We start from the raw sequence: 57,671 nt of genomic DNA on the forward strand, positions 1-57,671 counted from the left end.
AAGTGAGTGCATGTATTCAAATGGTATATGACACATATGGCACATTTGGTTTTGAAAACATTGTTGTTAAGCTATCAACGCGTCCAGAAAAACGTATTGGTGATGATGATATGTGGGACCGTGCTGAAGAGGCATTAAAGCAAGCGCTTAAAGCTAATAATATCAAATATGAGATATTACCAGGCGAAGGTGCTTTCTACGGTCCTAAGATTGAATTCACATTACATGATTGTTTAGATCGCGCTTGGCAGTGTGGTACTGTACAATTAGATTATGCATTACCAACTCGTTTGGGCGCAACGTATGTTGCAGAAGACAATAGTCGCCAAACACCAGTAATGATACATCGTGCCATTCTTGGCTCATTAGAACGTTTCATCGGTATCTTGATTGAAGAGTATGCTGGTAAATTCCCAACATGGCTTGCACCTATGCAAGTTGTAGTAATGAATATTACCGACAAACAGTCTGAATATGCTGAAGAAATTGTAAAAAACTTCAAAAAACAGGGCATTCGTGCATCTTTTGACTTGAGGAATGAGAAGATAGGCTTTAAAATACGCGAACACACCTTAAGACGTGTGCCTTATTTGTTGGTCGTAGGTGATCAAGAAATGGAGAATAAGGAAGTTGCGGTGCGTACCCGTGATGGTATCGATTTAGGTAAGCTTAAAATCGAAGATTTTGCTACCATGATACATCAACAGATTTCGCTCCGTAGTCTAAAATTGTTGGAGGAATAGGTCATAAAGATCAAAAGAACAGCAGGGCGACAACCAGCGCCTAATAGAATCAATGATGAAATCACCGGTGTTCCTGAAGTCCGTTTATCGGATCTAGAAGGTGAGCCCATTGGTATCGTTAGCATTAAAGAAGCTCAAAGCGTCGCGGATGAAGCAGGGGTAGACCTTGTTGAAATCAGTCCAAACGCTGAGCCTCCAGTTTGTCGCATAATGGACTACGGTAAGTTCCTTTTTGATAAAGCGAAAGCGCAAAAGGAACAAAAGAAGAAGCAGAAGCAGGTCCAGGTTAAGGAAATAAAATTCCGTCCTGGAACTGATATAAACGACTATCAGGTAAAACTACGCAACCTGATTCGTTTTCTAGAAGATGGGGACAAAGCGAAAATTACGCTGCGTTTCCGTGGTCGCGAAATGGCACACCAAAACCTAGGTATGGATCTTTTGAACCGTATCAAGGCTGATTTGGAAGAATATGCGGTTGTTGAATCTTTCCCGAAAATGGAAGGTAGACAAGCAATTATGGTGCTAGCACCTAAAAAGAAATAGTAGGGCAACCTAAAAGTAGCAAAAGTCTCTTGAGGCTTTTGCTCGCCTTACGTTTATTAAATATCCCAATGCGGAGTTTTAGAAATGCCTAAAATGAAAACAGACAAGGGTGTACAAAAGCGCTTCAGAAAAACCGCTAATGGTTTCAAGCGCAAACAAGCACACTTACGTCATATTTTGACCAAGAAGAGCACTAAGCGTAAACGTCACTTACGTGCAAAATGTTTAGTAGCCAAGTCTGATGTGCCAGCAATTGCACGTCAACTACCATACGCTTAATTAAAGGAGCAATGAACAATGCCTAGAGTTAAGCGTGGTGTAACCGCTCGTGCTCGTCACAAAAAAGTACTTAAACTAGCTAAAGGTTATTATGGCGCTCGTAGCCGTACTTTCCGTGTTGCTGTTCAAGCAGTAACTAAAGCTGGTCAATATGCTTACCGTGACCGTCGTCAAAAGAAACGTCAATTCCGTCAATTATGGATTGCGCGTATCAATGCGGCTTCTCGTCAAAATGGCCTGTCTTACAGCCGTTTCATTAACGGTTTGAAAAAGGCGTCTATCGAAATCGATCGTAAGATTTTGGCTGACATCGCTGTATTCGATAAAGTTGTATTTACAATTTTAGTTGAAAAAGCAAAAGAAGCTTTAACTAAGTAATTAGTTAATCGGCTTTGAAAAAGGAACCTTAGGGTTCCTTTTTTTATGCCATTTTGCGAGCTAATCTCAGTTTGGGATAATAGACGCTTACCAAATAGCTTTTGAGGTTGCTAACAGCGTTACATTCACGTGCCGTAGGCCAACTATTGACGTGTTAAATTTAGCGTAAAACGTCATTAGCGGCTTTCCTTAACCATCATAAGACATCAGCTAAAGTAAACTCAGAATGGTGTATATGTTCAACCTAAATTAATTCGGTTTGATTAATCATCTTTTATCAGCATAATAGCTCGTCGATTGCTAAACATAATTGAGTAGCAATAGGCACTCAGTCATTTAAATGATAGTTTTACTCCCGATAAAGTCTATTTTTGGCTTAGTTATCTAGTTTTATTCATTAAAGTTGATGCATTAAACTTAAATCACCTATGAGTAGCTTAATAAACCCGTGAAATCTAATACTTGTCAAACTCCCTCCAAGCTAGCGAGTTTAACCACCATGGTGGCCGCAGAATTTAGTGAAGGTGGCGCATTGTCACGTCACGTACATCAATATCGTAGTCGTCAAACTCAAACCGATATGGCCCTAGCGGTAAGTGAAGCTATCGTAAAAAAAATAAATTTAATTTTAGAGGCAGGGACTGGTGTCGGTAAAACTTTTGCCTATCTTATTCCGGCATTATTAAGCGGCAAACAAGTGGTGGTGAGCACGGGCAGTAAAAATCTACAAGAACAATTATTTTTAAAAGATTTACCTGCATTATTAACCATGTTGGATATTCAACCAAGAATTGCATTACTTAAGGGACGTAGTAACTATTTGTGCCAATTGCGTTTAGATAAACAAATGCAGTATGCAAGTCAATATAGTGAGCAGGCTTTAGATGATTTACTCAAAATTAACCAGTGGGCAGTACTGAGTAAAGATGGTGATATAGGTAATTTAACGTCAGTCTCTGAAAATTCTCCCATTATCCCCAGCGTTGTCAGTACAAAAGAAAGTTGTACCGGAAAAAAATGTGATTTTTATGACGTGTGTTTTACCCGTAAAGCACGAGTGAAAGCCATGGACGCTAAACTGGTGGTGGTGAATCATCATTTATTTTTTGCTGATAGATTGCTCAAAGACACCGGCTTTGCAGAGCTTCTGCCTGATCCTGATGTTGTTATTTTTGATGAGGCTCATTTAATTCCCGATATTTGTATTAGTTATTTTGGTAGTCACGTCAGTAGTCGCGAAATTGATAAACTGTTAAACAGTTTGGTGATGATTCATAAGCTTAAAATTCGCGACAGCATTCAGATTGAACACTTTGCTAATCGCTCAATAATGCAACTAGCTCAGTGGCATAATGAGATGTTTGATAGCGGTAAAACCGATTGGCGCCAGGTATTATCGACTAAAGCACTCATTGTTAGTGCTTGGGCATTACATCAATCATTAACCGAGTTAAGTGAATTACTTATGCATCACTTAGGTCGTGACGATGATTTAGATAATGCTTTTGAGCAGCTCCATGATTTAAATGATAGGTTAAAAATATTTTTTGAATGCCAAGACCCCCAAGCGGCTTACAGTGTTGAATATGGACCACGATTTATCACACTTCGCGCTTCACCTATTAATGTGGCTAAGCAATGTGAGCTGTTGTTTGACCCTAAAATAAGTTGGATTTTTACCTCGGCAACACTGCAAGTTAACCGCCAGTTAAATCATTTTGCAAAAGAATTAGGTTTACATAAAGCAACTCAAATTATTTTAGACAGTCCATTTGATTATCCAAATCAGGCGATGTTCTGTGTGCCTAGGCATTTAGGGAAAGTAGGGCAAACGCAAAATAGTGCTAAACAATTGGTTGAGGTTTGTGTAAAAGCAATTAATGCAGCGCAGGGGCGCACGTTTATCTTATTCACTAGTCATAGCATGCTAGAGCAAGTTGCTGGATTATTGCGCAGCCAAGTTAGTTACCCTTTACTGGTACAAGGGCACGCCAGTAAGCAAAGTTTACTGAATAAATTTCGTCAATTAGGCAATGCTGTGTTACTCGGTACGGGCAGTTTTTGGGAAGGAGTCGATGTCAGGGGGAAATTACTCAGCTGTGTGATTATTGATAAGCTACCATTCGTTTCTCCAGATGATACTTTATACCGCGCAAGGGCTGCCAGTGTAGAAAGACAAGGGCTTGACCCTTTTGTAACGATTTCGTTGCCGCAAGCTGTGATTGCATTAAAACAGGGTGTTGGCCGATTGATCCGTGATGAGAAAGACCGTGGGGTGTTGATTTTATGCGATAACCGCATTGTAAACCGACCTTATGGGCAAGCTTTTATTAATTCTTTGCCACCAATGCACCGTACACGTGATTTAGATAGTGCGTTACACTTTTTAAAACAAATTCCATAAGTTATCATAGCAACCTAATTTTGTTCCAGATTGGTTGTAAACATGACATTTCACACTCCACTGCGTGTTCTTGCGCTTGATACCTGCACCGAGTCATGCTCTGCTGCGCTGACTATTGATGGTAAGGTTTATTCCCGCACAGTTGATGCACCGCGTGAACACAGTCAACGTATACTGCCAATGGTAGATGAATTACTTAAAGAAGCTCAAGTAAAGCTAGTTGATGTTGATGTTATTGCTTATGGTCGTGGCCGGGTAGTTTTACTGGTATTCGCATTTGTACCAGCATGACCCAAGGTTTAGCCTTGGGAACCGATTTACCTGTTATTGGTATTTCAACATTAGCCGCTATGGCCCAAATGGCGATAACGCTTCATGAGGCGGAGCAAGTATTTTGTACCATTGATGCACGTATGAATGAAGTGTATGTTGGTCAATTTATTGCCAAAGAGGGTATTGCTATTTTGGTTGGCATTGAGCAAGTTTGCGCGCCGCAAGAGGTTGAGCTGCTCTTAGATGGTAATAAAGCTATTATTGCTTGTGGTACAGGGTTTGATGCGTATCCAGCGTTACTTGAGTTGGCTGATAATATTCAATTATATGAAGATCTTAAATACCCTGATGCTAAAGCAATGATCACTTTGGCTGAATATGGCGTGAGTCAAAAGTTGCATACCAGTGTAGATGAGCTTGCCCCAGTGTACATTCGTGATAAAGTGACTTGGAAGAAGCTACCGGGTAGAGAGTAACTCTTTAAAAAATTCTCCTAAGTTATTTAAATGGCAGCAAACGAATAAGACAGTAGCGAAAGTCATAAAGATGATTAACTTAATTAGTGTCATGTTAAAGCCATATTTTCTTCATGTATTTAAACTGAGCAGATCACGACAATAGCATAAAGTGATAACTTTGCTAAACTGATTAGGATCCAATCGATTTGCTGTAATGCGTAATGAGCGTCTGGCTAAGTTATATTTAAGTTATTAACGTTGGTGCTTTGTAAGCTTAATTGATTTAAGCTTACAAAGTTAAATAATACTGTAGTGATTTGTACAGCAGATAAAAATATTCTCGAGATTAGCAAGAATGCAGATAAATCAGTCATCGGTTCATCAAACAGCCACTCAACAAGGCATTAAAACGTCTTTGAGTCAGGCGGTTGCGGGTAATCGTCCGCTAGAATCAATAACTGATATTAACTCAATCAATTCAAATCAAACCGTTAAAAATAATATTCTTCCAGGTCAACCTTCAACCAATGATATCAAAGTTGATGTAGAAGCGTCTTCATTAAGTCAGCAAGAAAGAGAACAAACGGTTGAGAAGTCGGGCTTATTTGAGTTTAAAGGCAACACGCAGCTTTTTGACAGCGCAACCATTATTGTGTCCGACAGCCAACAAAATCAAGTCGAATACGATCGTGATAAACAGCCTAATCGTGGTGCAATTGATGTGTATCTGATGACTCAGCATGCTGCGAAGCGAGATGAAATTCAACAGATGGTCGGGGTTGATCTTTACGCTTAATTCATCAACCAGTGTTAAGCAGTTTGATTCTTTTTCTATTTCTTTAAGTGCTTTATAACAACGACTTGGTATCTTAATGCTTAATAAGCATTCCCTCTGTAAGACAATTCTGATTTACTAACCTCAATTATTCTATAAATAATCATAAATATTAATGGCCCCTCTAAATCGTAATAGCATATTAGCTTCATCATCTGGCATTCCTAGTCGTGGCCGGTTTGTACTGGAACTGATAGTGGCTTTTTTATTAACACGGCTGCCTTTTATTAGCGTGCCTTTTAAATGGTTTGAAAGTTATTTTCATGAATTGTCCCATGGCTTAGCAACCATAATGTCAGGGGGCGTCGTCAGCTCTATTGCGCTGTTCCCTAATGGGGCTGGGCTTTGTTATAGCCAAGGAGGCAATGCGATATTCATAGCATTTGCAGGTTATTTAGGCGCTGCTTTGTGGGGCTATCTGATCTTTCTGTTAGCCACTTGGCGTGATGGTATTCGATTTACCTTGTCATTATTGGCTATTACTCTTTTAGGGTCGATTGTGTTGTGGGCAAGAGACTTACTCACTATTGCCATTTTATTGTGTTTAACTGGACTTATTTTGTTACCACTTAAATTAAAAAATAGTCGCCCTTTAAATAGTTTGCTGCGTATATTAGGCTTGATGATAATCCTAAATGCTATGGCGAGTCCCATGGTGTTATTTGGTTTGGCAGGCCAGGGAGATGCTGTAGCACTGGCGCAAATGACTTGGATCCCAGCTTGGATTTGGGTTGTTATTTGGTTAGTGGTGAGTTGTGGTATGTTATGGCTTAGTTGGCAAAAAAGTTGATTCAATAAAAAGGAATGTTAAATGAAACATAAAATAGCACTCGCGCTAGCGGTTAGCTTCGCAACAGTGGGAATGTATTCAACCGCAATGGTTACTTCTGTACAAGCTGAAGAAATTAAAGTTAATGACGCATTAGCGGCAGCCGTAACAAGTGATTTTAGAACCGAGTCGAATAAATTAAGAGACAGCGCGCGTCATCCTGCAGAAACGTTAGCTTTTTTTGACATTAAAGCAGATCAAACTGTGATTGAGCTTTGGCCTGGTGGCGGTTGGTATGCAGAGATCCTCGCCCCCTATTTGGCTAAAAATGGTCAATATGTTGCGGCAAACTTTGAAACTAAGCCTGCCGAGGACAACCGTCAAACAGAGTATTATAAATCAGCAGGTGTAAAGTTTGAAAAATGGGTGGCAGACAATAAAGCATCTGTTGGTAATGTACAGTTTGTGACGTTAAGCCCACCTGAAAAATTTAACTTGGGTAAAGACAATTCAGCCGATCATGTATTGACCTTCAGAAACCTACATAACTGGGCAATGAAAGGGCAATTAGAAGGCGTATTTAATGCGGCTTATGCAGTACTAAAAGATGGTGGTACTTTTGGTGTAGTTGAGCATAGAGCGAATGTCGGTATGGCTGCAGAAAGTGGCTATATGGAGCAAAATCAAATGGTCGAATTAGCTAGGAAATCAGGTTTTGAATTGCTAGCAAGTTCGGAAGTGAATGCTAATACCAAAGATACCAAAGATTATCCTAAAGGCGTGTGGACATTACCACCACGCCTTGCAATGGGTGATGAAGATAAACAAAAATATCTTGATATCGGTGAAAGTGACCGGATGACATTAAAGTTTATTAAAAAAGCGAAGTAAGCTATGCAATTAGATGAGTCAAAGCACTATTCCACAGCAGTGGAACAAGGTCAGCCGATGACAATAGCTTTGGCTCATTTAACGTTATCGGCTATCCGTTATGGTGATGCCGATAAGCCTATTATTTTGGCCTGTCATGGATGGTTAGATAACTTAAACAGTTTTATCCCCTTGGCCGAGGCTTTTTTACAATCAGATCTAGCTAACCACCATCAACTCATCACTTTTGATTGGCCAGGACACGGTTTTTCAGACCACAGACCAGGACAATATCCACTGCACTGGGTGGATTATTTGTATGATTTGCATGCGCTTATTAATTTTATTCAACCGGATCTAGCTCAACCAATCATTCTATTAGGCCACTCCCTTGGCGGCATTGTTGCAAGTGCTTATAACGCTAGTTTTCCCCAACGAGTATCTCAATTAATTCTTATCGAAGCGCTTTCTCCCTTATTCGAAGCTGCAAATAATAATGCATCAAGAATAAGTCGCAGTTTTACCCAACATACTCATTTACTCACTAAGCCGTTAAAAACCGACACTAAAGGGTATGCGTCAATTGACATCGTGGTAAAAGCGAGACAACAACTGACAGGGATGGATCAAATATGGTGTCGACTTATTGCTAAAAGAAATCTTGAGTATATTGATAATCTTTACTATTGGCGCAGCGATCCTCGGTTAAAGTTAGACTCAGTTTATAGAATGAGTTTCGAACAAGTCGATGCATTAATGAGCCAAAGCACTACTGATACCTTGTTAGTGTTAGGACAAACGGGTTTTAAGCAGTTAAAATCAGCTCAACCACAGGCTAGAAAATGGTTTAAACATCTTGAAATAGCCGAAATAGACGGCGATCATCATCTGCATATGGGGAATGCTGTTGGATTACTCAGATTGATTCGAGCTTTTATTCTAAAATAAATGTTAATCCCGCTTAAAGCACTATTATTTTCGTGTCGATTATGTGATTATGTTCAAAATTAAAACGCTTGTATGATTTTAAATATAGGCGATAACAATAACAATGCGTTGACTGATTATTGCCATATCATAACAATAGCCAATAACAGAAAAACGCTTTTAGCCACTGACGGGGAATGCACGTCTTAGCATAGTGGCCATTACAGGAGACACACGTGGACCAGCCTTGGATTAAGCACCTGCCAGCCGATGTACCGGCTGAAATAGACCCAGATCAATTTCCTTCATTGGTTGCCATGTTTGAAAGCGCTGTAGCGAAATACGCAGATCAGCCCGCTTTTATTAACATGGGTGCAACTATGACCTATCGTAAGCTTGAAGAAAGAAGCCGTGCTTTTGCCGCTTATTTACAAAATGAATTGAAGCTTGAAAAAGGCGATAGAGTGGCATTAATGATGCCAAACCTACTTCAATACCCTATAGCGCTTTTTGGTGTATTACGTGCGGGTATGGTCGTTGTCAATGTGAACCCCCTTTATACTCCAAGAGAGCTTAAGCACCAATTAACAGACTCTGGTGCGAAAGCTATTGTTGTTGTGTCTAACTTTGCCAAAACGCTAGAAGAAGTGGTTGATCAAACCTCTGTGGAGTCTGTCATTATTACAGGCTTAGGCGATCAACTCAGTGCACCAAAGCGAACTTTAGTCAATTTTGTGGTTAAGTATATTAAAAGAATGGTTCCAAAATACCATTTACCTCACGCACTATCATTTCGAGACAGTTTATCTAAAGGACGCCGATTACAATATGTTAAGCCAGTTGTCACAGGTAACGATTTAGCTTTTTTACAATATACTGGCGGCACAACAGGAGTCTCTAAAGGTGCTATGTTGAGCCACAGAAACGTTGTTGCCAACGTTTTACAAGCCAATGGCGCATACTCACCGGCATTAGATGATGGTACCGAGTTTGTTGTTACTGCATTACCGCTTTATCATATTTTTGCATTAACGGTAAATTGCTTATTATTTTTACATAAAGGTAGCAAAAACTTATTAATCACTAATCCAAGAGATATTCCCGCATTTGTTGCTGAGCTTAAAAAGTATCCTTTTACGGCATTAACAGGTGTAAACACCTTATTTAATGCTTTAGTTAATAATGATGATTTTAAAAGCTTAGATTTCAGCGGGCTGAAACTGTCAATTGGTGGTGGCATGGCGGTGCAAAGAGCGGTTGCAGATAAATGGCAAGCTATTACCAAAACGCGCTTACTTGAAGGGTATGGATTAACGGAAGCTTCACCATTAGTTACTTGCTGTCCGTATAATTTAGACGGTTATAACGGCTCTATCGGTTTTCCAGCACCATCGACATTAATTCAAGTGCGTGACGATGACGGAAAAATTTTAGCTCAAGGGCAAACAGGTGAGCTTTTTGCCAAAGGGCCGCAAGTGATGCAAGGTTACTGGCAGCGTCCTGAAGAAACAACCAAAGTGATTGATAAAGAGGGTTGGTTAGCGACTGGTGATATTGGTTACATGGATGAAAAAGGTTTTTTCTTCATAGTTGATCGTAAAAAAGATATGATTTTAGTCTCTGGTTTTAACGTATTTCCTAATGAAATTGAAGAGGTTGTAGCACAGCATCCCAAAGTACTTGAAGTTGCTGCTGTAGGTGTTGCTAACGATGCTAGCGGTGAATTAGTCAAAATATATGTGGTAGCAAAAGATAAGTCATTGTCTGAAAAAGAGCTGATTGAACATTGTCGCCATCATTTAACGGGATATAAAGTACCAAAACTGGTAGAATTCCGAGATGAATTGCCAAAGACCAATGTGGGTAAGATTTTACGCAGACAGCTTAGAGATGAAGCTAATAAAGCGTAAATTTAAAACCGGCATCTAAGCCGGTTTTTTGTTGCTAAGCCCTGAACATAAATGGAGTAAGCTGTGTTAGCGTTCGAGTATATAAGTAATGATGATGCGTTAGCCTCGTTAGTAAAGCAGTATGAACAAGCTACCTTGTTAGTGTTAGACACAGAATTTGTTCGCACCCGTACTTACTATGCACACTTAGGCTTAATACAAGCTTATGATGGTAAAACGCTAGCATTGATTGACCCTGTCGCTATCAAAGATTTATCGTCATTTTGGGCATTATTAACCAATGATAATATTATTAAACTACTTCATTCATGTAGTGAAGATCTTGAAGTCTTCGCCCATTATGGCAACTGTCAACCAAAGCCATTATTCGATAGTCAAATTGCAGCTAGTCTAGCGGGTATGGGACATGGCTTGGGTTATGCAAAGTTAGTTGAACAATGTTTAGGGATTGAATTAGACAAGGGGGAATCACGAACCGACTGGATGAAACGTCCGTTAAGTGAGGCTCAGCTTCAATATGCTGCTAATGATGTATCTTATTTATATCAACTATACCCACAAATATTACAAAAACTTACCGAACAAAATCGTCTAGATTGGTTATATGAAGAAGGCGAGCGGATCACCGAAGGGCGCTTAACTGGTGTTGACCTGGAAGAAGCCTATTTAAAAGTTAAGAATGCTTTTCAATTGACCCGCCCACAGCTGGCTATCTTAAAAGTTATGGCGGCATGGCGTCTTGAAAAAGCCGTCACTCGAAATCTTGCGCTTGGATTTGTAGTAAAAGATCATGCACTCATTGCACTTGCTAAAAAAGCGCCTACAAGCTTGTCAGAGTTAAATCAACTAAATGACTTAACCGACCATGAAAAACGTTTTCATGGAAAAGACTTATTAAAAGTCATGGCAAGTGCAGACATCAATAACCCGCCAGAAGAAGTAGATGTTATTGCGCTAAAGTCAGGTTATAAGTCAGCTTTTAAATTGATCAAAACGCGTTTAACGGATATCAGCGAACAACAATTTGTGCCGCTTGAGTTTATTGGCTCTAAACGGTTAATTCATCAATTCTTAGTTTGGTTATTTGAAGGCAAGCAGGGCGATAAACCGTTAATTTTACAAGGTTGGCGTGGCACTTTAGTCGGCCATAAATTAGATGATATTAGCTTCGATGGCGAATAATTTCAGCGCTTGCTCTTAGTCATAACAGCCAAGCTAATATTAAAAATTAAAAATTAAAAAGGATATCAATGAGTCATATCCTTTTTTACTTTTTAATATTAGGTTGATAAGCCATTAAAATAAATGACTTACCACGCTCTACGCTACCTGGTTTCTGGTAAAGTCACGTTCAGCTCTAGAACAGATAAATTATCATCATTTTGTTCTAATTGAACCGTGACCTGATCATCAGAGATTTGCACGTATTTACGGATCACTTCGATAATTTCTTGCTTCATTCTTGGCAAGTAATCCGGCGCACCACGCTCACCACGTTGATGGGCGACAATGATCTGCAAACGCTCTTTGGCTAAAGAGGCCGTGTTAGTTTTTTTAGTACTTCTGAAATAATCAAGTATGGACATAATTAGCTACCGAATATCCTTTTTAGGAAACCTTTCTTTTCTTCTGTTATAAAACGAATCGCCACATCTTCACCTAAAAGGCGTGCAACCGTATCGCTGTATGCTAGGCCTGCATCACTTTCTTGATCTATGATAACAGGGACCCCAGAGTTAGATGCTTTCAATACAGCTTGAGACTCAGGAATTACCCCTAAAAGTTCAATTGCTAGGATTTCTTTCACATCTTCAACACTGAGCATTTCACCGGTTTTCACTCGTGCAGGTGAATAGCGTGTGAGTAATAAGTATTCTTTAATTGGTTCTAAATTTTGCTCCGCACGGCGAGAACGACTTTGTAACATACCTAAAATACGATCAGAGTCACGTACTGAACTGACTTCTGGGTTGGTCGTTACAATTGCTATATCAGCAAAATACAATGCCATCATGGCACCTTGCTCAATGCCCGCAGGTGAATCACAAACAATATAATCAAAATCTTTGGATAAATCTTCTAACACTTTACCAACACCTTCTTTGGTTAAAGCATCTTTGTCTCGCGTTTGCGAAGCGGGTAAAATAAATAATTTATCACAACGCTTATCTTTAATCATGGCCTGGTTTAAGTTGGCTTCACCATTGATTACGTTTACAAAATCATAAACGACACGGCGTTCACAGCCCATAATTAAGTCTAAGTTACGTAAACCGATATCAAAATCGATAACGACGGTTTTTTTACCTTTTAATGCGAGGCCAGTTGCAATAGCTGCACTTGAGGTTGTTTTACCTACACCGCCTTTTCCTGAAGTGACAACAATAATTTGTGCCATGTGTATTTTTTCCTTAAATTTGCCTATTGTGGCAATATTTCAACAGTGAGAGACTCGCCTTCTAAGCGAACACAACCTCTTTGAGCATGACAATGCTGTTGCAGGTTTTCTGCAATCCAATATTGCCCAGCAACGGAAACAAGCTCGGCTTCAAGCGAGCTTGCTATGATTACACTTTGTGTATCACCGCCTGCCCCCGCCATAGCCTTACCGCGTAAAGCGCCATATACATGGATGCTACCATCTGCTATGACCTCAGCGCCATTGCCAACAGCACCAAAAATGACTAGATCAGCATCTTTTGCATATATTTGTTGGCCAGAGCGAATATTTTGTTTAACAATTTTAGTTCCACGAGGTGGAATAGCCGCAGTGGCTGCTTGTTTCCCCGATCTAACGACAGCGAGTCCTAAATCCTTAGCTTGAACAGAAAAGGGGATAGAAGCTTCAGTAATTCCAACAATAACCAAATGACGTTGATTCAACATTGCTTTTAATGCAGCTAAATCAATAGGGGTATCATCTAAGGCGCTAAGATTTAAAATTAAAGGTGCACCTAGAAAAAATTGAGGCGCCTCAGCTAATTTTTTATCAAGCTCTAAAGCAACAACATCTAAATTACTATTATTAATATAAAGTACCGATAGAGTAAAAGATGTGGCTTTTAACTCGAGATTTTGTTTAGCCATCTCGTCGCTAGTCTCCAAATTTCTATGCTTGTAAATCTATTTACAATTATTTTATTAGACACCATGTTATAGTGTGCGTTGTGGACTATCAAGTTTGAAATAGCGGAAAATTACACTAAAATGATTTGTGCAGTATATAAAAGCAGTCTAAAGGCCGAAACATACCTTTTTGTCGAGAAACGTGATGTTTTTGATGCAGTTCCTGATACATTAATGAAAATGTTTGGTGCCCCTAAATTAGTAATGTTAGTGCCTTTGTCTAAAAGGGAAACATTAGCATTAGCGGATATCGCAAAAGTGAAAAGTGAATTACTAGCCAAAGGCTATTATTTACAAATCCCACCTCCCCAAGAAAATTTACTTGAGCAACATAAAGCCAGTCTGAATTTCGATAGTAAATAGTTTTACCCGTTCAGCTGAGATTAAATTTGGTAAAATATCACTTATTGTGATTGAGTAAGAGATTAGTGGAACATGAATTTTTGGCAAACCACAGCATTAGAAGATATGACAAACGTACAATGGGAATCCCTTTGTGATGGTTGTGGTAAATGCTGTTTAAATAAAATCATTGACGATGAAACCGAAGCACTTTATTACACCAATGCAGCCTGTCATTTATTAGAGGATAGTACCTGTCAGTGTAAACGCTATAGTGACCGTTTTAAATATGTACCTGAGTGCACAGTGATAAGTTTAGCGAACTTACCTGAGCTTACTTGGTTGCCTGAAAGTTGTGCCTATAAACGTTTATACTTAGGTCGTGACTTACCCAGCTGGCATCCTTTGATTACCGGATCTAAAGATGAAATGCATAGGTTAGGGGTATCGGTTAAAGGTAAAACCGTAAACGAAATGAAAGTAAGGTATCTTGAAGACAATATTGTTTTATGGCCCTTACAAGATTTTGACTAAGTACGATTCAATCATAAAAAAACAGACCCACAAGGTCTGTTTTTTTATGACTGTTGAACACAGATAGTTAATGGAGCTACTTGCTACTTGCTACTGCGCTTGGGTGTTAATGCAGGTAACAGTATGATAAACCATATAACGCCATAAACAATAAACCCTATAATCATCCATTGCACCATACTAACCGACATGAATGACCAGACTGATTCGCCGCACATGCCAGTGGGGGAAAATACTTGTGGCAACCATTTATCCAATGGCATAAATGCAGGAAACTCAGGAAAAAAAGAGCATGTGGCAAAAGGTGATGGGTTTACTTGCATGTCATTAAGTTCAAACGCTAGTTTTGCCCCCCACACAGCAGATACTATCCAGCCTGCCATCCCAATCAGCCTTAGCATCCAAAATTTAGGGTTAAGTAAACCAACCAGTGCTGATAGCATAATCCCTAACACAGCTACTCGTATGTACACACACATCACGCATGGGTCATATTCCATGACGTATTGAAAATACAGCGCAGCACATTCGAGGCCTAGACCTGAGATAAATAAAATCGCCCAAGATATGCGTTGATGACAAAAATGTTGTAATGCGGCCAAAATATTATCCTGCGTTAATTGAAAGAAAAACACCCTCTATGAGGGTGTTTGTTTTATTGGTAGACCATAAAATATTTATTGACCATTGTCTATTCTAAGATTTATCTATTAATCGATATTAATGACCCGAGACCACGCCACCAATGTCTTTAGCTGAGTGATGAATTAGCCATTGGCTATCATAAAAATAACTGGTCATTTCGACTAAAAAGCCTGATTCAATCATCATTACACCAACGATCGATAACACTATGGTATAGGGTAGCGCCATCCACACCATACGGCCGTAAGACAGACGGATGAGTGGGGCAAGTGCTGATGTTAATAAGAATAAGAACGCGGCTTGACCATTAGGTGTTGCCACAGAAGGTAAGTTAGTACCAGTGTTGATGGCTACGGCTAATAAATCGAATTGATCGCGGGTAATTTGACCTGAAATTAAGGCGGCTTTTACTTCGTTAATATATACAGTACCGACAAATACGTTATCACTGACCATAGACAATAACCCATTAGCGATATAAAAAATCACTAATTGTGTATTGCCTTCATAGCTTAATGCCCATTGAATCACTGGGGCGAATAAGTGTTGATCGATTATTACGGCAACAATAGCAAAAAACACCGCAAGCAGAGCAGTAAAAGGCAATGCTTCTTCGAATGCTTTACCTATTTGATGTTCATCAGTAATACCATTAAATGCAGTCGTTATGATAATCACTGATAAACCAATTAAGCCAACCGATGCTAAATGTAATGCTAAACCGGCAATCAACCAAACACCGACTAAAACTTGAATAATCAGTTTTGCTTTATCTTGTTGAGTGCGATGTTCATCTTCATAGTTAGAATAGTCGGTTAAAATTTGATGAACAGCATCAGGTAATTGTGCGCCATAACCAAACCATTTTAATTTTTCAACCAAGTAACAGGTAAAAAGTCCTGCGAATAAAACCGGCATAGTCACGGGTGACATACGGATAAAGAACTCACCGAAGTTCCAGTGGGCTTGAGCGGCAATAATAAGGTTTTGAGGCTCGCCGACCATAGTACAAACGCCACCCAACGCGGTACCAATACCTGAATGCATCAGTAGATTACGTAAAAAAGCGCGAAAATCTTCTAATTCCTCATGATTAAGTTGTGGGCTAGCGTCTTCATTGGTGTGATCATGGCTTGAGTTAAAGTTTTTACCTGAAGCCACTTTATGGTAAATCGAGTAAAAACCTACTGCGACAGCGATAATCACAGCAATAACGGTTAATGCGTCTAAGAAGGCAGACAAAAATGCGGATGCAGCACAAAACATCAGCGATACAACAATTTTTGAGCGAACCTTAGTGATCATTTTAGTGAAAGCAAAAAGTAATAATTGCTTCATAAAATAAATGCCAGCCACCATAAAGATGAGCAGTAACAACACTTCTAGATTAGCTTCTATTTCATGTAGGACTTGGCTGGGTGATGTCATGCCTATCATCACCGCTTGGATTGCTAGCAGACCTCCAGGTTGAAGTGGATAACACTTAAGCGCCATAGCGAGGGTAAAAATGAATTCAATAACCAGCACCCAGCCAGCAATGAATGGGCTAACGAAAAAGAATAATAAGGGGTTAATTACAAGAAATGCCACAATTGCAAGTTTATACCATTTAGGTGAATTGCCTAAAAAGTTACTAAACATCGCCTCAGCTTGGGTTGCAGGCATAATAGCCACTCCGATAATGTTACGTTACCAATTAAATAGCCAAACCAAGTGCCAATATCATGTAAGTCAGTCGCAATGTCTAAATGGGCTGTTTGTTTTTGAACATACCAGTATGTTTAAAACATAAGTTAACAGAGATTAATTTGACTAATATCTGCTCAACTTGTAAAAGACTATGTTTACTTACTAATCATTTGAATTTAAGAATATTATTATTGAAATAATCTTATTCTCACTCGTTTTGACATTGTATTTTTCGATAGTTTAGCTTAATTGATTCTTAAATGTAATTATTAAGCTTGCGCTACATCATAAAAATGAATGATTTTATGGGATAAAACAAATTCGTAGTGGTGATAAAATGACCACTGAAGTTATTGTGATTAAACAATGGTTTTTATTTACAGCTTCTCTGGTATGATCAGTATTAATTGAAGTAGCAATAATTGCTACTACCGCTAAGTATAGGAAATCTAGGCTGATGATTATCAATGCCAAAGGTCCTGCAAGTTTTGCAGAGAAATACATTGTTCGTTCAATTTGGGACAACAAATTTCCACCAGGGTCTATCTTGCCTGCTGAACGTGAGCTTTCGGAACTTATCGGTGTAACACGCACAACATTAAGAGAAGTGCTGCAACGATTAGCAAGAGATGGCTGGTTGAAAATTCAGCATGGTAAGCCGACTCAAGTGAACAACTATTGGGAAACCTCTGGTCTTAATATCCTTGAAACAATAGCCGATTTAAACCCTGATGGATTTCCGCTATTGGTTGATCAACTTATGTCAGCCCGCGCTAGCGTGAGTACGATTTACTTTAGAGCCTCTTTTAGACAAAATCCAGATAAAGCTGTGGATGTGTTAGCTAAAATTCATCAATTAGATGATGATGCCGACACCTACGCTGAATTTGACTATCGCCTTCACCACACTTTAGCGTTTGCTTCTGGTAATCCGCTATATGTGCTGATTTTAAATGGTTTCAAAGGACTTTATAGTCGGGTAGGTCGCTACTACTTTTCAAGTAAAGAAGCGCGAAAGCTGGCATTTAATTTTTATATTGAGCTTGAAAAATTAGCTAAAGATAAGAGTTATCAAGCAATTCCTGGTTTGATGCGAACAAATGCGATAGAAAGTGGCAAGATTTGGCAGAAACTGCGTGATGATATGCCTGCTGATATAGCCCATGATAATAGTTAATCGATATTAATAATTGAACATAAAAAACGCCAATCATTTGATTGGCGTTTTTTTATGTTCAATTATTCTGCTGTGGGCACTGACTCATCTACTTGTTCAATGGCCGCTTGTTCTTGCTCTAAAGTCATTTTTGCGCGTTCAGCTTTTGATATGTAACGCTCTTTCACTTTAGTACTTGGATTATCTGGCACAACTTTATTTTTGCGTGCTTTAGCACGTTTTGCCAATTTCTTAATCATCACTTGTTTTTTGTTCATAATAAATCTTCAGTATGCAGGTATTCGATTATTGGGTAACAATCTTAAAAATAATTAACGCTATTTTATCCTATATTGAGCAAAATCCCTAGCGACCAAATTGACTGATATCTTCCGCCGTTGCGCCGTCATTACATTCACCGCGAATTTCACCACGTTCATTCTCAATGTAACGACTTAATTCAATATAGCCTTGTTTACAGTAACCAGTCATTTCAATAGTTTTATTCAAACCTACTTGAACTTGCTCAGTCCAGATCGCTAAAAACTCTTCTTTTTCACGCATTTCTTGAGCATAGCTACGTGCGTCTTGCATCCGACGATCGATACGTTGTTGATGAGCAGGACCATCATTGATATTTCTATCAGAGGCAGTAGCAAGTTTAGCTTGATAAACAAATAATTTAATCCCATCGCCTTTGATTTGAGTGTTAAATTTGTCTTTGAATTGGCCTGCAAACTCCATTGGATCTATGGTTGTACTACTACAACCAGCTAGTAGAATAAACAAAATAGTGAATGCTATAGATTTAATCACTTGAAATCCTTTGTAAAAATAAAACGACATAAACCTATTTAAGAGCGAGCAATGGTGTTTACACGCCCATTTAATAAATGAATGATACCTAATAGCATGATATGCCGTTATGCTTTGGCATAATTGTCATTGAGATAGTTCATTATTGCCTTAGACTCATATAACCATTCAGTTTTGCCATCGTTATTAATTTTCAAACAAGGCACTTGTAATTTACCGCCTTCAATTAATAAGGTCTGTTTGTTGTTGTCTTGTTTAGCATCAACTAAGGCGATATTTAAGTTTTGACGACGCATTTCTCGACGAACTTTGACACAAAAAGGACAGGCATTATACTGATAAAGTGACAAGTTTTGTGTTTGTAAATCAATTTCAGCTTGTTCAGACTCAGGACGTTGACGTTTTTTGGGACTAAAAATAAAATTTAACAATAGGATTAACCGACCTAAAATCCAGCGTACTACAAACATAATTACCTCTTTTTTGAAATATTGGCGTTTACTGATTTTCAGTAAACGCCAATATTACTTTATCTTATGCTGCTTATAAACAATTGTCTCAGCTATCTTGCACTATTTAGTTAGCTTGTAATTCAAGTTGTACTTCCGCTAATTTTTGTTTCGAATTCACCCGACTTTCGACCACATAAACTCGATTAGCTTCAATGTTTGCTTGTTCAACTAAGAATGCTTTAACCGTTTTAGCTCTGAGTTGAGCAAGCTTGCCTAATTCACTTGGGGCAACGACATGGGCGCTTTTCAAAGTGTTATATAAAACAATGTGCCAACGGGTATTGAGATCGTTTTCTGTTAAAGGCGTTTCTGGGTATTGTGCAGCATTGTCATCAATAATGGACTGCTTAATTGCCATTGAATTTTGGGCGATGTCTTGATTGAAAATGGTATAGAGCGCCTCGGTGATTGGCCCTGATAGTGGAAATTGGCTGGCTGATAAATCAGCTGGTAATTTATCAACGGGTATCTGCGCTGTTGTTGCAAGCTTTAGGTGTAAGGCTTGTTTAGCTAATGCTTGACTATCATTAATTGCATCCACTTCACCTTTAACATTAACAATCAGTAAAGGCCGGTCTGATAAGGCATCAGCTAATGTCATTAAATGCTTTGTCTGGGCATTGTTTAACTCTGCATTACCATAATCAAAACTGACTTTATTTATCGGTTCGTCTGAGCCGATCAAATTGGCAAGTAAACTAAATGGCGCTGTGACTGCTTTGGAAATGATATTACCTAATGCCCCCCAAATAACACTACCAAAACTAAAGCTCGGTGAGCTTAAGTCACCTTCTACATCAACGCCTAAATCAATTACGCCGTTACGGTCTTGAAGTAAGGCCACTGCTAATGTGATTGGTAGACTTGTAGCCAGATCACTATTACTTGGCTTACCCAATTGCAATTGGTTGATGACAACATGATTAGTGCCAACTAAGGCATTATTTTTTAATTGATAATTTAAATCTAATGAAATTTGGCCCTTATCGATAAAGTAACCCGCATAAGTGCCTGAATAGGGGTTAACTGAGGTTAACTCGACATTTTTGAAAATAAGATTAAGGTCTAAGTAAGGTAATTCGAGTAATGGATTAATTTCACCCTTTAATGTTACAGGGGCATATTTATCTATTTTCCCCGCGAGATCTACGGATGCTATCGTCTGTGGATTGTTGGATAGTTGGTCAATTTGACCGTTTAATGATTCAATCCCCGATGCAAAATTAGGCGTTAATGAATTATCGGCAAAAAATGCTGAGCTGTTTTTTAAGGTTATCCGATTAATCGCAATTTTAGGACTAATGCTGTCTTCTTGGTTAAGCTCGGCTATTTGTTGATTTGGTTTGAGTTCTGTTGCTTTATCATTATTATCGACATTAGCTGTTACAGTTTGCTGCTTTAATAAATTGGAAATATTAGTGCTTCTGTCTTTTGCAATAATGATACGTGAATACAATTCGTCAAACAAAATTTCATCAATATTAATCTGGCTTTGTTGTCTATCAAACTCTAATTGGTTAATTGACATTTTTTGCCAGCTAACCAAGGTTTTTCGATGTAAATTATCTTTAATATCAAGGTTTTCAACCCAAGCTTGACCACTATAGTTTAATTGTTTTTCTGTGTCTAAACGCAAGTTTCCTTTGGTATTGAAAGTACCATCTTCAATGGTAATATTAATAAATTTTTCGACATAAGGTTGCAGCGAAGTCAAAGAGACATTTTGATAACTTAAATCTGCATTTAAAGTTTGGTCGATTAAATTAAAAATGCCGACAGTGCGAAGTTCACTTTGTTGATTAATTTTAGCCGAAAACTGGTAGTCCAATGGAATGGATAAGTCAGATTTAATCGGACCTGTTTTGAAACTTACTTGGCCTATTTGCCACAACACGACTTGGTCACTAGCGATAGACTCGCCTAAATTAATTTCATAATTAGCAATATCGACCGCATTGAGGTTGATTAACCAAGAAGGGCTAACCGGTTCAGTTGATAAATCAACCGAGCCTTTACCGTTATCGATATCTGCATCAGTTAGGTTTTTTGGCATCAATAGTTTGATTAAATCAGCCCCAGTTGGAGAGATATTCAATGCCACTTTGCCTGAGCTTGTTTGAAAGCTCTCTATGTAAACCTGTTGAGTAGTGCTATCGACTTGAATACCATTTAAGTTTAACGCATCAATAACGATTTTTTCTTCGTTAGCATGTGAGGCAATAATGCTATTTATATTAATGTCAGTATCGGCTAAGGTAAAACTAACTGGAGTATCTTGTTGAGAGTCAATGTTGAGTATTATTTTACTGTTGATATTCAATTTACCTTGGGTTAATTGTATATCAAAGTGTTCATCAACAAACTGCCAATATTTAGCAATGTTAAATTCAGATAATGTGACATTAACTTCTAGTACGAAAGGGAATAGTTGTAAATGGCCAAAAAGTTGCAACTGACTTTTGTATTCATCCGTGAGACTTAAATCATACTGATTTTGAATACTGCTTATTGGTTGTTCCATATTAGCTGCTGTATCGAAATGATCGAATGCTAAATTGATTTCTGGATACACCATTTGGCTATTACTAACAGCATCTTTAATTGAAACGGCTCCCTGTTCAATTGCGATTTGGGTAATACGTATTTGAACCGGTTTGTCGATATTTTCCGAGCTTTGAGTATCTGGGTTAGAAGCTGATTGAAATAAGGCAATGATATCAGAGTAATTATAAGTATCTGCAGTAAGGCGCTCTATATTAATTGTTGGCTTTGTAATAGAAACTTGTTCAAAAATAATGGCTAGATTAGCTAACGATGCTAGCGGTGACATATTGATATATAATTTCTCAAACCCGATAAAAGTGTTTGTGGGCTTACTTTCCGAGACAACCAAACGTTCTACCGATAACTCAAAGGTAAATGGGTTAAAGCGAATGTCTTCAATTTGAGTGTCACGGCCCAATGTTTCTGTCACTAAAGGAGCCAACTGTTGTTTAGCAATCAAAGGCATGATAACGCCAAGAATCAAACAAAACAGCCCATAAACAATAAATAGGCTAATAAGGCTTCTTTTAAGGAAAGGGCGTGATAATAATTTTTTAAATGAACTTGCCATACGATACTCTTAGGCATAAAAACGAATAAGCTGATTTTAACTAAAAAGTAGCTTAATTGAGAGGTTTTTATTGGCTATTTTACAAATGGTCAGTAAATAGACTTTTAGATTGTTTATGTGTAAGATTTTGTCATTAATTGTGTTAATTTTTTTACAAGTTATATGGTTATGTTTATTTATAATCGTTAGTTTTATGCTGGTAATTCAAGGATGAAATATGCAAATACGTCTTGCCTCAAATATCGATTTACAGCCCCTCAGTCATATTTTTGATCAATATCGTCAGTCGTGTGAACAGCTCAGTGACATAAATGGTTGTTATTCATTTTTAAGTCAGCGCTTATCAGAAAATGACTCGATTATTTTTGTCGCATTAGAAGACGGTCATCTGCTTGGCTTTATTCAATTGTACCCCTCTTTTTCATCTTTAATGTTACAGCCGGTTTGGTTTTTTGATGATGCGTTTGTATTACCACAATACCGGAACAAAGGTATTGCTAGCCAGATGATTGCAAGAGCGAGAGTGTTAGCAAAAAGTGCGCAAGTTGCATTAGTTGATCGTCACACAGAGCAAGATTTAAAGGTATAGATCTAATACCATATGAGCCTAAGTATTTTGCTGTTAAAATATTGCAGGTTTTTTGTCTTTGGAGAAGTAAGATTGAATAAGAGTCTTTTTACAAACTTAATTGCAACGTTATTTGTGTTAGCTGGCTACTTAATGGAGCAGCCGATCATATTAACAATTGGACTGTTTGCCTTGTCTGGCGCGATAACTAATTGGCTAGCTGTGTATATGTTATTTGAAAAAGTGCCTGGTTTGTATGGTTCTGGTGTTGTGCCAAATCGCTTTGAAGAATTTAAGGCGGGTATTAAACATCTGATGATGGAACAGTTTTTTACTCACGAAAATATAGATCGTTTTCTCACAGTGAGTGACAGTAAAAGCATCGATTTAGCCCCTGTAATAGAAAAAGTTGATTTAACTCCCTCGTTTGATGCGTTAGTGTCAACCGTTGAAAAGTCATCTCTTGGGGCGATGTTAGCCATGTTCGGTGGTGCAGAGGCATTAATACCACTAAAAGAGCCTTTTATAGATAAAATGAAACAGTCACTAATTGAACTGTCTCAAAGTGAGCAATTTAATCAAATTTTAGTTCATGAACTAGAACAACCCAATGTGATTGCTGACATTCAGACTAAGGTCGCTAATATTGTAGATCAGCGATTGGATGAACTAACCCCTGAATTAGTGAAGCAAATTATTCAAGACATGATCAAAAAACATCTTGGTTGGTTAGTCGTCTGGGGCGGGGTATTAGGTGGCATTATTGGTGCTATCGCCGCTTTAATTAACTAAAATTAGCAAACTAAGACAATGGCCAAACGTTTGTCATCGATAAACATTTGGCCAAAATGGTTATTTATGATTGTTTAGTTATACTTAAAATATCCTTCAATCACCAGCAAAAGCAGAGCATGTCACATCATCAGATTAATTACTTAGAAATACCGGTTAACAATATAGCCGCCACTAAGGATTTTTTTAAGCAAGTTTTCAGTTGGCATTTTCAAGACTACGGCCCGCAATATAGCTGTTTTTTAAATGTCGGTATTGATGGTGGTTTTTTTGAATCAGACAGTTATTTCACCACCGCAACTGGTTCGCCTTTAATTGTCTTGTATAGCCAGTCGTTAGAGCAGACGCAACGCAAAGTTATTCAATATGGCGGAGTGGTTAATAAACCCGTATTTACTTTTCCTGGTGGTAGACGATTTCATTTTCTTGATGTTAATGGCAATGAATTTGCCGTATGGTCTGAGTAATTATTATGGACGAAAATCAGAGGGTTGAATCGCCCTGTATCAGGCAGTGTAGTTTAGATGAACAAGATATTTGTTTAGGCTGCCATCGTACTTTAGATGAAATTTTAGAGTGGCACTCTATGGATAACGCACAAAAACTAACTTTAGTTAATGAGTTAAGTTTTCGAGCGATCTCCAGAAACCGCGGCTTTCATTTTTAAACGCTTGTTGTTCGAACGAGAATAAAAAAGCCATCAAAAATATGATGGCTTTTTAGTTACTTGTGTCCAGTCCTTCAATAGGATTAGTGCTCTACTTGATGACTTTTATCGGTTTTAGGCAAAATCATATTCATTAATATCGCGATTATGCCGCACAAGCTTATACCAGTGAGACTGAACGAGCCAATACCAAATGCCATTCCGCCAATGCCAAATACCAAGGTGACTGCGACAATACTTAAGTTACGCGGCTCTGATAAGTCAACTTGATTTTTAATTAAAGTATTTAAGCCAACAGCGGCAATAGACCCAAATAACAAACACATAATGCCACCCATCACTGGGACTGGAATTGTTTGTAATAAGGCACCTAATTTACCGACAAAAGCTAAAGTGATGGCGGTAATCGCTGTCCAGGTCATAATACGAGGATCAAAACTTTTGGTTAAGGTAATCGCGCCTGTAACTTCTGAGTATGTTGTGTTTGGCGGCCCACCAAATGCGGATGCCGCTATAGTTGCTATACCATCTCCGGCTAAGGTGCGATGCAAGCCAGGTTTTTTAATATAGTCTTTACCTGTTACGTTAGATATCGCCAAGATATCACCGATATGCTCAACGGCTGGTGCAATGGCTACGGGGATCATAAAGAGTATGGCTTGCCAATGAAATTCGGGGGCGACAAAGTTAGGCATGGATAACCATGCTGCTTGTTGCACTGGAGTGAAATCAACCACATTAAAAAACAGGCTTAAACTATAGCCAACGATAATGCCTGCCAAAATAGGCATCAATCGAGCAACACCTTTTGCAAAAGTTGCCACTAGAATAGTGGTTGATAATGAGGCCAGTGAAATAATTAACGCGGTGGTGGAGTTAATTAATTGAACTGAACCATCGCCAGTTTTGCCTAAAGCCATATTCACCGCCATTGGTGCTAAGCCTAAGCCGATAATCATTATCACAGGGCCAACCACAACAGGAGGGAGGAGTTGATGAATAAACCCCACACCGCGTATTTTGACGGTTAATCCTAATAGCACATAAATTAATCCGGATACCATCAGGCCGCCCATCGTTGCGGGTATTCCCCATGTTTGCACGCCATAAAGTATAGGGGCGATAAATGCGAAAGATGAAGCCAAGAAAATAGGCACTTGTCGTTTTGTGACTAATTGAAAAAGTAGAGTACCAATACCTGCGGTAAAGAGGGCAACACTGGTATCTAGTCCGGTAAGTAAAGGCATTAACACGAGTGCCCCAAAAGCCACAAATAACATTTGTGCCCCTTGAAGCGGAATTGAAAAGCGTTTCATCAGATTAACTCCATTATTTTTATTATGTCTTTAAATCGGTACAGTTAGCGCATTTTCTAGTTATATTCAAATAGTGCGAGTACATAAAAAAGAGTGCGATTAGACCATACTCGATAGATCTTTATTATGTTACACTTTCAGCACTTATTTTGATTGCGTTTATGACTCCCAATGCTAAAAAAATTACTTAATCTTACAGTGTTTTCACTGGCGATTGTCCATGCACAACTATCCGCTGCCGAAGTGTCTAAGCTAGATGAGGCAGATATCATAGTTGAATCCCGCGCTAACAGTGCTCGTTCGGCTGCACTTAAACAAGCGTTAGCCAGCGTATTTTTAAAAAACTCGGGTAGCCCCAGCGTCGTCATGCATCCCATGGTGAAAGCACAAATTGACAACCCTGAAGCGTTACTCATTCAGTATGGTTATAGTCAGGTTGATAGTGATTTATTACTCACAGCAAGCTTTGACCATCAACGTGTGATAAGTACTTTACGCCAAGCAGATTTACCCGTTTGGGGGGCTCAACGTCCTTTAACTTTATTATGGGTAACGCTTACGGAAGCTAACGATACGGTTATTCTAGCCGACTCAAGCGAAAGCCCTTTACGCTCTGATTTAATTGCTGAGTCAAACAATAAAGGTATTCCAGTATTGTTACCTTTGATGGACCTTGATGATCTTATGGCGGTATCGCCAACGGATGTTAAAGGCATGTTTTTAAGTCCCGTTAATATTGCATCAGCTCGATATCAAGCAGATTATTTTGCGATTGCAGATATTTCAGAGGCAACAAATAAAGTCACATTTACTTTGTCTTTGTTCGATAAAACCCAAACGGGCTCAACGCTTCAACCTTTAATTAAGCAACAGGGTGAGACGCTCAATATCGCCGCGGCATCCAAACGGATCATGGCTTTATTAGCTGATTATTATATTAGCCAATATGCTATTGCATCTTCAGGTAATAACCTTGAAACACAGGTTAGCTTTACAGGTGTGACTAACATGAAACAACTGGTAGAAATTGAAAAGTACTTGCAGCAACTCAGTGCTGTTAAAGATATTTCAGTCAGTCAATTTCAAAATGAAACAGTGACATACCAGTTATCTTTATTCAGTAGCATTGAAGATCTACAACGCTTATTAAGTATTGATAATCGATTAAGCAAAATAGACTCGATGGGAAATGTAAATTCTTATTATGATGCTAAATCGACTGATAAATCTACGTTAACCTATCAATGGCAAGGACAATAACCCCAGTGATATTTTACCTGAAGAGCGCTTGTGCTATAGTAGCGATCGCTGTGTGTTTATTTTTGAGAATGTTTGAGTGACCCTATCTTCTCCACGCCAATTATCTTTACCCGTTTATTTACCGGATGATGAGACGTTTAATAGTTATTATCCTGCATCGGGTAATGATGAACTTATCCAAAAGCTTCAGTCTTGTGCTGAGGGTAATATTACTTCGTCTATCTATTTATATGGTCCGCAAAAATCAGGCCGCACCCATTTAATGCATGCGGCATGTGCCCATGCAAGTGATTTAGACCGACGTACTTTATATATTCCACTTGGCATTCATGCCAGTATTTCTCCCGCATTATTTGAGGGGGTGGAGTCATTAAATTTAATTTGTATTGATGATATCGATGCCATAGCAGGTCATCCTGTTTGGGAAGAAGCCTTATTTCACTTATATAACCGGATTGCTGAACAGCAAGACTGTCGTTTAATTGTCAGTGCAAGTGCATCACCGTCTGAAGCCTGTTTTGCTTTACCTGATTTAATTTCACGGATGCAGTGGGGGTTAATATATCAATTGCAAGCTATGGCAGATGATGAAAAACTTTTGGCTTTACAACGCAGAGCAGCGATGCGCGGACTGCAATTATCTGATGAAGTAGGGCGTTTCTTATTGACGAGAATGGCACGAGATTTACGTACCCTGTTTGATGTGCTAGATAAATTAGATAAAGCATCTATGGTACATCAACGTAAATTAACCATCCCTTTCATCAAGGAAATGCTTAAGTTATAGTTGCTTATAAAATAACCCTAGCCGTAAGGCTAGAGTGATTACTTAAAATCTGCGTTTATCTAAGTCTGCTTGTTTAATCTTATTGTCTATGTTGATCGCCACTTAACTCTAAAGGTCTATCTACTAATGCTTTTATCACAGCTGATTGAGTCCCCTTTAGCTGTGAACTGGCACTTGTTGGGCTAATCGCTAAGTTTTCTGTCCACGATTTGCCTGGAGTTAATTGCAATGGTATTGGTAAACTATTGATAAGGTTTTGACCTCCCACTTCTGGTATTAGTTCATCAATAACGTATTGTGCTCGTATTTTAATATTGCTTGCACCAATACGACCACGCTGCCCCCAATCGACAGTAATACTAGAGCCAGTTGCATTTTGTGGATTGTCTGTAACGGCAACATCTCTCAACATATTATAACGATAACTCATAAAAGCTTCTTCAAAAAGCATGGCCGCATCTTCTCGTGTAGAGGAGTAGCTGTAATAGTCAGATGCATGGTCTTGACTAAAGAAGCTGGTAATATCACTTGGCAGATATAACTTTTGAGTATTATTAGCTGTTTGCCCCTTAAAGCTTACTGTACCCAGTGAATACATTTCGCTGCTTTGCAATGGGAAACGTATGGCGAGTTGATCAGATACCAAAGCATTACTGCTCGAACGCCTGTTGAAATCCTCTAACAAAGTCGGCCCTTGGAGGGTGCTATGGGTACTGCGTGGGAAAAGTCATTAGCATGGGCTAATTCGTGATATAGCAGCGAGGAAAGTCTAGGGGTAAAATCGGCAATTGAGCGGTTGGTTCGCGTTTCATACGAGTAAGAAGCATAAGCATAGTTATTATTCTTCACATATCGCCATGGCATTAAAAACTGTAAATCATTACCAAAATTACTCCGGTAATCTGGTGCTTCATTGATGGTATCGCGCTCAGCGGCGGTTAACCAAAGGTTGTCAGGATCTAAATATATTGCCCTGGTAACTACCCAATAAAAAGAGGGGCGTACATCATAACTAATAATAATCGCGCTGACAGACTGTAATAAGGTGATGAAATCATTGTTGGGGTCTTGCTGCTGTAGAAATCGTTCAAAATTCTGCCCCATCCAATCGTGAGATACCACCACTCTGTCCATTATATTAGCAATAGAGGGAGAGGAGGTTTGTTGTCCAATTAAAGGCAATTGATTAATACGGCAGCTATTTTCGAGTTTATTTGAGTAAACACATTTTGGTAAAACAGCAGCATAAGTCGAATTCGGTTTATAGGCATAGGTTCGTGCCACGGGCTGATCAAAATAGGGGGAGGTGATTGCTGTTTCATTGGTAATTAAGATATGAACATCATCGGTTAATGTTTGTCCGTTCAGTTCGGCTGTAGCCCTAAGAGAGACTATGCTGTCGTTGCTGACATTAGGCGCGATGAATAATGGTCGTTCAGTTTTTGTTAAATCTAAACTGATGGCATTATCTGAGTAAGCACACCATTTTACATTCGTCGGCATTTGACCATTAATGGTCGCTAATCTCACACTGACACCATTACCCTCTACGACTTGATGATCCGCATTTACTGCTAATGATATTTGTTGGGTACTAGTGACATTAATGGTAATCAATTGATCGATATTGATGCCCGATCCGGTTATTGTCACTTTGAATTGATATTCACCATCATTTGAAGGGGTAAAGTTGAGAATAGGAGATCTATTACTGATTAATGATAAAGCCGTACCTGCAACTTGCTGCCATTTATAGACTAACCCCATTGAGTCTTTATTGGCTATTTTAGCAATAATCGCTCCAGGCTGGTTTACCTGATAATTGGGTTCAAGCAAAAATTTAAGGTTGTCGTTACCTGTTATCGTTATCCACTCAAGAGGTAGGCTGCAAGCTGTGACAGGAAAGGAATTATCAGGCACTACAGCCGAGTCACTACCACCTCCACAGGCAGTTAGTATACAGGTTGAAATAACAAGCGTAAAAATACTGCGACTGAAAGCCATTATTTAATCCCTTATACTATTATTAATTGACTATATCATGTGATTTTTGACTGCGAAATAACAAAAAAGCGCCAATAGGCGCTTTTGAATGATTTATTAACAATAAAGGTTATTTAAAGTAGATTGTTAATTTTTTTGTGGTGATTTTTTCTTTAAACCAAGTCCCAGTTCTCTGCCTCTTATTCTGGCATAAAATGGGAAACCAATTAACAAAACGCAAATAAGTACAGATTCAATAATGGCAAACACAAGCGCGTCTTCAGTGACATAGACTAAGGTTAATCCATGAAGCAGATACAGGCATAGAATAAAGCTTGCCCAGGCATAAGTGTATGGTTTACCTTGAATAACACCTTTTAACGGCATCAATAATGGGATTATCCACAGTAGATTAAATATCAATGTATAAGAACCTTGCACGCCTTGTTGTACAAACCATCCAGTAAGCAGTAATACGAGCGCAATATAACCGATGCGACAAAGCTGAAATAAGCTGTTAGTTTTCATTAATAATTTACTCTATGATTGCTAAAACACTTTCTGGAGGACGACCAATAGCCGCTTTGCCATTGACTAATACTATTGGTCGTTCGATTAATTTTGGCGTGTTAACCATAGCTTCAATAAGTTGCGCTTCAGTAAGATTGACATTGTCTAAGCTTAAATCTTTATATTCACTTTCTTTAGTCCGCATCAACTGACGAGCGTTTAAACCAAGTAGTGACAGTATGTGACTAATTTCGTTTGCTGAAGGGGGATTTTTTAAATACTCAATGACATTTATATCATTTTCCCTAGCTTGAAGTAACGCTAGGGTTTCACGACTTTTCGAACAACGTGGATTATGTAAAATAGTAATTTTAGTCATAGTATTAGCTTTCTTTTTAGTTCTGTATTAAGGGTTATTTGAATTGTTCTAGATTGCGTTCTGCATCTCTAAATTGACGTATTCTGGCTTCAATTCTGGCAATTTGCAGCGGCTGTCCGTCAGAGTAACGATACGCGTAGTTTAATTGATCAATAGCGCTTGGATAATCCGCGACTAAGGCCAGTACCTCTGCATTGGTATAATACTCTAGTGCTTTATTGCCTATTTTTTTATAAGCATCATTCATCAGTTGGTATGAGAGTATATTTTGTTTATCAAAAAATATAAGCTCTTCCAATAAGGGAATCGCTAGTTTAGGCGCTCCAGATTCAACATAAATATGGGCTAAGTTGGTATTGATAACCAGTGAGGTTGGTTTTAATTTTCGCTGCGCTTGCAATAATGCAATGGCGTCATCAAAGGCTTTACGCTCGGCTAATAAATCCGTTTTAGTATCGATATAAAATAAATTATTAACATCAGTTTGGCGTAATTCATCAATAATAGCTTCTGCTTCAGCAAATTTTTTCAAGCGAAACAGCGCTAAAGCTTTTCCATACAAAGCGGCTTCTTTGAAAGCGTAAGAGCGTTTTTTTAACTGAACATTGAATAAAGATAACGCTGCGTCATCGTTATAGCTGGAGAATCGCACTTGAATACGGGCTTTAGCAAGTTGGTAGTTTAGATTATCTGCAATATAACGATTTGGATATTGTGCTGCGCGGTTACGAGCATCGGTAATGCGTGACTCTGGTAATGGATGAGTGAGCAGCATTTGTGGTGGCGTTGTCGTGAAACGGTAACGTGTGGCCAGTTCAGCAAAAAAGTTTGCGGCGCTATTGGGATCAAAACCGGCTTCAACCAATATTTGCATACCGATTCGGTCAGCTTCTTTTTCATGTAAACGAGTATAGTTAATTTTAGCTTGAGTAGCTAAAGCTTGGGTTGTTGCTAATGCCGCCATACCCGCCTGTGGAGCTGCAATAGTCAGTAATATCGCCCCTAATAAACCGGCAATAGTTGCCGTAGAGCTTTTGTGTTGCGCTTCTAATGAGCGGGCTAGATGACGTTGAGTGACGTGAGTGATTTCATGCGCCAGTACCGAAGCAAGCTCGCTTTCTGTATCAGCATTTAAAAATAGCCCTGTATGAACACCGACATGTCCACCAAAAAAAGCAAATGCGTTAATTTCATCATTTCGAAGTAAGAAAAAATAAAATGGCGTTTTAACGCCCGTAGCATGGGCAACTAATTTATTACCTAATTCAGATAGATATTGGCTTAACACTGGGTCAGTTAATAGCGGTGCAGATGAACGTATCACTCGCATATAAGCATCGCCATAAACCATTTCTTTTTCAAGACTGAAAGTATTGACAGCCGCAGTTCCAAGATCGGGTAAGTCGTTGTTGGCAAAGCTACTGCTAATATTCGCTGTCAATAGCACAGCTGCAATACTGCCAGCGATGAAAGTTTTGCTCATTTTGCTGAATGATTTGGTGGTAAAAGTAATTTTAGCCAAACGACACCCTTTAATCTGATTAATAAGTAGAGAAAAACGCGTAAGAGTTTACTCTGTTCGCTTGTGGTTTACTATGCAACTAAGGATAATAGCATTAGTTTATTTAACGTAAATTCACTATGAAACTGATAGATTTAACCGCTTATCGATGCCCATATCCATTAGTGCAGATAAAACTGTTATTGAAGCAATTACCGCAAGGTGAAACGTTAAAGGTTTTACTGTCTGACCCCGGTTCCTGCAAAGATGTTCCCGTATGGGCTAAAAAAAGTGGATATCAGATCAGCCTATTGCAACAAGATAAAAGTATTATGGCAATTAATATCACTAAATAGCGTGGTGTTAGGTTAATTTTCTTTCATTCATACAAGGTTTTGCAATGTTAGCGTTTTTAAAAGAATGGTATAAAACTCGTTTTAGTGACCCACAAGCAATTACATTAGTCTTTATTTTGATGGGTATTGCGCTAACATTATATTTTGGCGCTGAATTATTAGCCCCTTTACTGGTCGCATTGGTATTAGCATTTCTACTTGAATGGCCAGTTGCTCAAATGTCAAAGCTGGGCATTAATCGTACCGCTGGTGCATCTATTGTGTTGGTGGCTTTTTTAGGGCTAATGATGCTGATATTATTAGTATTAATGCCGAGCATTTGGCGACAAGGGGTGAGTTTAGTCACTGATTTACCGAACATGCTTGATAAGGGCATGATTGTCGTTAAAGACTTAAGCGATAAATATCCGCAGTTTATCAGTGCTGAGCAAATAGATGCTTCACTCAATGAATTCAAAAAATTGCTTGATACTGAGCATTTACTGGATTTTGCTAAGCAAATATTGGGTATTTCAGCATCTGTTTTAGTATTAATGGTTTACGTTATATTAGTTCCCTTATTAGTGTTCTTCTTTTTAAAAGATAAGCAGCAACTGATCGACAGTAGCAAACGATTTTTCCTGGCAAATCGTGGTTTAGCAAGTAAAGTATGGTATGAAATGGATCAGCAGATATTTAATTATATCCGTGGCAAAGTGATCGAAATTATTATTGTTGGTGTAGCCAGTTATGTGTTTTTTGCCTTAATGGGACTGCGATATTCAGCTTTGTTAGGTGTGTTGACTGGTTTGTCGGTATTAATACCCTATGTTGGCGCAACATTGGTGACATTGCCTATCGCGCTTGTGGCATTTGTTCAGTGGGGGATTGGCCCTGAGTTTGGATACTTAATGTTGGGTTACGGCATTATCCAAGCTTTAGATGGCAATGTATTGGTACCTATTTTGTTCAGTGACGCGGTAGATTTACATCCTGTGATGATTATCGCCGCGGTATTGGTCTTTGGTGGCTTATGGGGGGTGTGGGGAGTCTTCTTCGCTATTCCATTAGCATCTTTGGTTAAGGCCGTTATTAATGCATGGCCAAACCATGATCATACTTCGGTATTCGATCCCGAATAATTATCCACATAATGGTTAAACTCTTCAAAAATGCACAATATTAAATTGTGCATTTTTAGTTAACACTGTCACTGTTTTAATGTCTGTTAATATTAGGGTTAAGTCAGCACCATTAATATCCTTACCATAAATAACTTCTTGCTTAGCGGTCGATTGACCAATGAAGCCAGTAGAGTCAAACTTTGCCGTAATGTGTTTGCCATTGTTGAGTGTAATCAGCACTGTATATTGATATAGGCACATCACCTCAATATAGTCATGCAGATGGCAAGCGAGTATTTTAGCCATTGCTTTCACCTTCTACTTTTTAACAATGCATCAATAACTGAAACGGTACATAGAGTTGAACCGTTTTCCATTAATAATATTGACTTCAATAAGATATAAACGGTCAAAATCTTCACTGTGTTCTTGATGGCTGTGTGCTAATGTTTGATTTAACTTGTCAGCCAATAGCGCAGTAGTATTACTGTGACCAACAATTAAATAATTGCCAGGATGCATCAGTAATTGCTCGCTGAAGACTTCAAGATTATCGGGGTTATAAGAGGTTATGGGCAAATTATGGTTAGCCGCTGTAGGCTTTGCGGTAAGCTGAGTGCGTTGATAATTTGTTGAGTACACTTTATTTAAAGGAATATGCTCAAGCATTTTAGCCAGTCGCTCGGCACGTTGAACACCTTGTGGATTTAATTGAGGATCATCACCTACTTGCTTTTCACCATGGCGAACTAATATAAATGTCCATTTTTGGGGTACCAGTAATGGGTTATTCTCAGTCACTTGAGTATCTGTCTGATGTGTTTCCTGCTGAGTAAACCCGAGTGGACTGAACAGTGTTAAACACAATAAGGTAAGACAAATTAATGTTTGGTGTATAGCACTAAATGTTACTCTCATAGAGTCGACCCCCTAATCGTAAATAACGTTAATACTAGCATTAGTTAACGAAGGCGGGTGCTAATAAAACGATCATGTGAATGTTTTTTGTATGGAATAGGCTTGATGTGCTTTTTAGTGCAATTAGCTTTAAAAAGCCCTGAATAAACAGGGCGTTGATTTAAGGAGGAACGCCCTTAAATATTACTTACATAAAGAGGTAATAGATTAGTTCTGCAAATCTATGCTGTAAACAGCAAAGCCAAATTCATCTACGACATTATTAAGTTTAGTCATCTTACGTTGTTGATATTTAGAAATAAAAGCATCAGCTAGGGCACTATCTTGTGTTTCAAAGCGAACATCAAGTGCAACAGCTGTGCTAATTGTAGCAAAGTCCCAGTTGTTGTCTGCAGATGGATTAACTTCACCTTTGGCTGCAGTTTCTGCCGTAATATACTGGGCTAGTGCCTCGCGATTTGAATCAGGTAATTCCATTACAACATAATCAGAACCCGTGCCTGCAAATTTACCACCAAAAGCACGGTAGTTATTTGATGCAATAATGAATTCTTTTTCAGCAAATTCAGCACCAACAAATACGGTACCTTCGTCGTCAGTATAGGATAACCCGACAATTCGATGTGCATCGGCATCCACCAATATACAGTCACCGTCAAAGCGTGTGGGCTGAGTGACATCGATTTGATAGTTAACACCGTCAATAACATCATAATTGTATGTTGGATGTGTATTCCAATTAATTAAGTATTGTGGCGCGGTTGATGTAGGGTTAATTTGATTAAATTGATTTGCACTGCATTCCAACCAATCTTGTATCTGTGCTCCGGTGACCTTTACCGCAACCATGGTGTTGGGATAAAGATATAAATCGGCTGCATTCTTGTAAGTTAACTCACCCGCAGCAACTTGGACATAGCTTGCTGTATCGGCTGCCGTGCTATGACGACCACCTGCTTTGAAAGGTGCAGATGCAGAAAGGACGGGGATATCTTTTAATGCCGGGATTAAATTTTGCTTCACTTTTGCAATTTGAGCATCTGAAACAATTTGAACAGTAGGATCATCTTGTACTAATGTAAGGAAACTATACATGTCTGAAGATGCCTTACCAATTGGCTGGTCAACATACGTTTTAGTATCATCATGCTCTTTAGCTACAGCATCTCGAATACCAAAATCTGGTTGAACTAATTCAGGTTCATTAGCATTTTTATCGTAAATAGGCATTGATTTAGCTGTGCTATCAACAATGATCCAGGTACCATTTTTCAGTTCAAGTTTGAAGTCGACAATACCTAAGTTATCACCCCAACGACCTGGCATAACCGCAGCGACACCATTAATGGTACCTTTTTCAAGATCAGCATTTTCTAGCCCGATAAAAGTACTTGATGGAAATACAGAATGGCTATGACCAAAGGTAATAGCATCAATACCAGCCACTTTTGACAATGCCCAAGTAGCATTCTCGTCATCGATATCAATAGGGTTAGTTGTAGATCCAACACCTGAATGCGGGATCGCAATAATGATGTCAGCGCCTTCTGCTTGCATCATAGGAACAAACCTTTCTGCTGATTCAACAATTCCCATCACAGTCACTTTACCTGTTAAATTTTGTTTGTCCCATAATAGAATTTGTGGAGGGACAAAACCTATGTAACCAATTTTAATGACTTGCTGATCGCCATTATTATCTAGAACCATTTTTTCTTCAATAAGGTAAGGTTTGAATAAATTATCGCCTTTTTGCTTACCTTCCCAGCAATCGGCTTCGCAAATTACATTGGCATTGATATACGGAAAATTTGCCCCAGAAATAGATTCATAAAGAAAATCTAAACCATAGTTGAATTCATGATTACCTATGTTGCCAACAGAATAGCCTAACGTATTCATGGCTTTATAAGCAGGGTGAGTTCCGCCAATAGTATTGTCTTGTTTGAAGTTATTGGCAATGTAGTCACCCATAGGGCTACCTTGTAATAAATCACCATTATCGACTAAGACAACGTTATCAGCATCAGCACCATGACGTTTAATTAGACTTGCAGTACGGGCAAGACCAATAGTGGCATCAAACTTCGACTGATAATAATCATAATCCATAATATTGGCATGAAGATCGGATGTTTCTAAAATGCGAAGATTAACTTCAATGGGTTTTATCTCAGCTTGTTTATCATTATCTGAGCTACCACATGCGGACAAGCCTAGTGAACTTGCGATTAATACCGCAAGTAATTTGATATTGTACATATTCATATTTCCTTTATGACCCTGGAGCGAGCTTGCCCCCTTTTTCAAACAACAAACCTATAATAAGTATTTGGCTTTTTATGCTGAAAACGGTGGAACTATAATGTAAAAGAATGAAGGAATTGTGACTTATGCTGATTTCTTGATGTATCAATGTGTGGCATTAACAGGGTTTGCCGATTAATGTTCAAAATTCACCGCATTTAGGCGTTTTATATATCAATTATTCTGTGGTGTGTTTAATGGTGACTTATGACATTCTTTTGAGTGCAAAAGGGGAGTAAGACCTGTTTATTTGCTTCAAAATTGCTTATGCAACGTCATTTAAGAGCACGATAACGGGTAGAGAAAATAGCCTCGCTGGAATTTTTTGAGTCTTGTTTATAACAAAAGGCGATGTAACACATATGTGCTACATCGCCTTTTAAAAATCTATACTTAGAAGATTTATTTAATATTTAAAGTTATTAATTATGGTTTTAAAATAACTTTAACCGTGCCATCAATATCAGCTTCATCAATGTAGCCAATTGCACTTGGGTTTGATGCAACAGCAGCTTTCATTGCTGTTGCAGAAGCCACAGTTGCAGGCGGGTTACCTTTACCTGTAAAGACTTGTTTAGACCAAAATGCCTTTAACTGCGCATCTGATTTACCCGTGACGGTACTGTGAAATTCAGAGCGAGTACTATTACCTTCGTCTAATTCATACACCACTAATGAGCTGTCACCTTTACCTAAAAATGCTTTTTTAACATCGGCAGCTGACATATCACCGGCAGCGTTATTACCAATAATAACTACACCTGCAGAAGCGGTAAATGCAACACCCAAACTAAGCGTTAATACGGATAGTAACTTTTTCATATCATCGCTCCTTTAAAATACTGCGTCGAATTTAACTGTGTAAACTAATGTGTCATCAAACATGAATTGTTTAGTCAATGGATTAACAACAGCATTACCACCTAAGCCACCAGAAGTATCGCCAAAGTCAGTTGCATAGGTTAAGTCGAATTTGATGGCTACGTTATCGATAGCATCCCAGCGTAAACCTGCGCTATAAGCTGTACGCTCTTGATTCAAGCCTAAGCCTAATGGTATCGCTAACTGTGGCGGCAAAGCTGCTCTTACATCATCGTCAGTCGTTTTTGTATAAGCCATAGTGACATAAGGCGTAAATGCTTTAATTCTATAACCTAAAGTCACATAAGCTGATTCAGTATCAGCAAGTAAGCCATCAATCTCAACCGTAGTCCACTCTGTTATTGCAATGAAGGAACCGTTATCGTAACTACCACCAACACCTGTAAACTGCGCTTGCTCACCGTCAATAACTAGGGCACCACTATTAGCTGAACCGTCAAGATCGGTTTGACCATATACAGCACGTAATGTCCAGGTTAGATCTGTCCAAGATGCGTTAACACCCATGATGTTAGATAAATCAAGACTTGTTCCATCAGTACTTACATCTGATTCACCACCAAAACCTTGTAAAGTTAAGGTTGAGTCTTCAAATTCAAAATCATAAGCAATGTCGCCACCTGTATATGATGAGAAGGAACTTGGTCATAAACTTCGCTAGGTGGACGAGCGAAGGGCTGTGCATAACCCACATCTAGATAATCAGAATACATGAACAGTGGTACGCGTAATTTACCACCACGTATTTTAGCGCCATTATCGAAACGGTGAGATAGATAAGCCCATTCAGCTTCTACATCCCAATCATTCTCGCCTTTCATCATTAGCTGTAACACAGCTTGAGTTTGGTTACTGATATTAAATGTACCTTGAAAGCCCATTTTACTGTCTTGAGTAAAATCAGCGCTGTTAGTCGCATTGTTATAACCAGCATCATTATCAGAACTAATATACGCCCCGCTAATAAAGCCATTAAAATTGAATTTATCAGTTAGATTTTTGGTTTGTTGAGCTTGTAGCGCCTGAACTTGTTGTTCTAGTTGAGCTACTTTTGCATCGGTTGCTTCGTCAGCAAAAGCTGCGGCAGGAACTAATGCTACAGAAATCGCTAACGGAAGCGCTTTCAAGTAAAATTTCATAGTGTTACTCCTTTCTATCACTCATCATACCCAAAGGGTTTATTTTTATATTGCTGTATTTATATAGCTAAAATTTACGTAACTCACCAATTATTAAGCGAATAATTTATACTTTAAATTGATTTGTTATCATTTGAAGCTGTTTACTGACATTTTGGATATCAAAACTGATCCCACCCATGTCTTCGGTAGTCGTTTTGACTTTTTGAGCGTTTTGCTGAATGTCGGCAACGTATTGTTGGATCAATACAGAGGTATTATGTTGTTCCTCTGTTGCCGCGGCAATTTGTTCATTAACAACACTAATAGCACTAACTTTTTCAGTAATACTTTTCAAGGTTGTACCGGCAAGCATAGTAGATTCTACTCCCTCACCGGCGGTTTCAACGCCATGCTGCATAGCTTGAACTGCCTTTTTAGAGGAGGTTCTTAATTCTTGCAGTACTTGTTGAATCTCTTGCGTTGACGCTTGTGTTCTAGAAGCAAGGGTTCTTACTTCATCTGCCACAACGGCAAAGCCCCGTCCTTGTTCTCCTGCTCTGGCAGCCTCAATAGCGGCGTTTAGCGCAAGAAGATTTGTTTGATCAGCAATACCTCTGATCGTATCTAAAATAGAATTAACATTATTGGTGAAAGCATCTAATTGGTTGACTAAAGTGGCTGTAGTTTTGACTTCTTCTGCCAGTTTCTTAATGGTAGCGACTGCGGCATTAACCACTTGAGTACCTCTATTGGCTTCTTTATTAGCATTATCAGCCTCGCTAGCGGCGTTTGCTGCATATTCTGCAATATGGGTCACACTGATAAACATTTCCCCCATGGCTTGGGAGATTAATTCAATGGCTGCTGTTTGTTCTTTTACCGTAAGCTCACTGACTTTACTGCCATTGAGTAATGTTTGTGATACTGCGCTTAAACTGTCAGTTGTTTGCTTGGTATCCGCTATTGAAGATTGCAGCTTAGAGACAAATTGATTAAACCAATATACTAAATCGGCAATTTCATCTTTACCGTCATATTGAATACGCGAGCGTAAATCTCCTTCACCTTCTGAAATATTTCGCAAAGAAGAAGTCACACTGGAAAGGGTGGTGATAATTGAGCTGTTAACTAACAAGCCAAGAATGATCATTAATATGGTCGCGACTATACCGATTAATAGAACGGAGGTTTGGGCACTATTTGCATCGGTAATGGTAGACTCAATACTGTTGGTGAATTGTGATTCAAAATCAACTTGATTGGTTTCGAAATCTTTAACTAGATTTTGATACCTTGTGGCATTGTCAGCCGCTTGCGTTTTTATGGCGTTAAAATCGATATCATCGGCTAAAAAAGCCATCACAAGCGTCTTCGCATTTTGATGATAAGTGGTGATAGCACTTTTTAGTCGCTGCATGTCATTAGACTTATTTGGCAGCAATTGGCCAATTTGATCTAAGTTTTTGGTGATCGTTTTCACCATGGTTGCAACCGTTTGTAGATTTTCTTCTTCGCCAGTAGTCACCGCAGATTGAATAATTTGCTCCAATTGAATGAGCAGACCTTCGTTGACCGTCGCTAAGCTCAATACCGGATAGAGTTTGTTTTGTAAACTGCTTAGACGATCTGTATTACTTGTGGTTGTTATACTGTTGATAACGATTGAAATAATAAATGAAGCCAAAGCAACAAAAGTGAGTATGGCTATACGGTGTTTGATTTTCAGGCTAGATAGCTTCATGGCAACCCTTTGCAGTAATTGTATCAATTCAGTGGCTTAGTTTAACATATGCTGTACTTAAAGGCAGATACAGATTGAGTATATATTCTATCGGCAGTACTGATGATTAACTTTAGTGATTGTTTCATTTAAATTTTTTTAAAGTTGCGTGATTGGTTTTGAGAGGGAAACGGTAAGTAAAGTTAATCGTGGTTAACCTCAACTCGGATTAATAGATGGGCTCAATCAGCTTAATTCAACCGATTTAGTTTATTTTGGTTTAGTTTATTTTATAGTAAGACAAATGGCTGTTTAGTCAGCATTTATTATTCAGAGCTCAAATGATATTTTTAGTGTTGATCTTGTAGAGCACATTCAGAAGACTTAAGTTGGGTCTTCTGAATGTGAGTGTCGATATTTAGTAACCTACGGCTGCAGAACCTGCTCTTCGAGGATCAGATGCACCATATTTACCTTGTTCAGTCACCATTATTGACTGGGTACTACCAATAGATTGTTGAATTTTAACGTTATGACCTTTTGCTTCTAGCAGTGAAATAGTGTCTTGATTTAAGCTGCGCTCTACCCATAAAAAATCAGGTAACCATTGGTGATGAACACGTGCCGCGGCGGTGGCTTCAGCAATATTCAGTTGATGATCAATCACATTCATGATGATCTGTAAGGTGATATTAATAATTCTAGAACCACCAGGGCTACCAGTCACAATAAAAGGTTTACCTTCTTTCATTACGATAGTTGGGCTCATTGAGCTGAGCGGTCGTTTATTACCCTTTACAGCATTAGCTTCTCCACCAATCAGTCCGTAACCGTTTGGTACGCCAGCTTTAACTGAGAAGTCATCCATTTCATTATTGAGTAGTATCCCGGTACCTTTTGCCACCAGCCCAGAGCCATAACTAAAGTTTAAAGTGTAGGTATTGGATACCGCGTTACCCCATTTATCGACGACTGAATAGTGTGTTGTTTGCGGGCTTTCATAGCCAGCCACTTTACCTGGCAGAATTTCACTGCTTGGAGTGGTTTTATGTAAGGTCACTTTACTGGCAATTTTGTGAGCATAATCTTTGCTGATCAAATGAGCTGTGGGGACTTTGACAAAGTCAGGATCACCTAAAAACTCGCTGCGATCGGCATAGGCGTACTTCATCGTTTCAGCCATAAGATGTATTGTTTGCGCAGTGTTATGACCAAATTTATCGATAGGAAATTGTTCCAGTACGTTTAGCATTTCTATAATATGGATACCGCCAGAAGAAGGTGCTGGCATCGAAATCACTTCATAACCTCGATATGTACCACGAACGGGTTCACGTTCTACTGCTTTATAATGAGCTAAATCAGCTAATGTCATTACTCCGCCAGCTTGCTGCACCGCGCTGACTATTTTTTCAGCGGTTTCACCTTGATAAAAACCTTTACTACCAAACTTAGAAATTAACGAGAGTGAATGGGCTAATTCTGGTTGATATAACACATCATCAACATCAAAGTTACTGCCATCTGCTTGATAAAAAATTGTTTTAGAGCTTGGCCATTGGCTAATACGGCTTCGTGTACCAGCCAAAGAGTTGGCTAAATCTGATGTGATAATAATGCCATCTTTGGCGAGCTTGATTGCCGGTTTTATCACTTGTTTAAGCGTCATAGTACCGTATTGCTTTAACGCTAACTCCATTCCCATCACAGTCCCAGGAACACCTACTGCTAAACCGTGTTCGCGACTTAATTTATCAACCGCGTTACCTTGTTCATCTAGAAAAATATCTCTATGGGCTTTGCTTGGTGCCGTTTCGCGATAATCAATCGCAATGGTTTTATTATCTTTGACAAGATGGACTAACATAAAGCCGCCACCACCAATATTACCCGCTCGCGGTAATGTTACCGCTAGTGCAAAACCAACCGCAACAGCAGCATCGACGGCATTACCGCCTTGTTTAAGAATTTCCACACCTATTTGACTGGCGATGGCTTCTTGGCTCGCTACCATGCCGTGTTTGGCAAAAATAGGCTGTGCAGTAGCCATTTCACTGAAAATAGCTTCATCATTGGCCCATGCATAGGGTGAATGTAACCCCACAGATGACAAGCTAACGCCAACCAAAGCAGATAAGAGTAATGGAGTGATTTTTATCGTGAGGGACACGGGTTATCCTTAGAAAGTGACCTTAATTATCTGACTGTGCCATAGCTGTTATAAAATTGGTATGCTATACAGGATAAATAGACAAATAATAAGGCCGACACATTGTCATCTGCGTATACATTTTCACATGTTTTGAGTATTGAAGAGATAGGCCAAGGCAAGTGGACTCAATATTTTGGTGAGTCCAATCCCTTTATGCGATATGCATTTTTACAGCAATTAGAACATTCAGCTTGTGTAGGAGATGGCACAGGCTGGCAAATTAATCACCTTATTATAACCGACAAATTAACCGCAGAAATTGCTGCGATTATGCCTTTGTATCAAAAAACACATTCATGGGGAGAGTATGTCTTTGATTGGGCCTGGGCTGAGGCTTATGGGCGTAATCAATTAGAATATTATCCTAAGCTGGTGACCAGTGTGCCTTTTATCCCCGCTTCTGGCCAAAGAATAGGGTTTAACCCAGCAATGATGCAAGAAGCTAAGCAGGCTCTTTTACTAAGTTTGTGTGGGTATCTACATGCTAAGCTGGTCCAACAGGATTATTCTTCATGGCACGGCTTGTTTATTAGCGAACAAGAACAAACTTTATGGCCTAAAGATGCCGCGATAACCTGGTAGGGACCCAATTTCATTGGCGCAATAGAAATTACACAGACTTCAGTGATTTTTTAGCTGCAATGACGTCAAGAAAACGCAAGAATATCAGTAAAGAAAGACAGTTAGTTGCTAACTACCAATTAAGTTTTCGTTTCGTTATTGGTGCAGAGGCATCGCTTGAACAATGGCAGCATTTTATTAAATGCTATCAAATGACCTATCAAAAACGTTCAGGACATCAAGGGTATTTAAACGGGGCTTTTTTTCTTGGGTTGCGACAAACTATGGGGGAGGCGATTCGATTACTGATTGTCACCGATGCAAATGATCAAATGATCGCATCAGCATTATTTTTTGTATCTGATACTCACTTGTATGGTCGATACTGGGGCACATTAATTGAGCTTGATGGGTTACATTTTGAAAGCTGCTATTACCAAGGTATTGACTACGCAATAGCTAATAATCTAGTAATTTTTGATGCGGGTGCCCAAGGTGAACATAAAGTGGCTAGAGGGTTTGAACCTAGACTAACGTATTCAAAACACATTATTACTCATCCCGCGTTTAATGACGCTATTAGTCATTATTGCCAGCAAGAGCAAGATCAAATGAACTTGTATATGACACAAATTGCACAACAATTACCGTTTAAAAATTCAGTTAATTTTGATTGAGTAAGCTAATGCAGTTTGTGCAATCTTGTTAATTTAGGACTATGAATGGATGCTAGTCACTTACGGTTATGTACTGCGAAATTAACCGAGTGCCAACCAGAACCCCACGAGTATCATTAAGCTGCCGGCAATACGGTTCAACCAACGAATGTTATCGCCGCGGGATAAAAATAACCGTAAGCTTTTACCACCACTGGCGTATGCCAGCATTGAGGCGGATTCTGTTACCATTATGATCCCCAATAAAACAACTAACTGAGTAACAACCGGTTTATCGACACTGATAAAAGGGGGTAATAGCGATATCATAAATGCCCATCCTTTAGGGTTAGCTATAGCGGTGATAAATCCCTGACTGATCAAACTTAACCGACGAGTATTAACCTGTTGGCCATCAATAACAGCCATTTTGCCTTTCGAACGCCACATGTTAACGCCAATGTAGATAAGGTAAGCTCCGCCTAACCATTTTAATATTTCAAATATCTGTGGATAGTTAAGCATGATGCTAGCAACACCGAGCACCGCGGCTATCGCCACAATCGCCACACCAATGAGTTCACCTATCATCATCCACAATGTGCGTCTTACGCCAATACTCATGCCTAGGGTCATTGCTAAGGTCATGCACATGCCAGGAGTGATGGATACAAAGAAGAAGGTTGGGATAAATACAGCGAGTACAGCGTAATCAGGCATATAAAGTATTCTTAGTGACAAAATTGCATCGATTATAATGCTTAGGTAAACAAAAACCAGCACTTGGCTGGTTTTTGTTTAGTGTGGCTCAGCTCATTAAACGTTACAGTACGCCACGTTTAATTTGGTCGCGCTCTATAGATTCAAATAACGCTTTGAAATTACCTTCACCAAAACCTAGGTTATTTTTACGTTGAATGATTTCGATAAAAATAGGACCGAATAAATTCTTAGTGAAAATTTGTAGTAAATAACCGTCTTCATCACCATCGATCAAAATCTGGTGATGTTTGATTTTTTCTCTGTCTTCGGTTACCTGTGGCAACTTATCAAAAATGGTTTCATAGTATTCAGGAATGATATCTAAAGTTTCGATTGCTGTGCCTTCCATTGCATCTAATGAGGCAACAATATCACGGCTTCTAAAGGCCAAATGCTGTACACCAGGGCCATTGTATTCACCTAAATATTCATCAATTTGGTTTTTATCGTTGCCTTTACCTTCGTTGATTGGAATACAGAAGCTACCATCTGGTGAACGTAGTGCATAAGACACTAATGCAGTTTGCGACCCTTTAATGTCAAAGTAGCGCACTTCGGTGAAGCCAAAGATATCTTTATAAAAGTTTGCCCACTTCTCCATAGTGCCTTTGTAGACATTATTAGTTAAATGGTCAACTTCCATAAAGCCTTTTTCTGGCGTGTTAATTGGCTCATCTAAATCAACAAAATCAGTTGCGTAAATACTATTATCAGCACCAAAGGTGTCGATAAAGTAGATTAAGCTATCGCCAATACCGTAAATGGCTGGGTAAGGCATGTCTTTTTCAGCCTCTGCAGCAGGTTTTGCACCACGCTCTACCGCAAGCTTGAAAGCTAATTCTGCATCTTCTACACGCCAACCCATTGAACAGATTGCTGGTCCGTGTGATTTAGCAAACTCTGCAGAAAATCCTGCACGGCTTTTATTTAATAAGAAATTAATGTCATTTTGCTTGTAGTAAGTAATGTCATGGTTTTTTGCTTTTTTAAGCATTGAAAAACCGAAATCAATAAATACTTGATGCATAAAGTTAGTATCTGGGCTGGCAAATTCAGTAAATTCGATGCCTAAAAGTCCCAGTGGGTTTTGTTCGCTTGCCATGTTGTTATTCCTCGTTATATTCAACTCACCATCACTTCAAAAGTGATGAGGTTAGAAGGTTTTTCTATAGGCTTATGGTTTAGTCTTCTAACCAAGAGCGGTTGTAGTCTTCACTCATGCAATTTTTTACATGGGAAGTAAGATTAAGTGGGGCGAAAGTATCGACCATCACTGCATATTCGTAGGTTTCTTTTTTACCGATCGACGCTTCGGTTCTGCCGGTTGCGGCCCGTGTGGCACACCTTTTTGATGCAAGGTCATATAACCCGCTTCAATACCGGTGCGGCTCATAAAGTCACCATCGACGTAATATAAAACTTCATCGCTATCAATGTTGTTATGGTAGTAAGGTGCAGGAATAGACTTGGGGTGGAAATCATATGGGCGCGGCACAAAATTACACACCACAAAATTGTGTGCAGTAAACACTAAATGCTCTGATGGTGGTAAATGAATTTTACCAACTTTAGGCGCATACTCAGCGATATTAAACGCCCAAGGGTAAACGCAACCATCCCAACCGACTAAATCAAATGGGTGCCATTCGAGTGTCATTTGCTGGTATTTGTCACCAAACTTACATACTAATTGAAACTCACCTTTTTCAACCACAGCATCTGCCAGTTTTGGGGTTCGCAAGTCACGCTCACAATAAGGGGCAGACTCAAGTAATTGACCGTATTCATTGCGAAAATGCTTCGGTACTTCAACCATTGAAAATGATTCAATGACAAACAAACGAACATTGCTGTAATCATTAAAGGTTAATTGATAAGTGGTACCGCGGGGGATAACCAGGTAATCCCACTTTTTAACGTCAATAACACCATATTCGCTTAACAGCTGGCCTTCACCTTCATGAACAAACACAATTTCATCCGCATAAGCATTGCGATAAAACTCATTTGTGCTGTGGCTAACCTTGGCGGTATACATAGCTACATCGCTGTTATAGAAAATTTTATTACGACTGCTAAAAAAGTTGCCGTCACAGTCTGCTTTGCGTGAGTCGAGTTTATAGTTTTGAATTAATGAATCTTGCCATTCTTGGCCATGTTCAACGGCATATGGCACAACATTAATCGCCTTAGTCGGCATATTATGGTGATATTTATTAGAATAAATATTCGAGAAACCATGGGTTGAAAACAATTCTTCACGGTAAAGTTCGCCATTTTCTTTTTCAAATGCGATATGACGCTTTGTGGGGATTTCACCTTGTTTTACATAAAATGGCATATCTGCTTCCTTAACCAGGTACGTACAACACTTAGTTTGCTCACCTAAGGTATTTTGTTAATCAATAGTGTGATCTGTGCTGCATAGATTGATTCAATTTAGTTGCTTAGATGAACAAAAAAAAGAATAATAAACAGCTAGACTCAATCTAATTTTTAGATTGTATTGTTATCGATACATTTTTGGCAGCTATTCGATACAAAAGCACAATTTTACCCCGCAAAGGAGTGATAAATGCGCATAGATGTTGATGCATTTAAGGTTTTACAAGTATTAGTTGAAGAGGGCAGTTTTGCCAAAGCGTCTGAACGTTTACATAAAGCGCAATCGGCGGTGAGCTACCAAGTCAAAAAGCTAGAACAACACTTGGGCGTAAGCTTATTTAACCGTGATCAATACCGTGCAGAATTAACCCCAGAAGGGCGAGTTATTTTGGCTGAAGGGCAGCGTTTACTACAACATTTAGCCAATATTGAGCATCTTGCTAGTCGTTTTAGTGAAGGCTGGGAGCCTAAACTTGAACTAGTGATCGACGGCGCGCTGCCTATGGAACCAATAATGACCGCATTAAAGCGTATGGCTGAGCATAAAATCCCAACTAAAATTCAATTAAATATGGAGTTTTTAGGCGGAGTGCAGCATAGGTTTGAGCGGGATGGTGCCGATTTAATGCTAGTAAAAGACTATTTGACAGGGCCAAACTATCATCCTAAAGCCTTACCCACAATTACCAGTATATTAGTTGCCAGTTGTCATCACCCCTTGGTTGGGCAAAGTCAAATCAGTTTAACTGAGCTACAACAGCATGTGGAATTGACCATTGAAGACTCGTCCCCACAGCGTTTAGTGCGCGATGAAATGCAATTTGGTGGCGACAAGGTATTTTATTTATCAGGGTTTATTATGAAAAAAAATGCTTTACTAAAAGGCCTTGGCTTTGGTTGGATGCCAGCATTTTTGATCCATGAAGAGTTAAACTCGGGCGAACTAAAGTCAGTCGACTTTGTCGGAGGTCATAGTTTCAGTTTTACGCCCCAATTAGTGTCAACCCTAGAAAGGCCGTTAGGACGTGCAGGGCAGTTATTTACCGAGCTGATTTTAGAAGAGTTCACTCGCTTTGAACTGCACACATCCAAAGAGGTTAATACCACAGGGCTAGGTTAATAACGTAGATAAACGATACATTATCTTATAGGAGGTTTATAGGCTCGTTTATGAGTTTTATGTTAAATTCATAGAGAATACTATTATCTAATTGTCCAAGGAGTGACAAATGAGTAAGCGATGCCACGAAGTAGATTATGAAATTATTGGTTCAAGCATGCAATTGGTTGAGGTGGAACTCGATCCACACGAAACGGTGATCGCAGAAGCGGGCGCGATGAATTACATGGAACAAGATATCATTTTCGAGGCTAAAATGGGCGATGGCTCTGAACCTGAGTCTGGATTTTTTGGTAAGTTGCTTGGCGCGGGTAAAAGGGCGTTTTCTGGTGAAAGTATATTCATGACTCACTTTACCAATGATGGCCACAATAAACGAAAAGTGGCTTTTGCAGCGCCTTATCCCGGCAGTGTGTTAGCGGTCGATTTATCTCAGCATGATGGTGAGCTTATTTGCCAAAAAGACAGCTTTTTAGCCGCAGCACTGGGCACTAACGTTACCATGAAATTTAATCGTCGTTTAGGAGCAGGTTTTTTCGGTGGTGAAGGGTTTATACTACAAAGTTTGAAGGGTGACGGCATGGTATTTATCCACGCTGGCGGCACCTTAATTAAGAAAGAGCTAAATGGTGAGTCATTGCGGGTTGATACCGGATGTATAGTTGCGTTTTCTCCAGGCATTGATTACGACATTCAACGTGCAGGTTCGTTAAAATCTATGGTCTTTGGCGGAGAAGGATTATTTTTAGCCACCTTACAAGGTCACGGAACCGTTTGGCTACAGTCATTACCGTTTTCACGTATGGCTGATCGTATTATTGCCCATGCACCGACTAAAGGCGGTACATCAAAAGGTGAAGATTAATCACTGAACTTTAAAAGTTAGCTGTCCGCTTCAATTGTAGACGTTAGAATGCTTATAGGAAGTTATTAAAGTTACGTCGATTTTTCATATAAGTATTCTAGGTTATTGCAAGATAATTAAATGTATACTGCTAATGTTCGCAAAGTGACAGAATATAGTTGAATTCTGATTCTTTTACCGGCTGTACGCTCAATCTAGCGCCTTTGGTTACTAACATCATGTCTGCTAAGTTAACATCAGCTTTAAGTTGTTTAAGGCTAATTTGATTAACAAATTTCGCAATAAAAGTTAATTCAACTTCTACCCAACGAGGTGCGTTTGGATCAGATTTTAAATCAAAGTAAGGCGATGATGGCTCAAAAGCACTGCTATCAGCCTGAGCAGGTTGACTTACTTTAGCAAGCCCTACAATCGCTGGCACTTTACAGCTTGAATGATAAAAGAGTACTAAATCATTGATGCTAACTTGATCTCGAAGAAAATTCCTTGCTTGATAATTTCTAATGCCTTGCCAAGCAGTTTTTTGTTCAGTGCACCTTTGCAGATCATCAATACTGAACTCATCAGGTTCAGACTTCATTAACCAATATTTCATTAAGTTCACCAGGTTGTTATTTTGTACGACTATAAATAGTTAGTTGTTATAATCGTGCAGCATGTCAGGATTTTTTATGGTAACTTTTGCGACAGGTACCAGCAAGACTTTGTTATTTAACTTTATCTCAAAGTATGCGTTTTGGAGATGGGATGATGGTGATGCTAGCTAATAGGATGAAAACAGGTGGTTAAACTTGTTATTTACCTTGATATTATCAAGTGCGGTGATGTCCGATACTCTTGAATTACCCACATTGGAATGGCCACCGTTTAGTGGCGCAGAATTACCCGAGAAAGGCATTGTGGCTCAAATTGTTAAATAAGTAATTACCAAAGATAATCACCAATTATCAGCCACAGCAGTTCCTTGGGATCGCGCAATACGCATGGTTAATATTGGGAGCAAAAGTGGCTTACTATCATTAATCAAGGATTCTTAAAATTTGATCCTTAAGCATTAATGGATGCCTACCTGATTGAAATTAAGTAAGCATCTTCTCGTTTCAATTAATATTGCTCGTTTGGAACAACAGTTTGACCTATAGGTGTTAAACTTAACAATGCAAGCTTAAGATGTTGAATACCAAATGGAATACCAATAATGGTTATAAAACAAGCTAATGCATGAGTTAAATGACCTATTGCCAACCAAATCCCAAAAAAGACCAACCAAATCACGTTACCGACGATTCCCATCGTTCCAGTTCCTAAGTCTTCAACACCTGATAAGTGTTTTCGGTTAACACTTTGTTGACCGAAGGGCCAAAATGCCATTTCACCAATGACAAAACAAGCCCGACCAAAAGGAATCCCAATAATACTAATAAAACAGAGTAACCCAGCAAGCCACCAGGCTAGCCCCATTACAAACCCACCTAAAACAAACCATGCAATATTAAAAATAAGTCTCAAAATAGCCATACCTGTTCCTTTAACGACTGACATATGAAAGTAATATTGTTTAGCAGATAATGTGCCAATATTCAACATTATGATTATATTGGTTTAATTTTTCTGTGAATTGATAATTGACTATAAAAATGCAGATTTAGACTAAAAGTTATCGGTTTTAACCAACTTTAGTTACAATGAATTACTATCTCTTTTAATGGTGCTTTACATGTTACGTCATAGTCCTACAGATACAATCAACTTTGCAGGACGGTCAATTTTTGTCAAACGTGATGATAAATTGCACCCTGATTTTAGTGGTAATAAAGCCCGTAAATTTTATCATTTTCTTATTAATGATTTTAAGAATGTTACTCGTATCGTCAGTTCTGGTTCTGCGCAGGCTAATTCTTTATATTCATTATCAGTGTTGGCAAAAATGAAAGGGTGGCAATTAGATTACTATGTCAGCCATATTAGTAAGTATTTAAAGTCACAATTACAAATAACACCAGCCATTGCATCGAATTATACTCAAGCGCATGCCAATGGTGCCAATATTATTGAAGTTGATTGGTCCTCACCTAAATTAAGTGGTTGTAAACACTTAGATGACGCAGTCAGTATCTTTAAGCCTGAATATTACAAGCAATATACTCAGCAAGAGATACTATTTATTCCAGAGGGAGGCAGGTGCGACTATGCTAATACCGGTATCTACCTACTTGGTGAAGAAATTATTAGTTGGGTAAAAGCACAAAATATAACGGCACTATCTGTATTTCTTCCATCAGGCACCGGAACAACAGCACTTTTTCTTCAACAATACTTTAAAGAATGCCAAACAGAGTTGCTCGATGTTCAGGTACTGACTTGCAGTACTGTTGGCGGAGATCTATATTTACAAAAGCAGTTTAGTGCACTTAATCCTGATGATAGCGTGCATCCAACGATTCTTAATGATGGTGTTAAGTATCATTTTGGCAAATTGTATCTAGCTTTATTTGCACTGTGGAACGAAGTGCTTACCACTAGTGGAATAGAGTTTGATTTATTATATGACCCTATTGGATTAAGCGTGTTAAAAAGCCATATTGAAGCTGGGCAATGTCAGAATAGACAAATCTTATACATCCACCAAGGTGGGTTATTAGGCAATGCAACAATGCAGTCAAGATATCATCGTAAGCTGATGAATAAAAGATAAGCTTTATTAAGCAGATAATTGAGTATCATCCACGTGTTATATCGGGGGATAGTATTTGTGGAACATGAGGTAATTAAAGTGGGGTGTATTTTTAGTGTGTAGAGAAAGAGATTTATCAGTTTGCTCTGTTGTTAATAAACGTTCGGTAAATGAGAGGAGAATACCGTTAGCCAGGTTTATTAAATAACAGAGCAAATGATTTACGCCAGAGCGTAAGGGTAGTTATTACTTATTCGAACTGATCAGCCATTTCATAAAGTTCACAGCTTCAATGCGTTTTGAAAAAGTTGTTTTGTTTTTACCTTGTGAATCAGTAAAAGCAATTGAGTTCTTGTTTGATGAAATAGAATTAACAGGAAAGTTAACTGTAATTTCGTGTCCGTTAAATAGGTATGACATTATCATACTCCTTATAAATTATGTTCACCCTTAGGTGATGTAAGTTTTAACAATATAGTTTCCTTAACATTTTTCGTGTTGCGAAAGATTTAAGTTACTGAGTTAAGTTACCTTATCAATATTACACAAATCAAGTGTTTATATGAGAAAATTGCAAAAATCTTAATTATTAATTAGAGAAGATTGTTCTACAATTAACTCAATTATTTAATGTGCAGATAATACATTAAATACTTGACCGTGATAGTTGACCACAGGTTTATGACAAGCCCATTACAGTGAAAATAAAAATCTGAATGAATACAAGTTGTGTATCACACAGATAAGTTTCAAAGATGCTTGTGGTGGTTTACAAAGGAAGTTGAGCAGACTTACGATAGGTAAACAAATAAACAAAGTAATTAAACTTCAGCGATAATATAGGTAATTAATCTGATTAGCAATAGATAAATCGATTTATTTATTGCTAATCAGCTATTTCGACAATTATTTACCTGAAACCGGCATTAACAGTCAGATCAACACAATTAATTAGTAAAGCAACTCACCAATAGGATTTAACAGCTTACTGAATCCTTTAGTAAAATAAAGTGGTGCGTCTACTATGGTGTAGCACAAGCAACCTGTGGTTGTCTGCGGTGAGTGTTCATGATTTTCATCAAGTAGCATGAAGTCACCAGGTTTATAACTGTTAAATTTATCACTAAATTCACCAGCCAATAACAGTGTTAACTCAGAGCCTTTGTGTGTATGTTGTGGTATTTCACCGTTCGCTGCTATATGTAATAAGCTAGCTCTGGCTTTTTCCTCACCAGTATTCAGGCGTAGGCGACTAATTTTACCAATACCTTGCCATGGTGCGTTTATTTGATGCCTAAATGCGCTTGGTAAAGTATAAGATTGACCTTTTACAGATACTTCAATCGTTCCCATATCTACCGGAGCGGATGGCGTCGAATCAAGTTCATCTAATGTACAATCGATCATTTTTTCTAATAGCAAAGCCATATCGATATCCGCAGTCGATCCTGTGGTGATGTTTTTGTCGCTAAATACCGCAATGGTTTGTTGTTTGGTTAACAAAGATAATGATTTATGGCAAATATCACAAAGTTCGGCATGGGCAGAAATCGCTAGAGACATTGACAGCGGCAACTCTCCCTTTATATGGAGTAATAATAATTGTTGGTTAGGATGATAATTAATCATAATGTTTCTCCATAAAGCCTTTTAACTTCTCTAAACCTAATCGTAATCTGGATTTAACCGTACCTATTGGTATTTCGAGTTTGTCTGCCAATTCTTGTTGTGTCATTTCTTGCATATATATGCCCTGTACAACTTCACGTTGTAAAGGGGGAGTTCGTTAACGTGAAGTAGAAGTGTTCCGGTCAACTTAAAATCATCGTCGTTACTTTCTGCATCATCAGACTCAAATAGCGGCCAAATGTCATCACCAAATGAATCTTCTCGGTTATGCTGTACTTTTCTGAGCATATCGAAACATTGGTTGCGCATAATGGTAAAAATCCAGGTGCTGACAGCGGCTTTATCTGGGTTATATAAATGCGCTTTAGTCCACACTCTGGTCATTGTTTCTTGAACCAAGTCCATTGCTAAACCCTGCTGATGCAATCGTTGATTGCCAAAAGCATTAATTTTAGAACCGAAGTGGCTAAATAATTTGGCGAAGGAAGCTTTACATCGCACGTTAGCCACTTTTAACATTAACTCGGCTAATTGCTCAGCATCATGTTCTTTAGTATTTGGCAAATTTATTACACCATTTCGTTTTACAAGACTTGCCTTATCATAACGATTTTGTGCACTTTGTGATTGAAAATTTTCCATTATCTTCACTCGCGTTTTTTTATGGGCCAGTTATGTACTTTATATACGCTGAGTAAATAAATTAGATCACTTTAAAATCAGGTAAATTAAATAAACAATAATGTTCAAATAACATAGTGTTATAATTTTGTTGTCATATTTTAAATCGCTTTTAACTGATTATGTTTGCAAGAAATGCTTGTGCCATATGATGATCATGACTGTTGATGCAGCGGTACTTTTCTGCAGCGCTTATTGGAATGATTTCCAACCATCGCTGACAGACCCATGATATATCTTGAAAGTTTTCTTGCTGATAGAGGGCTAAGTGATTAGGGTATTCACTGAGTATATCCTTAAGAGTGTCACTTAATGCTTTCTGACATTGTTGGTGCTTGTCCAGTTTGCTTGTTGTATTTAACCCACTAATTTCTAACTTAGGCCAATCCTGGATAAGGTCAACATTAGCCCGCTTTAATCCATCGGGATCTTCGCTAATATCTTTAATGACAAACTTTTTTTCCCCACGGATACTGATCCCTAATAAACCATCGTCGAGTGTTTCAAAATCAATTATTTTGCATAAGGTTCCTATTGGAAGTATTTCCTTTTTATTATCACTCAGCATGCACAGTCCAAATCCAACCCCAGTTTTGAGCGACTCAGTGACTAAACGTTTATAGCGAGCTTCAAAAATGCGCAACTGACTATACCCTTGAGGTAAAATACAGATCGGCAAAGGAAAAATTGGAATTATCATAACCAGCCTTATATGATTAAAGTGAACTGACAACTAATACGAGGTTAATGGGTAATTGATCACATTCGTTTACTGGGTTAACTCAAATTGATCGGGATGACTCCTCTTAACGGACTAGAAAGCTTGATATTCCATCTTTAATAAGCAGGGCATTTGCCGTGAATTTGTTACATCTCAATGTTAAATTATAATTTAAAATATGATCTACAATCATAATATTAGATAAAAGTAGCTCAGATACTGAATCTAACGATGAGAGGGTCATCTTTTGAGTTATTTTTGTTTATAATGATAAATATGATGTGTAGTGCCTAGAAGAATTAGTCACTGATTGTATTTATAGACTGGTGGTAGGTTTCATGAAGAAAGTGCTCGATAGTGTTGACCAACGTACTAATCTAGTGGGCGAAAACCGCTTGGAGTTATTACTGTTTCGAATTAATTCAACTCAGCTATTCGCGATTAACGTATTTAAAGTTAAAGAAGTAGTCAAAGTCCCTGTTTTAAGTGCTATGCCTGGCAGTCATCATAGTATCGCTGGCATAGCCAATATTAGAGGTATGTCGATACCTGTTATCAATTTACGTGGCGCTATTGGCTTCTCTCCCTTACCCATCACTGATGATTGTAATTTAATTATTACTGAGTATAACCGTAGCGTTCAAGGCTTTTTAGTGGGTAAAGTGGAACATATTGTTAATTTGACCTGGGGTGACATTATGCCACCGCCCAAAATGGCAGGAAAGAACAATTATTTAACCGCAATAACACGACTAGAAGACCAAGGTCAATCTCGCTTAGTGTCGATTATCGATGTTGAGAAAGTCCTCGCGGAAATCATTAATTATGATATTCGTTTATCTGAGGGTGTTTTGGATGAGACCTTAGCCCCGCAAATGCCAGGACGTAAAATATTGATTGTTGATGATTCAAGTACTGCCAGAAAGCAAGTGAGAGAAACCCTTGGTCAACTGGGTATTGAAATCATTGAAGCGTCGGACGGTTTGCAAGCGTTGAATTTACTTAAGTCTTGGGCGGATAAAGGCCAAAACGTTGCGACTGAATTATTAATGATGATAACCGATGCAGAAATGCCAGAGATGGATGGATATAAACTCACTTCTGAAGTGCGTGCCGACCCTCGTATGGCTTCGTTATTTATTACCTTAAATACGTCATTGAGTGGTAGTTTTAATAATGCGATGGTTGAAAAGGTCGGTTGTGATGCGTTTATTTCGAAATTCCAACCTGATTTACTCGTGACAGGTGTGCAAAACAGATTAAGAGATATTTTGGGATAAGCTTTTAAATAGCTCGTTACGAGCCTTTAAGTCATAGAGTTTATAGCGACTTTTTCTGTTTTTCTAATCCGATAATTTGAGTTTCTATCTGCGCAGCTTCTGCTGTTATCATGGAGTATGATTTAATATCACCATTACGCTGTGCATGCATGGCTTGTGCTAGCTTAGCTTCATAAAGTTTAGTGAGTTTTTTTATAGGATCTTGTTTAAATAATGAAAACATTTTAATCACTTGTATTGGGGCGATGTGAGTGTATACGCAGGAAAATTGTTTTTGGTTCTGCAGTTATAACATTATTTGCATAACAACATATGTTGTCCTTATAGCTCATTATTAAAACAAATTTTAAAAATCCCTTTTGTGATAATGAGTTCAGCTAATTTGACTGTGTTATTAGCGGTCTAAATCCTCTAGCAGTTCTTGCAGAATTTTCTGCTGCATACTTTTAGTCACCCCAATATTGAGCCTGGCGAGTTTGATTGCATGCCCAAATTGGTCCTTGCCTAAAAAGGTTACCAACTGCTTTAAAAACTCTTCATCTAACGCTAATACCTGACAGTAATGCTTAATGCCTTGATTAAGATTATTAAATTGTAGGCCGTCAAATTCGAAACCTAAGGTATTGGTGCCAGCAAATAACGGATCATCTTCAAAATGATTATCATCAATACTGAGTGCCCAGCCTGGCGCATTTATTCTTTTTTGAGCGATTTGATACATCATCCAAGCACTTTTCTTAAAGCCACCAAAAATTCTACAATCAAACTCAGACTCTGCTAACTCTTGTTCAGTCCAATTAATCCCAATGGCTAAGTCCTTTTGATATCGCTTTATTAACTGATCTTTAACGGCCTCTCGGCAATCCCAGATTGAGGTTAACAAGTGCTTTTGAGCAAGTAACTTACATTCTTGACATGCTGGGACGGTTAATGATGGATGCGGAGTATGCGCCATACGCCAATAAGATAACTCTGCATGGCAGGGTTCATCACAAAACCAACACATGTGACGTTTATTAAAAGGAATGTCGACCATAGTAGGGTTTGTCATATTGGATACTTTAGTAAGGGAGCATGGTGAGTAAGACAGATGCACTGAGATGAATATCTCAGTGCAAGTAACAATAATTAATCTTTTTCGATATCAACTAAACTTTTAGCTAATACAATAGGGTCAATTTCAAAACACTCTTGATCGCTTTCCCAGTTAACTCCCACTAAAACACCATCATCATTTAAGTCACCAACCCAATATTCGAGAAAGTCGGTCAAAGTAATGCTAACTGCTTTGTATTCAGCCCATTCTTCAGTGCAATGACTTTTGGCAGTAGTTTCTGACGACCACAGTGGCATAACATCGGTTTCTTCAAATTCAGATGAATCACACACAACCCATCCTTCGCCTGTTTCGTCCTGAAGACCCCACACGATTTGGTGTTTTTTTACACTTTCGATGAAGCTAGTTAACGTCGGGTTTTGTTCGGTCATGATGATTCTCATTAAGTGGAGTTAAAAACGGTTTCATTATACTGAATACCTACTTTAGCTCAAGTTGGTTATGCTTAATGCTGATGGCAATTTCATCGAACACACTTTTTATATCATAAATCAGTCTTTTTAAGGTTATT

Annotated in this window: 58 protein-coding genes and 4 pseudogenes (1 of these 62 cut by a window edge); 29 read left to right on the plus strand and 33 right to left on the minus strand. The window is 38.6% G+C overall.

The genetic code is table 11. From position 1 onward, the window contains the following. The 12 genes and pseudogenes from thrS to rnd all read left to right on the plus strand — a co-directional run. A protein-coding gene (gene thrS, locus L0B17_RS10340; RefSeq protein WP_235084607.1) for a threonine--tRNA ligase crosses the window boundary here: on the plus strand, window positions 1-743 show its end. The gene continues 1,186 nt to the left of window position 1, outside the view; 743 of the gene's 1,929 nt are visible here — the last part of the coding sequence; its start codon lies off the left edge, out of view; the stop codon is at window positions 741-743. Window positions 744-746: 3 nt separating this feature from the next. Then, complete coding sequence (gene infC, locus L0B17_RS10345) at window positions 747-1,289, plus strand: translation initiation factor IF-3 (RefSeq protein ID WP_268834041.1); 543 nt, start codon at window positions 747-749, stop codon at window positions 1,287-1,289. A gap of 84 nt (window positions 1,290-1,373) precedes the next feature. After that, entirely contained in the window at window positions 1,374-1,568 is a 195-nt protein-coding gene (gene rpmI / locus L0B17_RS10350; RefSeq protein WP_055023949.1) for a 50S ribosomal protein L35, read from the plus strand. Window positions 1,569-1,586: 18 nt separating this feature from the next. Further along, complete coding sequence (gene rplT / locus L0B17_RS10355) at window positions 1,587-1,946, plus strand: 50S ribosomal protein L20 (RefSeq protein WP_226415616.1); 360 nt, start codon at window positions 1,587-1,589, stop codon at window positions 1,944-1,946. A 499-nt stretch (window positions 1,947-2,445) separates the two neighbouring features. Further along, complete coding sequence (locus L0B17_RS10360; protein ID WP_235089744.1) at window positions 2,446-4,350, plus strand: ATP-dependent DNA helicase; 1,905 nt, start codon at window positions 2,446-2,448, stop codon at window positions 4,348-4,350. A 42-nt stretch (window positions 4,351-4,392) separates the two neighbouring features. Further along, window positions 4,393-5,099 (plus strand): annotated as a pseudogene (gene tsaB / locus L0B17_RS10365) (tRNA (adenosine(37)-N6)-threonylcarbamoyltransferase complex dimerization subunit type 1 TsaB). 337 nt (window positions 5,100-5,436) lie between these two features. Then, window positions 5,437-5,877: a hypothetical protein gene (locus L0B17_RS10370; RefSeq protein WP_235084608.1), complete on the plus strand. Its 441-nt coding sequence runs from the start codon at window positions 5,437-5,439 to the stop codon at window positions 5,875-5,877. A 154-nt stretch (window positions 5,878-6,031) separates the two neighbouring features. Continuing rightward, window positions 6,032-6,706, plus strand: coding sequence for a M50 family metallopeptidase (locus L0B17_RS10375; RefSeq protein WP_235084611.1), 675 nt, complete (start codon window positions 6,032-6,034; stop codon window positions 6,704-6,706). An 87-nt stretch (window positions 6,707-6,793) separates the two neighbouring features. Then, complete coding sequence (locus L0B17_RS10380) at window positions 6,794-7,576, plus strand: class I SAM-dependent methyltransferase (protein WP_235089746.1); 783 nt, start codon at window positions 6,794-6,796, stop codon at window positions 7,574-7,576. Window positions 7,577-7,633: 57 nt separating this feature from the next. Beyond that, entirely contained in the window at window positions 7,634-8,503 is an 870-nt protein-coding gene (locus L0B17_RS10385; RefSeq protein ID WP_235089748.1) for an alpha/beta fold hydrolase, read from the plus strand. A 215-nt stretch (window positions 8,504-8,718) separates the two neighbouring features. Further along, window positions 8,719-10,392: a long-chain-fatty-acid--CoA ligase FadD gene (fadD, locus tag L0B17_RS10390; protein ID WP_235084613.1), complete on the plus strand. Its 1,674-nt coding sequence runs from the start codon at window positions 8,719-8,721 to the stop codon at window positions 10,390-10,392. A gap of 63 nt (window positions 10,393-10,455) precedes the next feature. Further along, complete coding sequence (gene rnd / locus L0B17_RS10395) at window positions 10,456-11,574, plus strand: ribonuclease D (RefSeq protein ID WP_235084616.1); 1,119 nt, start codon at window positions 10,456-10,458, stop codon at window positions 11,572-11,574. Window positions 11,575-11,717: 143 nt separating this feature from the next. Here rnd and minE read toward each other — a convergent pair whose 3' ends face one another. From minE to minC, 3 genes are read right to left on the minus strand one after another with little or no spacing between them, the layout of a single operon-like run. Continuing rightward, complete coding sequence (gene minE, locus L0B17_RS10400) at window positions 11,718-11,978, minus strand: cell division topological specificity factor MinE (protein ID WP_235084618.1); 261 nt, start codon at window positions 11,976-11,978, stop codon at window positions 11,718-11,720. Window positions 11,979-11,980: 2 nt separating this feature from the next. Beyond that, complete coding sequence (minD, locus tag L0B17_RS10405; protein WP_235084619.1) at window positions 11,981-12,790, minus strand: septum site-determining protein MinD; 810 nt, start codon at window positions 12,788-12,790, stop codon at window positions 11,981-11,983. 23 nt (window positions 12,791-12,813) lie between these two features. Continuing rightward, window positions 12,814-13,479 (minus strand): septum site-determining protein MinC, encoded by a 666-nt coding sequence (gene minC, locus L0B17_RS10410; protein ID WP_235084623.1) that lies wholly within the window; start codon window positions 13,477-13,479, stop codon window positions 12,814-12,816. Window positions 13,480-13,599: 120 nt separating this feature from the next. Here minC and L0B17_RS10415 point away from each other — a divergent pair, with 120 nt between their 5' ends. Both L0B17_RS10415 and L0B17_RS10420 read left to right on the plus strand, forming a co-directional pair. Next, a complete protein-coding gene (locus tag L0B17_RS10415; RefSeq protein ID WP_235084625.1) occupies window positions 13,600-13,881 on the plus strand; it encodes a YcgL domain-containing protein in 282 nt (93 codons plus the stop codon). Between the two features lie 72 nt (window positions 13,882-13,953). Beyond that, on the plus strand, window positions 13,954-14,394 hold the full coding sequence (locus L0B17_RS10420) for a YcgN family cysteine cluster protein (protein ID WP_235084626.1): 441 nt from the start codon (window positions 13,954-13,956) through the stop codon (window positions 14,392-14,394). A gap of 83 nt (window positions 14,395-14,477) precedes the next feature. Here the strand turns inward: L0B17_RS10420 and dsbB are convergent, their stop codons facing one another. Then, window positions 14,478-14,996 carry a disulfide bond formation protein DsbB gene (gene dsbB / locus L0B17_RS10425; protein WP_235084628.1) on the minus strand — a complete coding sequence of 173 codons (519 nt, stop codon included), beginning with the start codon at window positions 14,994-14,996 and terminating at the stop codon, window positions 14,478-14,480. A gap of 118 nt (window positions 14,997-15,114) precedes the next feature. Next, on the minus strand, window positions 15,115-16,704 hold the full coding sequence (nhaB, locus tag L0B17_RS10430; RefSeq protein WP_235084630.1) for a sodium/proton antiporter NhaB: 1,590 nt from the start codon (window positions 16,702-16,704) through the stop codon (window positions 15,115-15,117). A gap of 481 nt (window positions 16,705-17,185) precedes the next feature. Here nhaB and fadR point away from each other — a divergent pair, with 481 nt between their 5' ends. Continuing rightward, entirely contained in the window at window positions 17,186-17,905 is a 720-nt protein-coding gene (gene fadR / locus L0B17_RS10435) for a fatty acid metabolism transcriptional regulator FadR (protein ID WP_235084632.1), read from the plus strand. A 62-nt stretch (window positions 17,906-17,967) separates the two neighbouring features. Here fadR and L0B17_RS10440 read toward each other — a convergent pair whose 3' ends face one another. From L0B17_RS10440 to L0B17_RS10455, 4 genes are all read right to left on the minus strand, one after another. Then, entirely contained in the window at window positions 17,968-18,162 is a 195-nt protein-coding gene (locus L0B17_RS10440; RefSeq protein ID WP_235084634.1) for a DUF2986 domain-containing protein, read from the minus strand. Between the two features lie 88 nt (window positions 18,163-18,250). Next, complete coding sequence (locus tag L0B17_RS10445; RefSeq protein WP_235084636.1) at window positions 18,251-18,700, minus strand: hypothetical protein; 450 nt, start codon at window positions 18,698-18,700, stop codon at window positions 18,251-18,253. Window positions 18,701-18,807: 107 nt separating this feature from the next. Then, the gene (locus L0B17_RS10450; protein WP_235084638.1) at window positions 18,808-19,170 is read right to left on the minus strand and encodes a glutathione S-transferase N-terminal domain-containing protein; all 363 of its coding nucleotides are present in this window, start codon (window positions 19,168-19,170) and stop codon (window positions 18,808-18,810) included. 106 nt (window positions 19,171-19,276) lie between these two features. Further along, a complete protein-coding gene (locus L0B17_RS10455) occupies window positions 19,277-22,327 on the minus strand; it encodes a DUF748 domain-containing protein (RefSeq protein ID WP_235084640.1) in 3,051 nt (1,016 codons plus the stop codon). 217 nt (window positions 22,328-22,544) lie between these two features. Between L0B17_RS10455 and L0B17_RS10460 the strand changes: the two genes are divergently transcribed. The 4 genes from L0B17_RS10460 (at window position 22,545) to L0B17_RS10475 (ending at window position 24,354) form a co-directional block, all read left to right on the plus strand. Further along, window positions 22,545-22,916 carry a GNAT family N-acetyltransferase gene (locus L0B17_RS10460; protein WP_235084641.1) on the plus strand — a complete coding sequence of 124 codons (372 nt, stop codon included), beginning with the start codon at window positions 22,545-22,547 and terminating at the stop codon, window positions 22,914-22,916. 72 nt (window positions 22,917-22,988) lie between these two features. Continuing rightward, complete coding sequence (locus L0B17_RS10465) at window positions 22,989-23,687, plus strand: DUF445 domain-containing protein (RefSeq protein ID WP_235084643.1); 699 nt, start codon at window positions 22,989-22,991, stop codon at window positions 23,685-23,687. Between the two features lie 119 nt (window positions 23,688-23,806). After that, window positions 23,807-24,154, plus strand: coding sequence for a VOC family protein (locus L0B17_RS10470; RefSeq protein ID WP_235084644.1), 348 nt, complete (start codon window positions 23,807-23,809; stop codon window positions 24,152-24,154). A gap of 5 nt (window positions 24,155-24,159) precedes the next feature. Then, entirely contained in the window at window positions 24,160-24,354 is a 195-nt protein-coding gene (locus tag L0B17_RS10475) for a DUF1289 domain-containing protein (RefSeq protein ID WP_235084646.1), read from the plus strand. 83 nt (window positions 24,355-24,437) lie between these two features. Here the strand turns inward: L0B17_RS10475 and L0B17_RS10480 are convergent, their stop codons facing one another. Beyond that, complete coding sequence (locus tag L0B17_RS10480) at window positions 24,438-25,670, minus strand: uracil-xanthine permease family protein (protein ID WP_235084648.1); 1,233 nt, start codon at window positions 25,668-25,670, stop codon at window positions 24,438-24,440. Between the two features lie 171 nt (window positions 25,671-25,841). On the opposite strand from L0B17_RS10480, the gene L0B17_RS10485 reads away from it, so the two are divergent. Further along, window positions 25,842-26,930 carry a DUF2066 domain-containing protein gene (locus tag L0B17_RS10485; protein ID WP_235084651.1) on the plus strand — a complete coding sequence of 363 codons (1,089 nt, stop codon included), beginning with the start codon at window positions 25,842-25,844 and terminating at the stop codon, window positions 26,928-26,930. Window positions 26,931-27,006: 76 nt separating this feature from the next. Then, window positions 27,007-27,717, plus strand: coding sequence for a DnaA inactivator Hda (gene hda, locus L0B17_RS10490; RefSeq protein WP_235084652.1), 711 nt, complete (start codon window positions 27,007-27,009; stop codon window positions 27,715-27,717). Window positions 27,718-27,796: 79 nt separating this feature from the next. Here hda and L0B17_RS10500 read toward each other — a convergent pair. The 4 genes and pseudogenes from L0B17_RS10500 to L0B17_RS10515 all read right to left on the minus strand — a co-directional run bounded on the left by L0B17_RS10500 (window position 27,797) and on the right by L0B17_RS10515 (window position 32,111). After that, window positions 27,797-29,721, minus strand: a pseudogene (locus L0B17_RS10500) (hypothetical protein). A 126-nt stretch (window positions 29,722-29,847) separates the two neighbouring features. Further along, entirely contained in the window at window positions 29,848-30,228 is a 381-nt protein-coding gene (locus L0B17_RS10505; protein WP_235084656.1) for a DUF2069 domain-containing protein, read from the minus strand. 7 nt (window positions 30,229-30,235) lie between these two features. Then, window positions 30,236-30,589: an arsenate reductase (glutaredoxin) gene (arsC, locus tag L0B17_RS10510; RefSeq protein WP_235084658.1), complete on the minus strand. Its 354-nt coding sequence runs from the start codon at window positions 30,587-30,589 to the stop codon at window positions 30,236-30,238. A 34-nt stretch (window positions 30,590-30,623) separates the two neighbouring features. Further along, complete coding sequence (locus L0B17_RS10515; RefSeq protein ID WP_443019884.1) at window positions 30,624-32,111, minus strand: M48 family metalloprotease; 1,488 nt, start codon at window positions 32,109-32,111, stop codon at window positions 30,624-30,626. Between the two features lie 119 nt (window positions 32,112-32,230). On the opposite strand from L0B17_RS10515, the gene L0B17_RS10520 reads away from it, so the two are divergent. Continuing rightward, window positions 32,231-32,446, plus strand: a complete 216-nt coding sequence (locus L0B17_RS10520) for a sulfurtransferase TusA family protein (protein WP_235084660.1) — start codon at window positions 32,231-32,233, stop codon at window positions 32,444-32,446. Between the two features lie 44 nt (window positions 32,447-32,490). Further along, window positions 32,491-33,567: an AI-2E family transporter gene (locus L0B17_RS10525; protein WP_235084661.1), complete on the plus strand. Its 1,077-nt coding sequence runs from the start codon at window positions 32,491-32,493 to the stop codon at window positions 33,565-33,567. A 24-nt stretch (window positions 33,568-33,591) separates the two neighbouring features. On the opposite strand, the gene L0B17_RS10530 is transcribed toward L0B17_RS10525, so the two are convergent. The 8 genes from L0B17_RS10530 to ggt all read right to left on the minus strand — a co-directional run bounded on the left by L0B17_RS10530 (window position 33,592) and on the right by ggt (window position 42,667). Continuing rightward, entirely contained in the window at window positions 33,592-33,855 is a 264-nt protein-coding gene (locus L0B17_RS10530) for a Rho-binding antiterminator (RefSeq protein ID WP_235084663.1), read from the minus strand. A 30-nt stretch (window positions 33,856-33,885) separates the two neighbouring features. Further along, window positions 33,886-34,467: a phosphoglycerate mutase family protein gene (locus tag L0B17_RS10535; RefSeq protein ID WP_235084665.1), complete on the minus strand. Its 582-nt coding sequence runs from the start codon at window positions 34,465-34,467 to the stop codon at window positions 33,886-33,888. 207 nt (window positions 34,468-34,674) lie between these two features. After that, entirely contained in the window at window positions 34,675-36,729 is a 2,055-nt protein-coding gene (locus L0B17_RS10540; RefSeq protein WP_235084666.1) for a bifunctional 2',3'-cyclic-nucleotide 2'-phosphodiesterase/3'-nucleotidase, read from the minus strand. Between the two features lie 471 nt (window positions 36,730-37,200). Continuing rightward, on the minus strand, window positions 37,201-37,596 hold the full coding sequence (locus L0B17_RS10545; RefSeq protein ID WP_235084668.1) for a phosphate ABC transporter substrate-binding protein: 396 nt from the start codon (window positions 37,594-37,596) through the stop codon (window positions 37,201-37,203). A gap of 12 nt (window positions 37,597-37,608) precedes the next feature. Then, on the minus strand, window positions 37,609-38,163 hold the full coding sequence (locus L0B17_RS10550; RefSeq protein ID WP_235084670.1) for a hypothetical protein: 555 nt from the start codon (window positions 38,161-38,163) through the stop codon (window positions 37,609-37,611). Window positions 38,164-38,231: 68 nt separating this feature from the next. After that, a complete protein-coding gene (locus L0B17_RS10555; RefSeq protein ID WP_235084672.1) occupies window positions 38,232-38,795 on the minus strand; it encodes a hypothetical protein in 564 nt (187 codons plus the stop codon). A 106-nt stretch (window positions 38,796-38,901) separates the two neighbouring features. Next, the gene (locus L0B17_RS10560; RefSeq protein WP_235084674.1) at window positions 38,902-40,518 is read right to left on the minus strand and encodes a methyl-accepting chemotaxis protein; all 1,617 of its coding nucleotides are present in this window, start codon (window positions 40,516-40,518) and stop codon (window positions 38,902-38,904) included. A 397-nt stretch (window positions 40,519-40,915) separates the two neighbouring features. Beyond that, entirely contained in the window at window positions 40,916-42,667 is a 1,752-nt protein-coding gene (gene ggt, locus L0B17_RS10565; RefSeq protein ID WP_443019885.1) for a gamma-glutamyltransferase, read from the minus strand. A gap of 102 nt (window positions 42,668-42,769) precedes the next feature. Between ggt and L0B17_RS18105 the strand changes: the two genes are divergently transcribed. Together L0B17_RS18105 and L0B17_RS18110 are read left to right on the plus strand one after the other, a co-directional pair. Beyond that, entirely contained in the window at window positions 42,770-43,291 is a 522-nt protein-coding gene (locus L0B17_RS18105; RefSeq protein WP_268833995.1) for a peptidogalycan biosysnthesis protein, read from the plus strand. After that, a complete protein-coding gene (locus L0B17_RS18110; RefSeq protein ID WP_268834042.1) occupies window positions 43,285-43,947 on the plus strand; it encodes a GNAT family N-acetyltransferase in 663 nt (220 codons plus the stop codon). The genes L0B17_RS18105 and L0B17_RS18110 overlap by 7 nt, the downstream gene beginning before the upstream one ends. 81 nt (window positions 43,948-44,028) lie before the next feature. Here L0B17_RS18110 and L0B17_RS10575 read toward each other — a convergent pair whose 3' ends face one another. The 3 genes and pseudogenes from L0B17_RS10575 to L0B17_RS10585 all read right to left on the minus strand — a co-directional run bounded on the left by L0B17_RS10575 (window position 44,029) and on the right by L0B17_RS10585 (window position 47,029). Continuing rightward, a complete protein-coding gene (locus L0B17_RS10575) occupies window positions 44,029-44,646 on the minus strand; it encodes a LysE family translocator (RefSeq protein ID WP_235084676.1) in 618 nt (205 codons plus the stop codon). Window positions 44,647-44,749: 103 nt separating this feature from the next. Further along, window positions 44,750-45,790 (minus strand): 4-hydroxyphenylpyruvate dioxygenase, encoded by a 1,041-nt coding sequence (gene hppD / locus L0B17_RS10580; protein ID WP_235084679.1) that lies wholly within the window; start codon window positions 45,788-45,790, stop codon window positions 44,750-44,752. 79 nt (window positions 45,791-45,869) lie between these two features. Further along, window positions 45,870-47,029, minus strand: a pseudogene (locus L0B17_RS10585) (homogentisate 1,2-dioxygenase). A gap of 234 nt (window positions 47,030-47,263) precedes the next feature. On the opposite strand from L0B17_RS10585, the gene L0B17_RS10590 reads away from it, so the two are divergent. Together L0B17_RS10590 and L0B17_RS10595 are read left to right on the plus strand one after the other, a co-directional pair. Beyond that, on the plus strand, window positions 47,264-48,193 hold the full coding sequence (locus L0B17_RS10590) for a LysR family transcriptional regulator (RefSeq protein WP_235084681.1): 930 nt from the start codon (window positions 47,264-47,266) through the stop codon (window positions 48,191-48,193). Between the two features lie 109 nt (window positions 48,194-48,302). Beyond that, entirely contained in the window at window positions 48,303-49,058 is a 756-nt protein-coding gene (locus L0B17_RS10595) for a TIGR00266 family protein (protein WP_235084683.1), read from the plus strand. Window positions 49,059-49,188: 130 nt separating this feature from the next. Here the strand turns inward: L0B17_RS10595 and L0B17_RS10600 are convergent, their stop codons facing one another. Both L0B17_RS10600 and L0B17_RS10605 read right to left on the minus strand, forming a co-directional pair. Further along, window positions 49,189-49,653 carry an EVE domain-containing protein gene (locus L0B17_RS10600; RefSeq protein ID WP_235084685.1) on the minus strand — a complete coding sequence of 155 codons (465 nt, stop codon included), beginning with the start codon at window positions 49,651-49,653 and terminating at the stop codon, window positions 49,189-49,191. Window positions 49,654-50,162: 509 nt separating this feature from the next. Next, on the minus strand, window positions 50,163-50,576 hold the full coding sequence (locus tag L0B17_RS10605; RefSeq protein ID WP_235089752.1) for a YccF domain-containing protein: 414 nt from the start codon (window positions 50,574-50,576) through the stop codon (window positions 50,163-50,165). 199 nt (window positions 50,577-50,775) lie between these two features. On the opposite strand from L0B17_RS10605, the gene L0B17_RS10610 reads away from it, so the two are divergent. Continuing rightward, a complete protein-coding gene (locus L0B17_RS10610) occupies window positions 50,776-51,753 on the plus strand; it encodes a 1-aminocyclopropane-1-carboxylate deaminase/D-cysteine desulfhydrase (RefSeq protein ID WP_235084687.1) in 978 nt (325 codons plus the stop codon). Window positions 51,754-52,683: 930 nt separating this feature from the next. On the opposite strand, the gene L0B17_RS10615 is transcribed toward L0B17_RS10610, so the two are convergent. From L0B17_RS10615 to L0B17_RS10625, 3 genes and pseudogenes are all read right to left on the minus strand, one after another. Next, window positions 52,684-53,361, minus strand: a complete 678-nt coding sequence (locus L0B17_RS10615; RefSeq protein ID WP_235084689.1) for a ChrR family anti-sigma-E factor — start codon at window positions 53,359-53,361, stop codon at window positions 52,684-52,686. After that, window positions 53,354-54,003, minus strand: a pseudogene (locus L0B17_RS10620) (sigma-70 family RNA polymerase sigma factor). The gene L0B17_RS10615 and the pseudogene L0B17_RS10620 overlap by 8 nt, the downstream one beginning before the upstream one ends. 151 nt (window positions 54,004-54,154) lie before the next feature. Beyond that, on the minus strand, window positions 54,155-54,742 hold the full coding sequence (locus L0B17_RS10625; RefSeq protein WP_235084691.1) for an LON peptidase substrate-binding domain-containing protein: 588 nt from the start codon (window positions 54,740-54,742) through the stop codon (window positions 54,155-54,157). Window positions 54,743-55,101: 359 nt separating this feature from the next. Here L0B17_RS10625 and L0B17_RS10630 point away from each other — a divergent pair, with 359 nt between their 5' ends. Further along, the gene (locus tag L0B17_RS10630; RefSeq protein ID WP_235084693.1) at window positions 55,102-56,043 is read left to right on the plus strand and encodes a chemotaxis protein CheV; all 942 of its coding nucleotides are present in this window, start codon (window positions 55,102-55,104) and stop codon (window positions 56,041-56,043) included. A 40-nt stretch (window positions 56,044-56,083) separates the two neighbouring features. Here L0B17_RS10630 and L0B17_RS10635 read toward each other — a convergent pair whose 3' ends face one another. From L0B17_RS10635 to L0B17_RS10645, 3 genes are all read right to left on the minus strand, one after another. After that, entirely contained in the window at window positions 56,084-56,266 is a 183-nt protein-coding gene (locus L0B17_RS10635) for a DUF6435 family protein (RefSeq protein ID WP_235084694.1), read from the minus strand. A gap of 171 nt (window positions 56,267-56,437) precedes the next feature. Then, complete coding sequence (locus L0B17_RS10640; protein ID WP_235084696.1) at window positions 56,438-57,094, minus strand: hypothetical protein; 657 nt, start codon at window positions 57,092-57,094, stop codon at window positions 56,438-56,440. 77 nt (window positions 57,095-57,171) lie between these two features. Then, window positions 57,172-57,531 carry a DUF2750 domain-containing protein gene (locus tag L0B17_RS10645; RefSeq protein WP_235084697.1) on the minus strand — a complete coding sequence of 120 codons (360 nt, stop codon included), beginning with the start codon at window positions 57,529-57,531 and terminating at the stop codon, window positions 57,172-57,174. Window positions 57,532-57,671 lie beyond the last annotated feature (140 nt).

This window comes from Shewanella sp. OMA3-2 (genome assembly GCF_021513195.1).
GTDB lineage: Bacteria > Pseudomonadota > Gammaproteobacteria > Enterobacterales > Shewanellaceae > Shewanella.

What these genes read in the sequence shown, in the direction of transcription:
- minD (WP_235084619.1), bottom strand. Translation starts at nt 12,790, where the DNA reads ATGGCACAAATTATTGTTGTCACTTCAGGAAAAGGCGGTGTAGGTAAA.
- L0B17_RS10610 (WP_235084687.1), top strand. Translation starts at nt 50,776, where the DNA reads ATGTTACGTCATAGTCCTACAGATACAATCAACTTTGCAGGACGGTCA.
- hppD (WP_235084679.1), bottom strand. Translation starts at nt 45,790, where the DNA reads ATGGCAAGCGAACAAAACCCACTGGGACTTTTAGGCATCGAATTTACT.
- L0B17_RS10640 (WP_235084696.1), bottom strand. Translation starts at nt 57,094, where the DNA reads ATGACAAACCCTACTATGGTCGACATTCCTTTTAATAAACGTCACATG.
- L0B17_RS10480 (WP_235084648.1), bottom strand. Translation starts at nt 25,670, where the DNA reads ATGAAACGCTTTTCAATTCCGCTTCAAGGGGCACAAATGTTATTTGTG.
- L0B17_RS10615 (WP_235084689.1), bottom strand. Translation starts at nt 53,361, where the DNA reads ATGATTAATTATCATCCTAACCAACAATTATTATTACTCCATATAAAG.
- L0B17_RS10525 (WP_235084661.1), top strand. Translation starts at nt 32,491, where the DNA reads ATGTTAGCGTTTTTAAAAGAATGGTATAAAACTCGTTTTAGTGACCCA.
- fadR (WP_235084632.1), top strand. Translation starts at nt 17,186, where the DNA reads ATGATTATCAATGCCAAAGGTCCTGCAAGTTTTGCAGAGAAATACATT.
- L0B17_RS10450 (WP_235084638.1), bottom strand. Translation starts at nt 19,170, where the DNA reads ATGTTTGTAGTACGCTGGATTTTAGGTCGGTTAATCCTATTGTTAAAT.
- L0B17_RS10460 (WP_235084641.1), top strand. Translation starts at nt 22,545, where the DNA reads ATGCAAATACGTCTTGCCTCAAATATCGATTTACAGCCCCTCAGTCAT.
- L0B17_RS10385 (WP_235089748.1), top strand. Translation starts at nt 7,634, where the DNA reads ATGACAATAGCTTTGGCTCATTTAACGTTATCGGCTATCCGTTATGGT.
- minC (WP_235084623.1), bottom strand. Translation starts at nt 13,479, where the DNA reads ATGGCTAAACAAAATCTCGAGTTAAAAGCCACATCTTTTACTCTATCG.
- L0B17_RS10485 (WP_235084651.1), top strand. Translation starts at nt 25,842, where the DNA reads ATGCTAAAAAAATTACTTAATCTTACAGTGTTTTCACTGGCGATTGTC.
- L0B17_RS10415 (WP_235084625.1), top strand. Translation starts at nt 13,600, where the DNA reads ATGATTTGTGCAGTATATAAAAGCAGTCTAAAGGCCGAAACATACCTT.
- rpmI (WP_055023949.1), top strand. Translation starts at nt 1,374, where the DNA reads ATGCCTAAAATGAAAACAGACAAGGGTGTACAAAAGCGCTTCAGAAAA.
- L0B17_RS10550 (WP_235084670.1), bottom strand. Translation starts at nt 38,163, where the DNA reads ATGGGTGTTAACGCATCTTGGACAGATCTAACCTGGACATTACGTGCT.
- L0B17_RS10575 (WP_235084676.1), bottom strand. Translation starts at nt 44,646, where the DNA reads ATGCCTGATTACGCTGTACTCGCTGTATTTATCCCAACCTTCTTCTTT.
- rplT (WP_226415616.1), top strand. Translation starts at nt 1,587, where the DNA reads ATGCCTAGAGTTAAGCGTGGTGTAACCGCTCGTGCTCGTCACAAAAAA.
- L0B17_RS10380 (WP_235089746.1), top strand. Translation starts at nt 6,794, where the DNA reads ATGGTTACTTCTGTACAAGCTGAAGAAATTAAAGTTAATGACGCATTA.
- L0B17_RS10595 (WP_235084683.1), top strand. Translation starts at nt 48,303, where the DNA reads ATGAGTAAGCGATGCCACGAAGTAGATTATGAAATTATTGGTTCAAGC.
- L0B17_RS10360 (WP_235089744.1), top strand. Translation starts at nt 2,446, where the DNA reads ATGGTGGCCGCAGAATTTAGTGAAGGTGGCGCATTGTCACGTCACGTA.
- L0B17_RS10540 (WP_235084666.1), bottom strand. Translation starts at nt 36,729, where the DNA reads ATGTACAATATCAAATTACTTGCGGTATTAATCGCAAGTTCACTAGGC.
- L0B17_RS10420 (WP_235084626.1), top strand. Translation starts at nt 13,954, where the DNA reads ATGAATTTTTGGCAAACCACAGCATTAGAAGATATGACAAACGTACAA.
- L0B17_RS10370 (WP_235084608.1), top strand. Translation starts at nt 5,437, where the DNA reads ATGCAGATAAATCAGTCATCGGTTCATCAAACAGCCACTCAACAAGGC.
- L0B17_RS10600 (WP_235084685.1), bottom strand. Translation starts at nt 49,653, where the DNA reads ATGAAATATTGGTTAATGAAGTCTGAACCTGATGAGTTCAGTATTGAT.
- L0B17_RS10590 (WP_235084681.1), top strand. Translation starts at nt 47,264, where the DNA reads ATGCGCATAGATGTTGATGCATTTAAGGTTTTACAAGTATTAGTTGAA.
- nhaB (WP_235084630.1), bottom strand. Translation starts at nt 16,704, where the DNA reads ATGCCTGCAACCCAAGCTGAGGCGATGTTTAGTAACTTTTTAGGCAAT.
- arsC (WP_235084658.1), bottom strand. Translation starts at nt 30,589, where the DNA reads ATGACTAAAATTACTATTTTACATAATCCACGTTGTTCGAAAAGTCGT.
- L0B17_RS10455 (WP_235084640.1), bottom strand. Translation starts at nt 22,327, where the DNA reads ATGGCAAGTTCATTTAAAAAATTATTATCACGCCCTTTCCTTAAAAGA.
- L0B17_RS10535 (WP_235084665.1), bottom strand. Translation starts at nt 34,467, where the DNA reads ATGAGAGTAACATTTAGTGCTATACACCAAACATTAATTTGTCTTACC.
- L0B17_RS10645 (WP_235084697.1), bottom strand. Translation starts at nt 57,531, where the DNA reads ATGACCGAACAAAACCCGACGTTAACTAGCTTCATCGAAAGTGTAAAA.
- L0B17_RS10625 (WP_235084691.1), bottom strand. Translation starts at nt 54,742, where the DNA reads ATGATAATTCCAATTTTTCCTTTGCCGATCTGTATTTTACCTCAAGGG.
- L0B17_RS10630 (WP_235084693.1), top strand. Translation starts at nt 55,102, where the DNA reads ATGAAGAAAGTGCTCGATAGTGTTGACCAACGTACTAATCTAGTGGGC.
- minE (WP_235084618.1), bottom strand. Translation starts at nt 11,978, where the DNA reads ATGTCCATACTTGATTATTTCAGAAGTACTAAAAAAACTAACACGGCC.
- L0B17_RS10440 (WP_235084634.1), bottom strand. Translation starts at nt 18,162, where the DNA reads ATGAACAAAAAACAAGTGATGATTAAGAAATTGGCAAAACGTGCTAAA.
- L0B17_RS10545 (WP_235084668.1), bottom strand. Translation starts at nt 37,596, where the DNA reads ATGAAAAAGTTACTATCCGTATTAACGCTTAGTTTGGGTGTTGCATTT.
- L0B17_RS10470 (WP_235084644.1), top strand. Translation starts at nt 23,807, where the DNA reads ATGTCACATCATCAGATTAATTACTTAGAAATACCGGTTAACAATATA.
- L0B17_RS10530 (WP_235084663.1), bottom strand. Translation starts at nt 33,855, where the DNA reads ATGGCTAAAATACTCGCTTGCCATCTGCATGACTATATTGAGGTGATG.
- L0B17_RS10555 (WP_235084672.1), bottom strand. Translation starts at nt 38,795, where the DNA reads ATGAAATTTTACTTGAAAGCGCTTCCGTTAGCGATTTCTGTAGCATTA.
- L0B17_RS10475 (WP_235084646.1), top strand. Translation starts at nt 24,160, where the DNA reads ATGGACGAAAATCAGAGGGTTGAATCGCCCTGTATCAGGCAGTGTAGT.
- L0B17_RS10505 (WP_235084656.1), bottom strand. Translation starts at nt 30,228, where the DNA reads ATGAAAACTAACAGCTTATTTCAGCTTTGTCGCATCGGTTATATTGCG.
- L0B17_RS10375 (WP_235084611.1), top strand. Translation starts at nt 6,032, where the DNA reads ATGGCCCCTCTAAATCGTAATAGCATATTAGCTTCATCATCTGGCATT.
- L0B17_RS10605 (WP_235089752.1), bottom strand. Translation starts at nt 50,576, where the DNA reads ATGGCTATTTTGAGACTTATTTTTAATATTGCATGGTTTGTTTTAGGT.
- L0B17_RS10560 (WP_235084674.1), bottom strand. Translation starts at nt 40,518, where the DNA reads ATGAAGCTATCTAGCCTGAAAATCAAACACCGTATAGCCATACTCACT.
- L0B17_RS10635 (WP_235084694.1), bottom strand. Translation starts at nt 56,266, where the DNA reads ATGTTTTCATTATTTAAACAAGATCCTATAAAAAAACTCACTAAACTT.
- L0B17_RS10520 (WP_235084660.1), top strand. Translation starts at nt 32,231, where the DNA reads ATGAAACTGATAGATTTAACCGCTTATCGATGCCCATATCCATTAGTG.